The following is a 57,671-nucleotide window of genomic DNA, read 5'->3' on the forward strand; positions in this document are numbered from 1 at the left end:
GCCGGCAATTGAAGCAAGCTTCAATCCCGCTGCCCCTCGACTTGCATGTGTTAAGCCTGTAGCTAGCGTTCATCCTGAGCCAGGATCAAACTCTTCATTGTAAAATATCTTTTTACTCTTGCGAGTAGTTTTTGTCTCTGTTCAGGAAACCGATTATTTTCTTTACTTGATTAAAGTATTGACGGTTCTTTCTGTCCTATACATTATATATAAGACGTTTCTTGTACTACATCTTGTTTGTTTATCTAAAGTCTTTCAAAGAACTATTTCTTTTCGTTTTCTACTTTCGTTTTGTTGTCGAAAGCGTTTGCAAAGTTAAGCGGTTTATTTTAAACCGCCAAATTTTTTCGAAGTTTTTTTTCAAAAAAGTTTTTCAGGCGGTCCGGATGACCAGGCTTACCCTTTCTCGCTCCCTTACACTGTGTAAGGTAAGATACTCGGTGCAGCTAGCTGGAGTCACTCCGACACTTGCACTCTGCTTCAGCATGTCACTGTTTCTAACGTCTTTCCCTCTCGAAAGCGGTTGCAAAGGTACGCACTTTTTCCGGTTCTGCAAGTATCACGCACACTTTTTTTCTGACTTTTTTCACACTTTGGTTAAAATACGTTGTAAAACAATACGTTACGCAATGCATTTTTTCAACTTCAAGTCCGGATACAAAATCCTGTACACATTATTATATATATTATAACAGAGAGAACCGGAAAACGCCAGGAAAAAATACGGGAAACAGACGATGACAGAAAGACAAAATTGCCCAGGAACAGGAAACAAAGAAGAAGAAAAGTGAAATTTTTCGGGAATAAGGCAGCCGGAAAAACAGTCCGGATGGACGGACAGGGTACACAATCCAGCAAAAAATTCAAATATACATTCTAAAAATCCTGCAATATAATGCAGAAATTCATATACGAACAACAAACCATGACAATGCACACATCAAAAATTCCTGCAATATAATGCAGAAATTCATATCCAAACTGCAGACTATGACAGTGAACAAAACAAAAAATCCTGCAATATAATGCAGAAATTCATATACGAACAACAAACCATGACAGTGAACAAAACAAAAAATCCTACAATATAATGCAGAAATTTATGCCCAAACTGCAGACTATGACAGAGAACTAAACAAAAAATCCTGCAATATAATGCAGAAATTCATATCCGAACTGCAGACTATGACAGTGAACAAAACAAAAAATCCTGCAATATAATGCAGAAATTTATAACCGAACAACAAACCATGACAGTGAACAAACAAAAAAATCCTGCAATATAATGCAGGATTCCGCATCCCAACCACGTCTGATTGCCCCATAACCATCATCTTCCGGAAAAGAAACACCGCAGAAAAGGAAATATTCCCTTATGTTTTTTCCCACGCAAAACAAAAGATCAGGGAAAAGACCGCCACCTTCTGGGAAAATATCGCCAGCTTTTGGAAAAAGACCGCCACCTTTTCAACCAAACGCCTTTATGAAGGCAGCCAAACACCTATATTGGATTAACAAAGCATCATATCTGTCGTTTCCCAGAAACATCAGACCGATTTTCAAACCAATAAATAATAAGATGCAGAAAATGCAATCACATAAAAGCGTACAGAAAAGACAAAAGAAAACTAAAGAAATCTGCGCATGACGGAACAGATTAAAATCAAAGCCGTCAATATTGGGGTTCCACTACAAAGAAGATAAGACAAACTTCTGAAATAGATATACCTCCACAGTCAAAAGGAAGTACTGTAAATAAAAAAGGAGTGTAAATAAAAAGGAAAGACTATAAATAAAAAAAGGAGTACCGCTGTACTCCAACCTTTGTTAACCTTAAATCTAATACTATGAAAAACACAATACAAAGGTACGGATTTAATTGGTAACTCCAAGCAATCCTTCCCTAAAAACGTGTTTTATAACACATTTTAATAGATATACCAACTTGCATATCAGATTTTAACAACCACTTTTCACAGACAAAAAAACGGCAGCTGCATACTACCATGCAACTGCCGTCTTCAAGTCTATCATAAAGAATATCCAATTCAACGATTAGGAGTTTCCCAAACCTTAGTTTCCTGGCAACAGATATCCAACTGCTGATCACCGCATTTGATTATAAAATCGCCTTTTTCCAGACGCCATTTACCGTCGTATCCCACAAAGGCAAGGTCACTTCCTTTCAATTTCATGGTAACCGTCTTTGTTTCTCCCGGTTTCAAGGAAATCTTTTCAAAGTTACGCAAACGTATATTATCAGGAGTGCTGCTTGCCACCACGTCCTTTGAGTAGAGCAATACACTCTCCTTGCCTTCCACCTTGCCGGTATTAGTCACATCGACAGAGAAGACCAGTTCATCGGAAGCCACAAACTCCGTACGGTCCACCCGTAAATTACGGTAAGCATAAGTCGTATAACTCAATCCGTAACCAAACGGCCACTGCACATCCATTACCGCATCATAATTATAATTACCTCCCATCTGTCCCATGTTCTCGCACGACTTATAATCGTAGTTAGGCAACATGTTCACGTATTTAGGATAAGTAAACGGCATTTTGGCACTGAAGTTTGCATCACCCGACAGCAGATTGGCCAATGCATCTCCGCCGTAGTTACCCGGCAACATGACATTCACCACCGCTTTGGCCAAAGGCACAATATCATTGATGATACGCGGACGACCCTGATTCAGGATCAATACCACCGGCTTGCCTGTACTGGCAAGTGCCTTCACCAGGTTACGCTGGTTGGCCGACAATGTCAGGTCGTTCATATTTCCCGGAGTCTCACAATAAGAATTCTCTCCGATGCAAGCCACGATCACATCCACACCTGCAGCAGCCTTAACAGCCTTATCAATTTCCGGTTCATTCTCTTCCCACCAGTTGTCATTCTTATAAGGCGCATAAGTCACACCCGGTTCGTATACGATATTCTGTGTTCCGAACTTATCGCACAAGGCTTCATAAATCGTATGATATGCCCCTGCAAACTCATCGGCACGATGCCCCTGCCAGCTGTACGACCAGCCTCCGTTCAGGCAACGCATGGAATTGGCATTAGGACCGGCAAGCAATATCTTCGTTCCCTTGCGCAAAGGAAGGATACCGCCCTCATTCTTCAGCAAGACTTCTGATTCCTCGGCAGCCTGCAAAGCCTCAGCGGCAAACTCAGCCGAACCAAACTTATCGTACTTCCGGATATCCCAATAAGGATGCTCAAACAGTCCCAAACGGTATTTCAAACGCAGGACACGGGCCACTGCATCATCAATACGGCTCATGGGTACCTCACCTTCCTGAACCAGCTCTTTCAGATAATCACAGAAGCTGACCTCATAAGGCACCATCGACATGTCGATACCCGCATTAATAGCAATTTTAACCGCCTCCTTCTTGGTTGCCGCAATATGGTCGCGCGTACAAAGGTTGTTGATATCCGCCCAGTCGGTCACAATCATTCCGTCCCAGTTCAAATCCTCTTTCAGCCAATCGGTAAGCAACTCACGGTTGGCATGGAACGGCATTCCATTATCTACCCCTGAATTAACCATCACCGACAAGGCCCCCGCCTTCACGGCAGCAAGGAAAGGAGCAAAATGCTTTTCACGCAAGTCGGAACGCGAAATCGAAGACGGCGTACGGTCCTTACCCGAAACCGGCACTCCGTATCCCATATAATGCTTCATGCACGCAGCTACCCGATACTCACCGATGTGATTAGGGTCTTCTCCCTGAAAGCCCTTTACAGCAGCCACTCCCATTTCCGCATTCACGTAACAGTCCTCTCCGTAGTTTTCCCACATACGGGGCCAGCGAGGATCCCGTCCCAGGTCAACCACCGGAGCGTAAGTCCATGGAATACAGCCAGCCTTGGTCTCATAGGCTGAAATCTCAGCCCCCCGTCTTACCAGTTCGCGGTTGAAGGAAGCTCCCATATTAACCCCTTGAGGAAACAAGGTACCGTCCAGTGTATAAGTAGTACCATGAATCTGGTCAACCCCATAAATACAAGGGATACCTATCTCTTTCATCGATTTTTCCTGAATCTTCCGGATAGCCTCGGCCCATACCTCCTTTTTCTGTGCCACACTGAGCGGCACATTCAAGATGGAACCGACCTTATACTTTCCGATTACCGTATCCAGCATGGCCTCACTCAGTTTAAAGCCCTCCTTGCTTCCCGGAAAATCCGTTACCACATCCACCGTAATCTCACACATCTGCCCGATTTTTTCTTCGAGCGTCATCTTTTTCAACCATTCCTGAATATTCGCCTCAATCACCGGATCGGAAGGGATGGCAGGCAGAGACTGAGCCATTCCCGACAGACAACCGGCACAAACGACCGAAGCCATTGCAAAATTTCGAATGTTTTTCATAACTCCGTTTTTCATATTATTATCTGACAAAAATCCCAATTTTCGTGTCAACGGCAAAAGCGCTCGAGAATCTCCATGCACATCCGGCCGTTATGATACGGACATTTCCAGAACCCTGCCTTATCGTCTTTCGTGTTCACCGTACCATCGGCATACAAGCTCCAGTGCCATTCGCCCTTTTCCTTGTCCACCAGTTTCTCCCGGATGAAATCCCAGCACAACAGCGCTTTTTCCAAAGCCTTTCTGTCGCCAAAATGCTGATACAGATTCACATGACCCACGACATTCTCGGCCTGTACCCACCAGTGAAGTTCCCGGTCGACCTTCTGCTTGTCGATAAAATTCTCATAAATCATGCTTCCATCCGGATTCAGTCCCTCGTCGGCAGCCTCAGCAATCTTCACAATCAGCGGCTCCACCTTCTTCAGCAAATCCTCATCCTCCAACACCAGCGCCGCTTCATGAATCAGCCAGGAAGCCTCAATATCGTGTCCATACGACACAATCCGGTACTTGTTGGTCCAGTCATCCTCGAAAAACAGATTCAGGTGACAAGTCTCCGCATCCAGAATCTTGTCCAGGAACAAATTCACCAGGTTCCGGATCTGAGCCTTAAGACGCTCATCCTTCCATACCCGGTACAAATTGGTATACGGCTCCAGAATGTGCAAGTGCGTATTCATTGTCTTCTTTTCATTCTCATCCTTGTCACTCAGCCGCATATCCGCTATCGGTTGCCAGTCGCGGGTCAAAGCCTCCAGGTAACCGTTCTTCTCTCTATCAAAGCTATATTTTTCAATTGAATCAAACAAGCACTTTGCATATTTTAGTGCTTCTTCATCGCCCGTAGCCCTTGCATACTCACTCAATCCGTAAATCGCAAACCCCAGCGCATAAATCTGCTTCTTGGTATCCAGCGGTTTACCCTGGCAGTCCAGTTCCCAGTAAACCCCACCGAACTCAGGGTCATAAAAATAATCAATCAGGTACCGCTTGGCACGCGTAGCCGTTTCCAGATACTCACGCTTTCCCAGCAAACGATAAGCCGCAGAAAACGTCCATAAAATACGCGCATTCAGGATAGCCCCCTTCGAAGCAGTCTCTTCCAGCACATCCTCACCCGTAATCCGGCCATAAAAACCTCCCCGTTCACGGTCGACCATCACCGTCATCCAGAACGGCAAAATATTATTTTCAAGTTCCGCCTTTGTCTCGGCACACAACTTCTTCAACAGTTCCTTACACATTTTCCGAATTTCTTTTTAGGTTCAACTCTTTCATTATACCTCTCATCTTCTGCTCACCCAGCGGATAAAAACAAATAAATAGTACAGAAATGAAAGCTGCGGCCGCAGGCAACAGACTCAGGAACATCTTGATGCCATGAATGGTCTCCTCAGTCTGCACGGCATTGGCCTGGAAACCGAAGAAAGACAGCAGCCAGCCGGTCACTGCCGTACCGATGGCCCATCCGAATTTCTGGCTCATGGACGAAGCACTGAATATCAGTCCCGTCGCACGGTTGCCCGTATTCAGTTCCGAGAAATCGGCACAGTCCGCATACATTGACCACAGCAGCGGGAAAATACATCCGGCACACACACTGATCAGGCACTGGAACACAAAAATCAGTACCAGGTCATCCTTGTCGAACCAGAAAAAAATGACACTCAACACCGAAGCCACCAGCATTCCCAATGCAAAAGTATTCTTTTTTCCCAACCGGTTGCTCAACGGTGCCGCCAGAATCACACCCACAATATTCGCTATCTGCCCTATGGACAAGTACAGTCCGCTCAGCACGAACGATACCCCCATGAGTGAAATGCTCTGATATTCCTCTTCTACCACAAAATACTTAAAGTAATACACTGCCGCCCCATCGCGGATGGAGTTGAACACCAGCGTACCCACGCCCGCACCAAACAGAATCCACCACGGATGATTATGAAACAAATCCTTGACATCTGTCTTCAAAGACGTCTTTTTGTCATTAATAGGCTTTACCCGCTCCCGGGTCCACGCAAAACATCCGAAGAAAAGCAATGCACACATCACGGCAATGACAATCACCGCCATACACCATCCCCACTGCTGGTCGGCCGGCTCCTTGCTTCCGCCACTGAACAAATTGACCATCGGCATAAACAGCAGCAGTGCGATGAAACTGCCCAGGTAGGCAAACATCATACGGTAAGTAGACAACGTATTCCGCTCTGCCGGATCCGGACTCATCACCCCAAGCAGCGAAGCATAAGGCACATTAATACCGGAGTACACCATCATCATCAGCGAATAAGTGACATAAGCATAAATCAGCTTTCCGGTATTGCCAAAGGGAGGCGTATAAAAAGTAAGTACTCCTATCAGCGCAAACGGAACAGCCAGGTACAACAAGTATGGACGGAACTTACCCCACCGGCTCGACGTACGGTCGGCCACTACCCCCACAATCGGGTCGAACACAGAGTCCCAAATACGGGTTACCAGAAACATCGTACCCACCATGGCAGCAGGCAGTCCGAACACATCTGTATAAAATATCATCAGGTAGGCGCCGAACAATTTCCAGAACATGGAAGAAGCCATATCCCCAAAGCCATACCCTATCTTTTCCGTGAGTTTTATCATAGCAGTACTTACTTTCTAAATTATTTTTTCATCAATTTCATATTCTTGTCAATCAACTTCTTCAACGTTTCCACAGAAGCCGTCGTAGTCAGTCCGTCCTGAGGAGTATTCATACAGTAATCCACCAGTTTGTCAACCGTAGAAACAGCCACATGCATACGGGTATCCGAAGAAGCATAATAAATGAACACCTTGCCATCCTCATCGGCAATCCATCCGTTCGTAAACAATACGTTCGATACATCTCCGATACGCTCTTCCCCTTCTGGAGCCATGAAATAACCGGCAGGAGCCGCAATCAGCTTGCTCGGATCTTCCAGTGAAGTCATGTACATGTACAATACATAACGCAGTCCGGCCGCACAGCCACGCACCCCGTGTGCCAGGTGCAACCATCCCTTCGACGTCTTGATAGGATGAGGACCCTCACCGTTCTTCACCTCCTTGATGGTATGATAATAACGGAAGTCAATGATTTTCTCCTCCTTCACTTCGGCATGAGTGATGTCATCCACCAGCGCCCATCCGATACCGCCACCGCTTCCGGCATCAATAAACCCATCCTGAGGACGAGTATACAATGCATACTTTCCATCCACGAACTCCGGATGCAGCACCACGTTACGCTGCTGGCTCTTCGACTTCAGGTCCGGCAGACGCTCCCAAGTCTTCAAATCCTTCGTACGGGCAATGGCCGCAGTAGCCGTAGCCGAAGAAAGGTCACCCGCAGGCGCATTGTCATCATGACGTTCGGCACAGAAGATACCGTAAATCCATCCGTCTTCATGAGCCGTGAGACGCATATCATAAATATTGGTAGCCGGAATCACATCATCCGGCATCGTAACCGGATAATCCCAGAAACGGAAGTTGTCCACCCCGTTCGGGCTTTCAGCCACTGCAAAGAACGACTTACGGTCGGCTCCTTCCACACGTACCACCAGCAGATACTTGCCATTCCATTTGATGGCACCCGAATTCATTGCCGCATTCATGCCGATGCGCTCCATCAGATACGGATTGGTTTTCTCATCAAGATCATATCTCCAGAATACCGGAGTATGAGCCGCAGTCACAACCGGATATTTATAACGGGTATACACACCGTTGGTAGTCTCCACAGGTTCGTTCTTACGAGTTATCAACTCTTCGTGCTGAGCGAACAATCTTTTTACTTTTTCTTCGAACAAGTCCATTGCTATAAATTTAATAAGATTATTTAATCGTTTTCATATCCCCCGCAAACAAGGTACGCGGATCGTTATAGAAGTTTACAAAATCGGCAGCCGACGGATGTCCCGGATACGGAGCATAATAATGATTCTCACGTTCGCGTGCGTTTCTCCATACCAGTACGTAGCTGACCGGATATTTCTCGACTACGGGCATCAGCGTCTGCGTCCACCACAACGAATCAGGAATCGTCTCATATCCGGTTTCAGTCACCGCGATGGCCTTCTGGTGTGCCTTGCCTACCTGCTCCATGATGCGCAAGGCATTGTCCAGACTCTGGACATAAGCCTCCCGGTCGAACTGGTATGCATCTACCCCGATCAGGTCAACAATGTCATCTCCCGGATAACGCTCCAGATAGGCTGTAGAATCCTTCGGCTCCGTACCCGGTGAATATGCATAGAGCAACTGGGTAGCCCCGTTCTCCTGCATCCGTTCGTAAGTCATTCTCCAAAGTGCCTTGTAATCGGCGGCAGTACACAGATTCTGTCCCCACCAGAACCAGCTTCCTGTATGCTCATGCCAGGGACGGAACAGTACCGGCACCTTCACTCCGTCGGCCGTCTGGATAGAATTCATAAAACCGGCAATCTTATCCAGCCATCCCAAGAACTTATCATGGTTGACTCCTCCCGGCAATACCGACTTCACCACCGTAGAGTCCGTCACGTCCCAGGAATCTTTTCCAGTGAGCGGATTGTCCACGTGCCAGCTGAATGAAGACATGCCTCCACGCTCATACTGTGCAACAACCTCCTTCCGGATACGGTCCAGCTTCACATTATCCAGTGTCTTGTCGCCAAAAATCTCCATCCGTCCCAAATCGAAAGACATCATGGCAGGATAGTCTCCGCACACATCCTTCACGTCACTGCGGTTTTCATCCCCATCCCATCCGATACCGTACACCGGATCGTCGTGATGACCAAACATAAACTTATGCTGTGCAGGCAGAGATTTCAGTGTCTTCAGCATGGCCTGCGCCTCAGAAGTCTTAGTTATTTCAGTTTCATTATTCTGGCGAGAAGAACAGCCCGCCAAACCCGTTCCAACAATCATCATTGTCACAATAAACCTTGGTATTTTCATAATAATTAGTTTTCTATTTAACATCAGCAAAGATAAAGAAATTACCTCCTGCGAAATGATACAATTTTAGCATATACATATACCTTTCTTTTTTCGGAAGAAACAGAAGAACGATATGATAAAAAAAGTGGCTATACTTACTGCACAGCCACTTTTTCCTGTATTCCTCCATTCACCCCTGTGATCATTTAAAAGACGGAAGCTGATCACGGGAAATCACATAAGACTGTGACATGGCATCCTGCCACCATGCTTTGTCGGCATGTGAAAGCGAAGCTCCTTCATTATCATACCAAGGCATAAACCACAACCATCTGGCACCGGCTGTCCACTGTTCGGACAACAGGCCGAGTGGGCTCTGTGTATCTACATAAGCACCGCATTCGCTCAGTGCCACCATCTTGTTGCCAAACTCGGAAATCACAGTCTGGTACTGAGAAGCACAGTCTGCCGCACTATTTCCATACAAATCACGTCCTACCACATCCACATACTGGTCGCCCGGATACCAATCCGCATCACCCGTTTCGGTGGTCCATACCCAGATCAGGTTGTTCAAGCCCTGAGCCTTAAAATAGTCGAACATCTGAATCCAGAGTTTCTTGAAGCTATCCGCATTCTTTCCCCACCAGAACCATCCTCCGGCAGCCTCATGAAGCGGTCTCCAGATAACCGGAATACCTTCGTTCTTCAACAACTGCAGATATCCGGCAATCTTCTCCAGGTCGGCCTGAACGGTCTGATACTCCCAGGTACCCTCAGTAAAGGCCTTATCAATATCAAAAGCAGTCTCATCCTTATAAGTAGTCAGACTCTCGCTTCCTTCAGAAGCCGGTACGTTCCAGTGCCACATGGCAGCTACCAGACCACCCGCATTCCACCAGTCAGAAACCGGAGTAATGTCACCATAATTAATCCAGCTGCCTTCTGCCGAAGCCTTCAGGTGAATATAATCGAAGCAGTTCAGAGCCGGATATTTTCCTGTCCATGCATACACCTGTTCCGATTCTTCCACATTCCATGACACATTGGCCATCATACCCGAAATGGTCTTCTGCTCATAAGTAGCCTGCAAGAAGTCATAGACCTTCTGTGCTTCGGGTGTCAGTGTATTTACCGGCTGCATATCCAGCCCCTGAGTCGTAAAGCTGACCTCTACTGCCGGTGCCGGCATTGCATTGGGGCCCGTTACCAGACCTTCCGGAACAGTAAGTGTATAAGACGTATTCCGTGAAGGGCAGTTGACCTCTACCACCAACGTCGGACTGGAACCGATGACGTCGGCCTTGACGATACTACCCCCGTTCGAAATCAGCAGCTGATCCTTTTTCTGTGAGGCAAAAAAGACATTCTTATCATAAGTAATACTGATGGTCACATTTCCCGGTTTAACTCCAGATGCTCCGGAAGCCGGAGTGGAAGAAAGGAACACGGGAGAAGCCACTTGCGCAATTTCATGCTCTACTGCAGTAGAGCATGAAACGATAGCAAATAGTGTGACGAACAACAAAAAATATTTATAAACCCTATTCATATCTGTTTTTATTTAATATATACTGAATCAATTGTATAGTTCTGTCCGCTGACAATCAGTCCCCCACTCTGCAACTGAGAAAGAATCTCAGAAGTGATTTCCAAAGAGAAATTGCCATCAATATTGAAATACTCAGTGTCCGGTGCAATGGCTGCCCAGTTGCCATTCTTGAATGAGCCCTGTGCACCCGACAGCAAATCCGTAACCACTACAGTGATGACCTGTCCTACCTGCGCATCAGCAAACTGACCGGCAGGAATTTGTGCAGACCGTTCCCATGCACCTATCACCAGAGGACCTTCAAAAATACACATTCCCATAGCGCCCTCTACCTGAATCGTATAAGATATTGTTCCATTAGAAGAAACCAGTTCAATCACGGCAGCACCGATTACATCGGCAGGCAAAGAAACCAGAAGTTTCGAGTCGCGCAGGATAAACTGAACCTGAGTACCGTTGACTGTGACATGCTGCAACTTATCTCCGTTGGCCACTTCCAGTTCGAGCAAAGCACCGGCTTCTACCTTTTCCGGAAGCTCCATCACATAGCAGCATTGCGGTTTGGAAACATTGAGCCACAGGCCCTCGACCATTTCCCCGTTATGCATATTCAAGGTCACATTTCCACTTTCTGCTTCCATCGGCACGGATACCTGCAATTCATCGGCAGCCGGTGCAGTCACTTCCACAGTCTGTCCTCCGGCAAACGTAACCGAAGCAACCAAATCCAGGTTCTGTCCCTTTATCAGCAGCGCTTCTCCGGCAGGAACCTCAGCAGGAAGATAACTGTCGACCTGAGGCTTCAAGGTTTCAATAGCCACACTTACCTGTTTTCCGCTGCCGGTATTCAATACCAACTGTCCGCTCTGGGCTTTTTCAGGTACTACAACTCTCAGTTCATTTTCCGACTGAGCTGCCGGAAGCACCTTTTCATCTACTCCCGGGAAAGAAAGGTCGACTACCAGATCCAGTGAACTACCCGTAAGAAGTATCTCGTCTCCACCACGGATACCTGAAGCCGGACTTGCCACAACCTTTGAAGGAACCGCCATAGTCAGATGAGCTATCACCACCTTCACTTCCGAAGCCGGAACCATCACAATCTCACCGTCGGAAGCATTGGCAGGCAATACAAAAGAAAGAGTGTGATCACCTTCGAGAGCAAACTCCACTGCAGTACCGTCAGGCATCAGTACTTCTTTCACCAAGTCAAGATGAGAACCATCTACCGAGATACGGTCACCGGGGTTTGCATGCTGCAGTTCGGCTACGGTTTCCACAGCAGGCAACACTACTGTCAACTCCTCTTCCGAGTAAATCAGGTTAGGCAATTCTGCTCCGTCCGACAAGATAACCTGTCCGCTTTGAGCTTCCTGAGGTACCGTCAAACAAATGGTTTTCCGGTCGTGAGCTACAAAATCCTCGGCTGAAACCGTCACATTATCTGCAAAAATCACCTCATTGATCAAATTCAGATAATCCCCTTTAATCGTCAGTTCATCGCCCGGCAACACCGACAACGGACTCAACTCATCAATAGAAATCGGTTCGGTAAACGTCAGTTCAGTCTGTGTCGTGATATCCCCTTGCGGCGTTCTCAACACCAACTGTCCCGGTTCGGCATCCTGAGGAACAGTGATACGGATTTCCGTATCACTGATCACTCTTATCTCCGTAACGTCTCCGCTTCCCGGAATCCATACAGCCGTTACCTGATCCATTCCACTTCCCAAAAATCTCAACTCACCTCCTCGTGCCACCGGTGAAGGTCCAAATACATTCAGACTGATACCCCCTGTATACTGGTTCGTATCCACGTCGTCCCCTTTCAAACAAGAAGTAAAGGAAACGCCAGTCATCAAAAGTGCTCCAGCAAGAAAAAGCACTGATAATTTATTTGTTTTCATTGTATATCGATATTATGATTAATGAATAGGTACTACCCGGATATTGTCAATACAGATAGTCGGAGTACAAGCCGTTCCGGTTACTCCACCGTTCCATACAAACAACGTAAGTCCGGTAATGTCTGTTGCCGACAATGGAGAGAGAGAAATTCCAGAAGCTCCATAACAGAAATCAGACAAAGGAATCGTCACAGTAGTCCATCCGGCAGTAGTATAACTTCCGGTTGATGCCCATGGTATCCACAATCCTCTTGGGAATGTATCGTCCTGGAAGAACGCATTGTTCATATTGTTTCCGCTGACCTCATTATTGGTAGTCAGCAACACCTGCATGGCACAGGCACTCCAGGCATCCGGAACATTAACCTCAAATTTCAGCTGCAGGTTGCTCAAGTCAGAGAAATCAACCAACGTATTCAAATACGGAGTAGCTTCATCACCATAGGGCCAGTACTCGAAAGCGAAGTTCGTATCATTCCAGGAACCGTTATCCAGATCACCCTGGAAAATCAGGTAATTTCCATCCAGCGGAGCCACTTTCTCCAATGTACCGATCTTAGGAGCATGCCAACCGCAGAAATTAGCGATAGCCTCATCACCATCATCATCAAAGTCGAACAAGAATCCTTCCCGTTCCATGTAGCGGAAAGTAGACTGACTTTTACCATAAATTGATTCTATATTGATATATCCCATCTCTGCTCCTTCGGGAACCACAAAACTGATGGCGTTACGGGTCAGGCTGGTCACTTCAGTTACCGGAACATTGCCGATTTCGATGGTAAGAGGCACATTCGGGTCATCAATGAAATAATCTCCATAAATGGTAGCCACAGTACCCGGAAGCGCATATTCGTTCGACATAGAAGTAATTTCAGGAGCCGGAACCAAAACCTTGAAATCATATGTCACAGTTTCCTGATTCCGGTTGACCAGATAAATCTTATTTGTCACTACTTCCGGAATTGCAGAAGGCACATCTACAATCAACGTATTGTCTGTAATCAGACTGGTATTCAGAACGGCTTTCTGGTCATTGAAGTACAATTCATACACGCTACGCAGATTTTCTCCGACCAGACAGATCGTATTCGACATATACGCACCGGTAATCAGAGAGTCGGCTACAGCCGGATCGGTCATCCGCACATAACTTACAGAAGGAAGGCCGTCGGCGATCTCATACTTGTCGGGTTCGTCCTCACATGCAGTAGTCATCATTCCCAGAATGACTGCACCAGCTGCTACTAACCCTTTTATATATCTCATTGCTTTCATCTTATGTCTTTTTTATTAATAACTAAATTCACTTCGTACATCCACATGAATCGGATCCTCCATCAAATGAGGATTGAATACCACGTCCTCGGTAGGGAACGGCAGGGTAAAACTGGAAACTGTCACGTTAGGCTTCACTGCATCCGGATTGTAACGGTGCTCTTCAGGATTTACCGTAAACGTACCGCTCTGATAATAAGTCTTGTACAAATCATCCAATCCATAATACACATCCCTGCGCTGATTAGTCAGTTCCTGTATTGCCCGTTGAGAATCATAATATGACAAACGGACATAATCGTACCAGCGGTCACCTTCACAGGCCAGTTCCAGACGACGTTCTTTCCATACATCCTCCCAGGTGATGACCGAAGGACGCTTGTACGTACTGACGGCACGATGACGTACCTGATAGAAGGCATCGATGGCAGATGCATCGGAAGTAGAACCGTTGTTTCCGATGACAGCTTCCGCATATACCAGATACACGTCAGACAATCGCAACAGATGTGTACTCAACTGGCTACGCTGAGTGGAAGCCGATACTCCGCAACCGGTCAGATGGTCATTGGCATTACCGTAAAGATGCTTGACTGCATTGGCACCTGTTCCACTCTGGTAAGTACCCGGACCGCCCAGTCCGTCGGTATCATAAATAAAATTGATGTAGTTGAATCCACCCTTGTCCTGCCAGAAATACTCATAAGTATCTCCACACATCATCATGGTTGCCTTACGGCGAGCATCACCGTTATAGCGCATCGGGCTCAAGGCATTTTCTCCAAACGCATCCTGCAAGTCGACAGACGGTCCGTTATAACCGCCCCAGCAATCACCGAACTCATCGAAACCGACAATCGCCAGATCCGACTGCAAGGCATTCTGGCAAGTCCACATATCGGAAGAAGCCGACCAGTGCCATGACAGCAAACACTCTTCATTGAAGTTATTCGCCAGACGGAACACATCAGAATAATTCTCCAGCAAATGTCTTCCTGAATTATCGATGACATCCTTTGCATAAACCGCAGCCTTACGGAGGTCTTCTTCATTCCGAGAGCCGTTCATGCCATATCCCGATTTGGTCAGATAAACCTTTGCCAGCAATCCTTTGGCAGTATACTGGTCGATTCGTCCTTTGGAGTTTGAAGCCGGCAGCAATTCAATCGCTTTTTCCAGGGTCATCACGATATATTCATATACATCCGGAATCTGCACCTTATACTTTTCGTTATAGTTTCCTGCCGCAATGTCCTCAGAGTTACTGTGCACGATAGGCACAGCTCCAAAAGTACGTACCAGGTAGAAATAAGCCATAGCCTTCCATACCAGGCATTCGCCCATACAGGTATTTTTGGTCTGTTCAGAAACCTCGGCCGACATCAGACGTTCACGGATAGTATTGGCGTAAGCATTGACCGACCACAATGAATATGACATGTTGATCAAGTCCTCATCCGTACCGTTCACGGTAAACGTCAGGTAAGGAGAAGAGCCCCAATAGTAGTTTCCGGCAAGAACCTCTCCCACTTTAAAGAATCCGCGCTGGAAATCAAACCACGGTGAGTTATACAACGGGTTCACTCCCTGGAAGCACTGCTCGTCATTCTGATAAAAGTTATCGACATTATATGAATCCACAGCCGGACGGTCCAGAAAATCATCGCAGGCACACAGATTAGCTCCCAAAACGGCTGCAAAAGCCCAATATTTTATTTTATTGTATTTCATATACCACAACTATTTAGAAAGAAACATTTAATCCGAACGAATAAACCGTAGGAGAAGGATAACGTCCGTTATCCAGTCCGTAGACATTTGCACTGGAAGTGCTGACACCGATTTCCGGATCGTAACCATCGTATCCTGTAATGGTCAGCAGGTTCTGGATATTAGCATAGACACGTAAGTTTTCCAGACCCCATTTCTTGATCATTTTTCCAGGGAAGGTATATCCCAATGTGATATTTTTCAGACGAATATAAGAACCGTCTTCAATATAGCGGTCACTTACACGGTCATTGTCGTTCGGATCCTGTACAGAGGCACGAGGAATCGAAGCATCGGGATTGGCCACACGTACATTGGTAATATCATCATACCAGTTATATACAGTAGTACCATTGACAAGTACACCTCCCGAGTAATCCTTGTTCGGGTTGATCGGCACAATCTGGGCACGGTCCAACACCGTAGTAAGCTGGTTGCTCCAAGGAGAATTCATGTGTGTCAGTTTCATGCTCAGGTAATTGAATACCTTGTTTCCATACGATCCGTTGATGAATATAGACAAGTCGAAGTTCTTATAACGGAACGTATTGGTCCATCCATAAGTAAACTTAGGCAGCGGAGAACCGATATTGGTTCTATCGTTTTCATCAATCACTCCATCACCGTTCAGATCCTTATACTTGATATCTCCTACCCAAACGGTATTGGTACGGTTAAAGACTCCATTTGCCGGATATTTCACCGGTTTGGCAGAAGTCTGCAGGTCTTCCAGATCCTCATATACTCCATCACATACATATCCATAGAAATTATACAAAGACTCGCCTACATTCGTCACACTTACCACATCGTTCCACTGTCCGTAACCGACAATTTGTGCATTGGCCGTTCCGTCAAGCGCGCGCAACTTATTCTTGTTGAAAGAAATCTGGAAATCAGAATCCCATTCAAAATTACCTACCAGAGGGTGAGTATTCAGCGAGATTTCCCAACCTTTATTCTCAATGTCTCCATAATTACCCATCGGTGCAGCCAGTGCAGAAGAAACATTACCAGAAGTACCCATATAAGAAGGAAGCTGCAAGGACATCAACATATCTTTTGAAACCTTCTGATACCAGTCGACTACCAGGTTCACGCGGTCGTGGAAGAATCCCAAGTCAATTCCCACATTCACCTGTTCCTGAGTTTCCCACTTCACTCCCAGGTTGGCGATATTAGACTGACGGTATCCCAAGCCTAATCCGGTCGGCATTCTCGACATGCTGGCACCCCAACGATAACCACCGATGTTTGAGTTACCGGTCTGTCCCCATCCCAGACGCAACTTACCGTTGCTGATGACACTGCTCAACGATTCAAAGAAACTTTCGTTTGAGAAACGCCAGGATCCGGCTACGGCATGGAAACCGGCCCAACGGTTATCCGGTCCGAAATTGGAAGAACCGTCATAACGGTAAGTATAAGTAGCCAGGTAACGGTCGGCATAATTATAAGTCAGACGAGTAAAGAACGAAGCCATTGCCGAACTTCCAAATCCTGAGTTGATAGACGGAGTACCGGTTCCCAGTGCCGGATTATGAACCACATCCGAAGGCAGATTCGTATTGGCTACCGAAGTATAGTCGTAATTAGACTCCCAGCATTCCTGACCCAGCATGGCAGTAAAACCATGTTTATCAATCTGGCCGTTATAAGTCACATAGTTTTTCAACTGCCAGAACGTACTGTTGTTTTTCTGTATGGAACTTGAGTTGCTGTCACGCTTCCAGTTTCCCAGATTTACTTTCGGCTGATAGCGCTCTCCTTTATTATAACTGATATCATAACCAAACTCCGTATGCCAGGTAAGATTCTTCATCAAAGTCACATCTGCAAAGATGCTTCCGGTCAGTTTCTGACGATACAGCAAAATCTGGTCCATCATAGCCATGGCAATCGGGTTAGGATTGGTATATCCTTCACGCACGATAGAAGAATAATTGCCGTCGATATCATAAATAGGAATATCCGGAACAGTCTGCAATGAATAAGTAATAATACCCTGATCACTATCGGCCAGTTTCAAGTCATCTTTAGTAGACGAGTAAGTCGCATTCAAACCAATCTTCAGCCAAGGCTTCAACTGCGCATCCAGGTTCGTACGGAACGAATAACGGTTAAAGCTTGATCCGATCAAGGTACCGTCCTGATCCATATATGAACCGGAAACATAATATTTTACTTTCTCTGTACCTCCCTGAGCCGAAATCTGGTGCTGATGCTGCAAGGCTGTACGGAAAATAGCATCCTGCCAGTTGGTTCCTACGCCCAGCAAAGACGGATCAGCATAAATCGCACTTTTCTCCAATTCTCCGGTTTCTACGAAATCATTGTAGAAGCTGGCAAACTCACGCAGGTTCATCATATCCAGACGCTTGGTCTGACGCTGCACCGCCATCATACCGTCATAAGTAAATTTAGCCTCTCCGGCCTTTCCACGCTTGGTAGTAATCAATACTACTCCGTTGGCTCCCTGTGCTCCATAAATAGCCGTAGCAGAAGCATCCTTCAAAATCTCCATTGACACGATATCGGCAGGGTTAATGGTAGAAAGAGGAGAAATGGTAGATACCGAGCCATTACCCAGCGCATCCCCCAGACCAAAATCGGCACCCGATGATCCGCCTCCCTGTACGATAACTCCATCAATCACATACAAAGGCTCTGCATTCGAGTTGATTGTAGCCTGTCCACGTACACGTATGGATGAAGAAGATCCCGGAGCACCCGAAGTAGTCACTGCCGAAACACCGGCCGCACGTCCCTGAAGAGACTGGTCAAGGTTGGTGATTACCGAACCCTTTATGGCATCCTCACCCACCGATACCGAAGCACCCGACAAGTCACTTTTCTTCATCGTACCGTATCCGACTACCACTACCTCGTCCAAAGTTTCCGAATCTTCTTTCAAGACAATATTTAAAAATGTTTGATTCGTTATCTTTATGGTCTGTGTAGCATATCCGATATAAGAAATCTCGAGCGTTGCTCCAGAAGATACATTCAACACGAAATTTCCATCTATATCCGTAATCACCCCGTTAGTTGTTCCTTTCTCAAGAACATTAGCTCCAATAATGGTTTCACCGGTAGCATCAACTACCTTACCTTTAATCTGTCTGTTTGTCTGCTGTTCTACTCCCAACGGAGCCACACCGGAAGCCCACGCCTGATGCACATTCCCCATTGAGACAGCGGCAAATGCACCCGCAATCAGTACACATTTTGTTAGACTTTTATCCATAATGTATTTTTAGTATGATTAATAAATTTCACCACTCAGACTAGATGTAAAAGAGTTATAGACTTGCATTTTCCAAGACCGTATCAGATTCAAGTCATTCTGGTTACATTTCCTTTACGACACAAAATTAACGATTATATAAGATACATAGTAATACTTTTTTATCCATAACTAGTATATAATTAAGACAGTAGTTCCACCTTTAAACAATCCTTATTTTCCCCGGACGTTTAAAGTAAACGAACGGATCAATGACAGGGTAGTACTGTCTGATGCAAAGACCGAATTCAGTCCTTGCGGCTCCTGCGCCGGATCTCCGGTATAATCATCCCCCGGTACCCAGGATTCGTGTGTAGACGACAGTTCCGCCAGTCCGCCCCATCCCCAGAAGTTACATCCGGCAAACAAAGACTGCATGGCCGCATGTTTTTCGACCAGTTCAAACACAAAGCGGTAATATGCATCACGGGCAGTTATCGGAGCAGCCTTGTCAAAGCGGAATCCGTCACGAGGATATCCGAATTCTTCCAGCACCAAAGGTTTCCGGTATTTTTTTGCTACAGCCAGGTGCTCGTCAATATATGCTTTTGTATTCGATTTTGCCTTTTCCAGATTGGCAGTCAGACTGTCTTTCGGCGCCCATCCCCAGTTATAGGGCCAGATATGTATATTCATATAATCCACATTGGAATCGGCATGAATTTCCTCGAACAAATTCAGGTCTGTTTCGCATCCCCATTTGCCCTCACTTCCGGTAGATACCAGGTGATTGGCATCCAAAGATTTGATCAGTGCGGCCGTTTCGCGCATCCATTTTGAGAAAGAGGCTTTATTTTCGGGCAAGAACGCACGCGGTTCATTTCCTATCTGCCAGGACATGATGGTAGGATCGTCAATATAACGTACCTTAGTATACCGGTTGGTACGGGTAATCACATCTTTCACATAATTTGCAAACAATGCCTGGGCACTGTCCGAACGTACAAACTGTCCGACAAATTCCATATAAGCAGCATACCCGTCAATGGCCGGCACCGGAGCCTTTCCATATCCGGCCCACTGCAGATATTGTCCGTATCCGCCGCTCCATTCCCAGGAATTGTTCAGATACAACACCGCCAGCATATCCCGCTTTGCCATCTCGGCCAGCAAGTAATCGAGTCCGGCAAAAATAGTATCATTGTACACTCCCGGAGCAATCTGCAGAGTCGGCTCTACCTTCGCCGGAACTCCTCGCTCTCCATCCGAACCGACCAGGATACGCAGGTTGTCAATTCCCAGACTCTTCAGTGAATCCAGTTCCCGGCACAAGCGTTCACGATTACCGCCCTCACCTTCTGAAGCCAGCATCGCTCCATACCAGAAATTCGCTCCAATATAATAATAGGGTTTTCCATTACGAATAAACTGCCCGTTCTCAATCCGGACAAAACTCTTATCTTCCGTTTTCTTCGAAACGGCAGTGCACGACAGTACGATGAACATCAATACTGACAAAAAAATAAAATTTTGTTTCCGCATATCTATTAGATTTATTTCAACGATGCAAAATTAGAGGGAATCAGTGTAGAAACATGATATAATTTTATCCAATACTTTACATTCCCTCCTGCAGTAGTTTAGTTTTTGAATCAATCACTTTTCTATTTACACAAACGGTGCCGGCATCAGTATGAGATGCCGGCACCGCCTACAGATAAACCTATACAGGATATTGTATATTAATGAAATGACTTATATGTTCCGAGATTCTTCCATCAAATAATCGTACGTTTCTTTCGATAATTATCGCGGAACTCCTTAGGAGAACAATTTTTCTTTTTCTTAAAAATCCGATTGAAATTAGACAGGTTATTAAAGCCGCACTCATAGCATATTTCAGCAACGGCCATGGTCGAATCCACCAGCAGACGCGTAGCATGCCCCAAGCGCAGGTCGATAATATAATCCGACAAACTCTTTCCCGTACGCAATTTGAAGAAACGGCTGAAAGACACTTCCGTCATGCCCACCATATCGGCCAGTTGCCCCAGTCTGATTTCCTCCTGATAATGCTTTCCGATGTAACTCTGCACCTTCTGTACCCTCCGGCTGTCGGAATGTACTTCAATCTTCGCAAAGGAAGAACTGGAAAGAGTACGCGCCCGGTCGGTAAACAAGGACAGTTCATACAGCAGTGTCAAGAAATGAACCACCGCATAAAAGCCTTTCATCTCCGGAAGTTTATCTATCAGGGAATATACCTTGACCACCGCATCCATCGGGAAGCACAGACCATACTGAGCCTTGTCGAGCATCTTCCGGATCATACTGAACTGATTGGTTTCAATCAGTCCGTTCAGAAATGCCGGGACAAACTGGATGGTAATCTCCCTGATCTGCTGAGATACACAGGTATGCTGTTCCCATACATGCTCCAGGTCGGGACTGGTAATCAACACCAGGTCATAGTCACCGATGACTTCTTCCGAATCTCCGATAATACGGCGTACCCCCGGGGCATGTTCTACAAAATTCAGTTCAAACTCCCGGTGCGAGTGCATCGGATAAGTAAACTCTTTCTTATGCCTGTCGGCGATGTAAAAACAGTCTTTTTCGGAAAGAGGGGTTATTTCACGTATAAAACTTTCATTCACCATTTTTTCCATAGTACCATTCTTTGTTCACAAAGATAATAAATTTACGATAAGTATAAAGAAATCCGGATAAAGTTCAGACAGAAAGTTGCCACAAAATCCGGGCTCCGACATTTTAGAATAAACTTTACACTGACTCAACTTTTATCCGCCTTAACTTTCCGTCCTCACAACCTTGAATTTCTTCTGGAATTATCCCCAACCTATCACAATAAGATAAAACCGTATCACTCCCTTCATAAAATAACACCTATTTTTGCAACTAGAAAGAACGATTGAACAAAACCTAATTATCAAAAAAATGAAAAGCATGAAAGCAACACGCAAAATCAGTCTGTTGGCAGGTTTTTCACTACTTGCCGGAGGGCTATGGGCGCAAAACTTCTGTATTTCTACGCCCGGTACCTCACTCGTCATCAATGCCCCTACTGGTGGAGAACTGAAATACCTCTATTATGGCAACAAGCTCAGCGAGACCGACCTTCAGCAAATTGAAGCCGTATCCAACTGCAATCACACGGCCTATCCGGTCTATGGGATGAACTGCCCCGGAGAAGTGGCTCTTGCCGTGACACATGCCGACGGCAACCTGTCTACCCAGATGGAAGTGGCCAGTGTCAGTACAGAAACAGAAAAGCAGGCCACACTGACCACCGTGCGGTTGAAAGACAAGGTCTATCCTTTTTATATTGATGTATGCTATAAAGCCTACCAGGACGTGGACATGATTGAAACCTGGACCGAAATCAGCCATCAGGAGAAGAAGGCAGTCCGTCTGACCCAGTTTGCTTCGGCCTACCTCCCTGTGCGGAGAGGAAACGTATGGCTGTCTCACCTTTCAGGCTCCTGGGCCAATGAGGGCCAGCTTACTCAGGAACCGCTTGAACCAGGTATGATTGTCATCAAGAACAAAGACGGAGTGCGCAACTCTCATACGGCCCATGCCGAAGTGATGTTCTCCCTCGACGGAAGTCCCCGTGAGAACACCGGACGAGTAATCGGAGCCGCATTGTGCTATACCGGCAACTACAAGTTGAGAATTGACACCGACGACAGCGAATACCATCAGTTCTATGCCGGTATCAACGAAGAAAACTCCTCGTATACACTTCCCGGCAAAGAAACATTCCGTACTCCGTCCGTTGCACTGACCTATAGCAACGAAGGACTGAGCGGAGCCAGCCGGAACTTCCACAAATGGGGACGCAACTACAAGCTTGCTCATGGCAATACGGTCCGCGACATCCTGCTGAACAGTTGGGAAGGCGTTTATTTCGACATCAATCAGGAAGGTATGGACCAGATGATGGGCGACATCGCTTCCATGGGAGGAGAACTCTTTGTAATGGACGACGGATGGTTCGGAGACAAATACCCGAGAAAAGACGACAGTTCTTCACTGGGTGACTGGGTAACCGACAGCCGTAAGTTGTCAGAAGGCATCGGAGGCCTCATCAAAGACGCTCAAAAACACGGTATCAAGTTCGGTATCTGGATAGAACCGGAAATGGCCAATACCACCAGTGAACTGTATGAAAAGCATCCGGAATGGATTCTGAAAGCCCCACAGCGTGATCCGGTACTGGGACGTGGCGATACACAAGTCGTACTCGACCTGGCCAACCCCGAAGTGCAGGACTTTGTCTTCAAGGTAGTAGATGACCTGATGACCCAGCATCCTGAAATTGCCTACATCAAATGGGATGCCAACATGGCCATCATGAATCACGGCTCTAACTACCTGACCAAAGACAACCAGAGCCACATGTATATCGACTATCATAAAGGATTCGAGAAAATATGCCAGCGCATCCGTTCCAAATATCCGGACCTCGTCATACAGGCCTGTGCCAGCGGAGGCGGACGTGCCAATTACGGATATCTGCCGTACTTTGATGAATTTTGGGTAAGCGACAACACCGATGCCTTGCAGCGCATCTACATGCAGTGGGGAACCTCTTATTTCTTCCCAGCTATTGCGATGGCTTCACACATCAGTGCTGCTCCCAACCACCAGACATTCCGCACCGTTCCGTTGAAATTCCGTATCGATGTAGCCATGAGCGGACGACTGGGTATGGAAATCCAGCCCAAGAACATGACTGATGAGGAAAAGGATTTATGTCGCAAGGCAATCGCCGATTATAAGAAAATCCGCCCTGTAGTCCAACTAGGAGATATCTATCGTCTGGTTTCTCCTTACGACCGCCTGGGAGTTGCCTCACTGATGTATACCAGTCCGGAGAAAGACAAAGCCGTGTTCTACTGGTGGAAAACCGAACACTTCGTCAACCAGCACTTGCCGCGGGTAACCCTCGCCGGACTTGATCCTGACAAGAAATACCGGATCAGTGAGCTGAACCGGATTGACAACCAGCCGCTGGCTTTCGAAGGCAAGACATTCAGTGGTGCTTTCCTGATGGAGAACGGTCTGGAAATCCCTTATACACACCGGGTTGACTATCACAAGCAGAACGATTATGCCAGCCGGGTACTTTATCTTGAAGAAGTAAAATAATTACCATCTGATAAACAACAACCAGAAAGAACGGGACTGCCGAATTTATTTTCGGCAGCCCCGCTTCATTTACCTGTCGGCCGTTCAGTCAACCGGACCGCTCAGATGCATCACGGTCCGGTCCGTTACCGGTTATTCCCAATTATCCGTACGGAACGGATACATCGGAAGTTCCCTCAGGTTGGCCACATTTCCCGGTTGGAAATCACGGAAACCGTAACGTACGGCAACCGGTCTTTTTACCTTATCACAACTAACCTTTATCTGCGTATTATTGTAAACTTCTGCCTCGGCAGGATAAAATACCCTGTCACTTCCGGCAACTTCAAATCCTTCCATGCCAGCCAGACGGTTAAAGCCTTCGGATGCATGGTCGAACGAAAGAATTACTGTAGAGTCCTTGACCTCCATCGATTTATAAACCGGTCCGCATGCCTCAATGCCCGGCACCTGATAGGTACGGCTCAACGCCATGTAAGCCAGTCGCTTTCCGACATCGGTCTTATTCTTCGGATGTACACTCTTGATTTCATAAGGCTCCACCAGGTCATTGGTAGAAATCATACCGCTGTTCGGTATCAGAGCCTGAGCCTTGAACTGAGCCTCTCTCAGCAAGGCACAGCCGATGGTTTCAGTAGAATTGAACGGAGCTATCTCTACAAAATAAAACGGAAGTTCGCCCAGTCCCCATTCCTTGCGCCACAACGACACCATCGTCTTCAACCGTTCCGCATACGTCTTGTGCTTGCCCACGTTCGACTCTCCCTGATACCACAAAAAGCCCTTGATAGTATAATTCTGCAACGGCTTCAACATTCCGTTATACATCAGAACCGGGCTCAGGTAATGCCACCAGTCGTGTCCGTCCTCCTTGCGGATGTCACGCTTCAAATCAATGTCCGGATACTGAGATACGATTTCACGGGGAAGCCATCCCTCCACCGTGGTTCCACCCCAGCTGCAGTTGATGATTCCCACCGGAATATCCAGTACCCGGTTCACCATCCGTGCAAAATGAAAAGCCGTGGCACTGAATGCCGGAGCATTTTCCGGATTGCTCACTTTCCAGCTGCCCCGACAGTTATCCACCGGCTGCAACTGCCCATTCTTTTCGATGGTAGCCACACGGATTCCCTTCCATTCCGAAGCAGTGGCAATGACCTCATTCGCCCCTTCAATCGGACAATTCCAGAATCCCCTTAAAGGCATCTCCATATTCGACTGTCCGGAGCAAAACCAGACCTCACCGATCAGAACATTGTTCAACACCTTCTCCTCTCCGTCGGAAATCGCAATCGAATAAGGCTGATAACTGGCCACAGGAGTCTTGATTCTGGCCTTCCACTTTCCGTCGGCATCGGCCTTTACCGTATACACCTCATATCCCCACGAAGGACGAATCGTTATTTCCGCATTGGCATTTGCCTTTCCCCACAGGCAAGCCTCTGTCTGCTGCTGCAAGACCATGTTGTCACTCAAGATATCGGGCAGTGTCACCTTACCCCATATACTTGCCTGCATCATCAGGAAGCAGGCAAGTACAATCCACTTTTTCATCGCTTTCCTATTTTAAATTCTGTTTCACTTCATTCCCATTTCATCAGTTTTTTCAGAAAGGCCGTCAGTTCGGAAGCCATTTTCTGATGCTGGCGCATCGAAGGATGATAATTGGCTCCCATGCCCAAAGACCCCGTCTGAGGAGACATGTCAAACCGGTATACCTCCTTATCCCCCATCCGTTGTCTTTCCATAACCACCAGATCCATTGCTTTTTTCACATCCTCCAATGACTTCCCGTTCAGCATGGAACCACTCAGCAAGACCAGTTTTGCAGAAGGATATACCTTCCGAAGCTGCTGCAGAAAACCACGGTATCCTTCGGTCAGCAACTTCTCATCATAGTCTCCCAGACTGGTATCATTCGTACCCAAATTCACACAGACCACGTCAGGAGTATAAGCTGTCGCATCCCAACATTCAGTAGAATCACCGAAAAGGACCTGCGTATACATTGCAGGCAGACAATCCTTGCTGCCCGAGCGGGGAGCTCCGTAATTCCGGTATACCCCGATGCCGGAACGGGCCACCACCAGGTGCTGGGCCTTCAATGCCCGGGCCGTACGTGCCGCATACGTATAAAAATGATTCTCGGTCTCATACGAAAAAGGATCCAAAGGATTTTCCGACTCCACTCCATATCCGCAGGTCATCGAATTACCAATAAACTCAATCCTGCGTGCCGGCAATTCCGGAGCCTCAGCCAGGCGGCATCCCTTATCCAGATAAAAGCCCCTGAATTCCGGTTTCAGTTCATGACCTTCAATGACATACATAATCCGCACCCGATGAATTCCCTCGGGCAATCCCTCTGCCAAAACCTTCACCGAATCAGTTTTGGAATAATCTATCCGAAAAGGCAGATTCTCATCTATTTCCACCATAAACGACCCGCTTCCCGGACTGGTTGCCATCTGCAGCGAAGAGCCCTGAAAACGTGCCAGGAAACTGACTCCCGGATAAGTAAAGCGCACCTTGTGCGGAATGCGCTTGCTGATCCGTCCCATATAAACGATGCGTGCATCATCGGAAGCCACAAAATTCTTTTCCGGTATGACCGACTGAGCATAGGCCGAAGAAAGTAATCCCGCTCCCCAGATACACGAAAACAGTAACGGTTTCAAACGATTTTTCCCCATATCCAATTCTATCTTCATTGTCCAACAAACGTATTATTCATCCTCTCTCATTTTTCCGACAATGCCTTTTTCACCATCTGTCCCCATTCTTTCACATCACTATCCGTCCATCCGGCATCCGGAGCAGAAGGATAAAACATCGAGCATGTTTCATTCTTATCGGAAACAGACCAGGCTGCCCAGCTGATATGGTGGCGTTTCATCCACTGCAGCCATTCGTTCCATTCCTTCTTGTCGAGACGGCCGTCCCCGCTTGCCTCCATTCCGGCACATTCCGAAACAAAGACCGGAAGTCCCTTTTTCAAGGCATAATCGGCACGCTCCCTCAATTCCTTCTGATGAGTAGCGGCATAGAAATGAAGAGTATACATTACATTACGGACACCCGTTATCGGATTATCGGCAGCCAGATGCAAGTCCTGATCCCAGTGCGGAGTGCCTACCAAAATCAAGGCATCCTTATCTACCGAGCGAATTTCACTGATGATCTCTTCGGCATACGCCTTCACAGCCTCCCAGGAATCCTCGACAGGCTCATTGAACACTTCATATATAACATTCGGCACTCCTTTATAACGGTGCACCATCTTGCTGAAGAACTGTCTGGCCTCCTGCGTATGTATACCATGGCTGTGCCAGTCGACAATCACATACATGTCGTTCTTAATCGCAGCATCCACCACTGTCGTCACACAGGTCAAAGCCTTCTCCGGATCGGACAGATAAGCCCCCTCCGGTTCCACTCCCATTGCCGCACGAAGCAGCGTACATCCCCACTGTTCCTTAAGATTCTTCACCGCCGAAGCATTGTAGAAACGGGGCCACCAGTTATGCCAGCCCAGGCTGACACCTTTCAACACGACCTTTTCCTGTCGTTCACTGACTAAAAAAGTACCATTGACTGACAAGCGGTCGACCGAAGCATACGCTGTCATTCCACCCAATACCCCCCACATGGCAATTGCCAAACAGATTCTGAAAAAGACAAACTGAGTCTTTACTTTTCTTATTTTCATAGTCTTCAAAATTTAAATTACCAAAGATGCTATCCGAATACTCATCGGTTTACATTGGCAAAATTAAACCAACAACGCCTCAGAAAGCAATACTTTTTTATCATATTTTCTTCATTCATCCCTCAAATGAGCCTTCCGGGACGAAAAAAAAGGATACACCCTCCCTCTTCCGACCGGACGGTATATCCTTTATCTTTTCCATCAAACCGAGCCATATTCCTACCCGCACGGCAGTGATGGACCAATCACCTGCCAGGGCATCCGTTTCACCGGACACACCGGAATTACTCCTGTTCCTCTTCGGCAGTCTCTCCTTCCAGCGCCCTGCCCTGCATCCTCGACGAGAAACGCTTTTTCGGAGTAATACCCAGTTCCTTCAACATTTCTGCCTGCCGGATCACATTTCCCTTACCCTCCGAGAATTGCGACAGCGCATTCTCGTAGCTGACAGAAGCCGCTTTCAGCATCTCACCCATTTTCTCGAACGTATCCGTAAAGCCCACCAGTTTCTCATACAGTGCAGTACCCCTCTTCACAATCTCCTGCAAGTTCTTTTCCTGATACTCCCGTTTCCACAGGTCGAGCGCCAGACGCAGCGCCGCAATCAGGTTGGTAGGACTCATCAGTACCACCTTTTTCTGATACGCATAATTCCACAGATTCGGGTCGGCCTGCAAGGCAAGCACATAAGCCGGTTCGTTAGGTACGAACATCATCACAAAATCCAGTGCCTTTACGTTATATTTCGAATAATCCTTCCGGCTCAGTTCATCGATGTGAGCCCGCACCGAAGCCAGATGCGCTTTCAGGTACTGCTCCTGCTCCCCACGCCCCTCTGCCGCCACATAATTGGCATAAGCCGTCAGCGACACCTTCGAGTCGATAATCACCTGCCGGTTGTCCGGATACACCACCAGCACATCCGGCTGCAGCCGCTGTCCCTGCTCGTTCCGGAGCGGTTCTCCATGCTCATCCTTCAGAAACTCCTGACGGAAAAACTCCTCTCCTTCCCGCAGTCCCGAATTCTCCAGAATGGTCTCCAGCACCATCTCTCCCCAGTTTCCCTGCAACTTGGAATCACCCTTCAAGGCCCGCGTCAAGTTATTGGCATCGTCACTGATCTGCTTGTTGAGCAGCACCAGTTCCTTAATTCTTTCCTCCAGTGAAAAGCGCTGCTTCGACTCCCTGTCGTACACCTCAGCCACCTGATGCTTGAACTCCTTCAGATTCTCCCCAAACGGCCTCAACAGTCCGGCCAGGCTCTCCGCACTCAGTTTATTGAAACTTTCCGTTTTCTGCTGGAAAATCTTATTGGCAATGTTCTCAAACTCCACATTAAACTGACGGCGCATTTCCGCCACTTCCTGTTTCTGGGCCTCCAGTTTCTCCTGCCAGCCCTGCTTCTCCACCCGCAACAGTTCCTCCGCATGCTTCTGCTGCAACTCCATCTGTGCCTGCAATGCCGACACCTTACGCGATGCCAGCAAATATCCCAATACGGCGCCAGCCACCAGGCCGGTCAATAAAAATACCATTTCCATCGTCTTTCCCTATCTGTTTATTTATTTTATCTGATTCCTTCACCCAGTTATCTTTCACTCTCGATGAATTCTTTTGGAAACTCAATCGGATTGGATACTTCCCGCTCCGTCTCCACAGGATAAATCCCTCTTGCGAAGTTAGGAAAAAACCCGAAACCCTAAAAAACTTCAGGCACTTATCCGCTGCCCCTCCGAAAAAGAACACTTTCTCGCAAAAAAGAACGATAACTCCTCCCAAAATGAAGGACAACTGATTTATTTTTTATAAGTTTGCATGATCTTTAATTGTTCATACATTTAATATTAACTTTAATCATTATGATACACACCCGATTCATTTCCCTTGCTCTTGGGATGCTGCTTGCCCTTCCTTCTTCAGGCAACACTCCCGAAGACCCGTTGAAAACCGTACAGAAAAGCATTCTGGAAGATCCCCTGATGGAACAAGTCACCCGGATGGCCCACCAGACCGTTTCGACCGGCCTCAATGCTGGAGACGGATACGGAGAAGTATGGATCCGCGACTTCAACACCTTCATACAGGTGGCCATGGATGTCATGCCCGACCGTGAAGTACAGGAATGCCTGAATACCTTCTTTCATTTTCAGGGAGAAGGCGGTGACATCGTAGACGGATACATGGATATCCGCAAGGCCAACCTGAACGACCCGGAGGGTTATCGCTACCGGCTGTCGAAGACCCGCCCGCAATATGCCGCCCATAAGAATACGGTGGAAACCGACCACGAGACCTCCCTGGTACAGGCCGTTTACCAATATGTGAAGAAAAGCCGGAACACGGCCTACCTGCAGACCGTCATCAACGGAAAGACGGTGGAACAGCGTATGGACCTGGCCCTGCAATACCTGATGAATGAAAAGCTCAACAAACAGTACGGACTGATTACCGGTGCTACGACCGCCGACTGGGGAGACGTTCAGCCGGAACATCCCTGGGGAGTGGTGATTGATGAGCACACACATTACACCATCGACATCTACGACAATGCCATGCTGGTGCTGGCCATCGACAATTTCAAGGAAATAGCGACCGACAAGGCCTGCGGAGAGAAATGGGCAGCTGTGAAACAACAGTTGACAAGCAATATCCGCAAACACCTGTGGGACAGTCAGCGGCAGAAATTCATTCCGCACATCTACCTGAACGGCTCTCCTTTCCCAGAGACCTTCGATGAAAACCAGGTATATTACCACGGAGGTACGGCAGTAGCCATCCTGGCCGGTCTGCTCAGCAAAGAAGAAATTGCCCATGCCAACCAGCGGATGCTGGAGAACGTGGAAAAGGCGCATGCCCAGACCATCGGACTGACCCTGTATCCGACTTATCCGACAGGCAGTTTCCAGAACGTAGGCATGCATCCCTATGGCTATCAGAACGGGGGCGACTGGACCTGGTTCGGTGCCCGGATGATCTGGGGGCTGACCGAAAACGGATTCATCAAGGAAGCCTATGAAGAACTGAGACCGATGCTGGAAAGAGTCGTCAAGAACCAGGGATTCAACGAATGGTATACCCCTGCCGGAGAACCGAAGGGTTCAGGTACCTTCCGTGGCGAAGCCGGTGTATTGTGCCGCGCCATCGAAGGCCTGCAGGAATGGGCAGAGAACTACCGTTCCGTACCGGTGGAAGAAGCCAAGGGAGGAATGGTATTGTTCACCTTCGGGCAGTCGAACTCGGCCAACCACGGAGTCGGAAAATACCAGCCCGAACATACCGTATACAACTATTTCGAAGGCCGTCTTTATCCTTCTTCCGATCCGCTGATCGGGGCAACCGGCTACGGTGCCAGTGTGTGGAACCGCCTGGCCGACAAACTCATCGATGAGAAACTGACCACGAAAGTCACCCTCATCCCCATCGGAGTAGGAGGTGTGGAGATTGCAGCCTGGGCAAAGGGAGGCTATCTGTATGACAGACTGACCGAGACCATTGCCGGCCTGAAAGCACAAGGCCTTATCCCCGATTACATTCTGTGGCATCAGGGAGAAACCGACAACATCAAGAACACCTCGAAAGAAGAATACATCCGCCAGTTTGAGACCATCCGCGAAGCCTTCAGAAGTCAGGGCATCGAAAGCCCCATCGGCATAGCCGTGGCCTCCTACCATCCCGACTGTATCGACAGCGAGGAAGGGAATGACTCCCAGATACGGGAAGCCCAGCAGGCCCTCTGCAAGAAATACAAGGACCTGTTCATCGGCCCCGATACCGACCGGCTGAACAAAGCCCTTCACCGTCCCGACGGCGTACACTTCTCCCGCATCGGTCTTGACGCACATGCCGACGGATGGGTCAAAGCCATAAAGAAAGTCAGATAAGTGTCAGCCCTGTCTGCGTATTTGTCAGAAAATCGTGTCAGAATGGCAGTTCCTGCCTTTGGCACGATTTTCGCTGTTTATATAGCGTCCGACAAAACAGAAAGGCTGCGGACAACCCAATCAAGTATAAACAAGTAAAAATATAAAGACTATGAACATTAAACCATTAGCAGACAGAGTCCTGATTCTTCCGGCTCCTGCAGAAGAAAAAACAATCGGTGGTATTATCATTCCTGACACAGCTAAGGAAAAACCGTTACAGGGAACCGTTATAGCAGTAGGAAACGGCACAAAAGACGAAGAAATGGTGCTGAAAGTAAACGATACCGTATTGTATGGTAAATATTCCGGTACTGAAATCGAATTCGAAGGCGTTAAATACCTGATGATGCGTCAGAGCGATGTATTGGCAGTATTGGGATAATTAATGAACAAATAGTTTAGACAATAAAGAAAGGAAATAAGATTATGGCAAAAGATATTCTCTTCAACATTGACGCTCGCGATCAGTTGAAAAAAGGTGTAGATGAACTGGCTAATGCAGTGAAAGTAACCCTCGGTCCGAAAGGCCGTAACGTAATCATCGAAAAGAAATTCGGTGCGCCTCACATCACTAAGGACGGAGTTACAGTAGCCAAGGAAGTGGAATTGAGCGATCCGTTCCAGAACACAGGTGCACAGCTGGTAAAATCAGTTGCCTCTAAGACAGGTGACGATGCAGGTGACGGTACTACTACCGCTACTGTACTGGCTCAGGCAATCGTAGGCGTAGGTTTGAAAAACGTAACTGCAGGTGCCAACCCGATGGATTTGAAACGCGGTATCGACAAAGCCGTTGCCAAAGTTGTAGAATCTATCAAGTCACAGGCTGAAACCGTAGGTGACAACTACGACAAGATTGAACAGGTTGCCACTATCTCTGCCAACAACGACCCGGTAATCGGTAAACTGATTGCCGATGCAATGCGCAAGGTTTCTAAAGACGGTGTCATCACTATCGAAGAAGCCAAAGGAACTGACACTACTATCGGTGTAGTAGAAGGTATGCAGTTCGACCGCGGTTATCTGTCAGCTTACTTCGTAACCGATACAGAAAAGATGGAATGTGTAATGGAACATCCTTACATCCTGATCTACGACAAGAAGATTTCTAACCTGAAAGATTTCTTGCCTATTCTGGAACCGGCTGTACAGAGCGGACGTCCGTTGCTGGTAATCGCTGAAGACGTCGACAGCGAAGCACTGACTACTTTGGTTGTCAACCGTCTGCGCGGACAGTTGAAGATCTGTGCCGTAAAAGCTCCGGGCTTCGGCGACCGCCGCAAAGCCATGCTGGAAGATATCGCCGTACTGACCGGTGGTGTGGTAATCAGCGAAGAAAAGGGCTTGAAACTGGAACAGGCTACTCTGGAAATGCTGGGTACTTGCGACAAGGTTACTGTATCTAAGGAAAATACAACCATTGTCAACGGTGCTGGTGAAAAAGAACTGATCCAGGAACGTATCAACCAGATCAAGGCCGAAATGAAGAACTCTACTTCAGACTACGATAAGGAAAAACTGCAGGAACGTCTGGCCAAGTTGTCAGGTGGAGTAGCTGTTCTCTATGTAGGTGCTGCCAGCGAAGTAGAAATGAAAGAAAAGAAAGACCGTGTAGACGATGCTCTTTGCGCAACCCGTGCAGCCATCGAAGAAGGTATCGTACCGGGTGGTGGTGTAACTTACATCCGTGCCATCGATTCACTGGAAGGCATGAAGGGTGACAACGCCGACGAAACTACCGGTATCGAAATCATCAAGCGTGCCATCGAAGAGCCGCTGCGTCAGATTGTAGCCAACGCAGGTAAAGAAGGTGCAGTAGTGGTTCAGAAAGTACGTGAAGGAGAAGGCGACTTCGGTTACAATGCCCGTACAGATGTTTACGAACACCTGCATGCAGCCGGTGTGGTTGACCCAGCAAAAGTTACCCGTGTAGCTTTGGAAAACGCCGCTTCTATCGCCGGTATGTTCCTGACTACTGAATGTGTAATCGTTGAAAAGAAGGAAGAAAAACCTGAAATGCCAATGGCTGCTCCAGGAATGGGCGGTATGGGCGGCATGATGTAATTTCTAGCCTACGATATAATCTCTTCAAATAAAAAGGTTCCCCCGAAAGGAGGAACCTTTTTTTGTGCCCGGTCCAGAGCCTCAACAGATGCCTGTAAAATATGGGAACAGCATAAAAAGAATTTGAAAAGTGCTAAATAATAGAAATTTTATAGTATCCAAATAAGAAAATACCTGTTAAACAGGGAAATTTACTTACCTTTAAAGAAGAAATACATCACAATTTTAAATCTATCAATATATGAACAAAACATCAAGAGCAAAAATCGTTGGTCTAATGACCGTCATTATGCTAATTCTTATCATAACAACCGGTTTTTTCTCTATACCTATTGGAATCAGCACTTGTTCCATAATCGGAATCATATACGGCTATAATCGTAAAGACAAGAACTTCTTTAAACTTTCAGTATTTGCATTTGTTATTGGTGTACTATCAATCATTTATACTCTTTTCTTAATACAATCAATGTAATAACAATTATGCATAAGTATAATGGATGACAACATTCAGACCAAAGGTACTTATTGGCTTTAATTATAATTCAACTCTAATCTGTCAACAATTATATCAACAGTTTCCCCTCCATTTAACAAAAAAACGGAGTATATCTTTCCTATTTATCAAAGGGGTTACTTTGAACAGCAAAAATAGTAATATTCATTTCAGAAACACATTGATTTTAAGTAGTTTGTAAGATAAGAAAAACTATTTGAAAGTTCAAATTCAAACCACTCCTTAAAGTGATATTTAACTAAAGTGCTCATTTTTTATTTTATCCGACAGACTCCCCAACAGAACCAACTTAAGAAAAAGAAATCCGCCACTGATTACAGTTGAATCAATGACGGACCACTTACTATTTCATAACATCATATCCAGTGCCTGCTATTTAAGATAAGGCACCGTTATCCACTGGGTATCCGGGAAATCCCGTTGCAGCAGATTGCGCAGATACCCTTCCGTATCCTTCCGGATCCATTCATCGTCATTCTCCGGATACAGGTTATACACAAGCGTATGCAGGCGGATACCCCTGCGGGCAATCGCCTCCAGACTCAGCAACGTATGATTGATGCTACCCAGACGTCCGGAGGTCACAAACACCAGCGGATACTGCTTTTCTGCCACATAATCAATCGTCAGCAGGTCGCGGGTAAGCGGCACCATCAGTCCCCCGGCACCCTCCAGCAAGACGGCATCATACCGTTCCGACAAGGCAGCTGTCGCCCGCTCAATCTTTTCAAAATCAATCGGCCTCCGGTCAATCTCTGCCGCCAGGTGCGGAGAGCACGGATAAGAAAAAATCTCCGGCATGGTAAGCCCCTCCTTGTCCTCCGGGAGCAAGCCCGTTCCCATAATCCGGCGGTGCAGTTCGATATCCTCCGAGATATCCACATTGCCCGTCTGTATAAACTTCTGCGTAATGGTACGCCTTCCCTGTTCATTCCATACCTTGGCCAGGTAACCGGCCGCATAACTCTTGCCGACATTGGTGTCAATGCCGCTGACAAAAAATACATTTTCTTTCATTCCTTCTCCCTTTCGTTCAGTATCCTATATTGAATATATTCTTCGATTTTCATTTTCAAATGTAACTTCACGGAAAACCCTTATTTCCTCCTTTTATAATCCTTCCCTCCAGTTTTCCTAAATCCATCCGCACCGCGGTTTTATCAGTCAGCGGCGCTGATTATATCATCCACGCCACAGTTCCAAGAATCACCGCATTGGTTTCAATTTACTTTCAGCCTGTCGTACAGTATTCCTCCTGATTTTTTCATCTTCCGACCGATATACACACAAGTAAGCTTTCCCTTACTTTTTCGCAATCATGTAAATCGGATGATACGTCAGCAATACCCCTCCCTCAGGAGACGGATAACGCTGCTCATACCTGCGGCAGAATTCTGACAGTGACTGCCGCGTCCATGTCCGGCTGCCAATACCGGTCACCCCCGTCTCCTTCAGGTGCTTCAGTACCTCCATCGGGGAAGCAAACGTCAGCCGGATCAGGTCCTCCCGACTGTACAGCACCCGATAATTCCGTTCCAGTTCCCTTCTCAGTTCCGCCTGTGAACGATAAGGCAAGGTCGCCGAAGTCAGGGCAGCCACCTCTTCCATGTTCCGCGGACCAAACGTACTGAACGCCCAGTAACCTCCTTCACGCAAGCGCGCATGGCATTTCACAAAAAACTCCTCGGGATGCTCAAACCACTGAATGGCCGAACAAGACACGAACAAATCCTGACCGTCGGGGAAATCCACCGTTTCCGCATCCCCCGGAAGAAATGACACATTTTCCCTCAGCACGTCCTTCAAGGGAACCTCCATCTCGGGGCAGAGATCGTTCAGCCACATCCGTTCCGGCCGTTCATGCTGCAGGAAATCACGCGTAAAAGTTCCCGTGCCACAACCCACTTCCACCACTTTCTTCCGTTCCGACACCGGCACATACGTCCTCACCAGACGGGCCATCCGCCGGGCAATCTCACGCTGCACGTCCGCACGCTCCGCATAGGTGGCCGCAGCCTTGGAGAAACGGCGCCGAATCAACGCTTTGTCCATAACTCCTCCTCTCCTATGAGCAGCCGGTTGAACACCCCGGCATCGTAGTGCTCCGCCTCTACCGTCACCACCGCCGCACGCTGTTCCCATGCCCGGCACTGGGCTGCAGGCGGAAATATCTTATCACGAGTGCCCACATAAGCCATATCCCACTCGAACGGAGCAATGGGCCGCTCCTTCACCTCGCGGTACAGCGCCGCCAGTTCTTCATGCAGGCTCTCCACCGAACGGTAAGGAGCATACGACAGAAACTCCTTTACCCCTTCGGCAGTTCCGCAGATACGGCGCCGGAAACGCACCAGCACCGGTTCCGAGAAATTGGCCAGGGTCCCCTGAAAGATGGCTTCGGGAATCCCTCTTTCGTCATCCACCGGCACAGGAGTACCGTTCACCGCCAACCGCAACTGCCACGGGTAGTCCCTTCCCTGCAATACCTGAGAAGCTGCCCAGACTCCCATCGACCAGGCCATCAGACGTATTTCCTGATAGCCTTCGAGCAGCGAGTAATCGAAATCCAGGCAACTGTAGTCGAAGCAGAGCAGGTAATCATAACCTTCCATCACCGGACGGGTGAAAAGGTGCTCGTCGGATCCCCATCCGGCAAAGAAAAGCAGCAGCCGGGGATTCCCTTCCCGCTTGATAAATACCTGCCTCATACCACACTCGATTTAGGGGTGATACATGCCATCAGTCGCTTCACTTCTTCCTCCGTAACGGCCGCCGTCAGCGAGAAACGCAGACGCGAAGTTCTCTCCGGCACCGTAGGCGGACGTACCGGCAACACATAAAATCCTTTCCGCTGCAAGGCGTTAGCCTGCTCGATGGCCCGTTCGCTGGCCCCAATCGTCAGTGGCACAATGTGGCTCTGCGACGGACAGACATATCCTTTTGACAAGATATCCTCCCTCAACCAGGCAGCCAGATGCTGCAGGTGCTTTCTCCGCTCCTGCCACTGGGGCAGGTGAGCCACGACAAACCGTGTCCAGGCAATATTCAAAGGAGGCAGGGCCGTAGTAAATATCAGCGTCCGCATCTTGTTGACCAGATAGTCGCGCAGCAGTTTCCGGCAGATGACAAACGCACCGACCGATGCCAGCGCCTTTCCAAAGGTACCGCACAGAAAGTCAATGTCGGCGATACACCCCTGTTCTTCGGCAACTCCCAGTCCGTTAGCTCCTCTTACCCCCACGGCATGCGCCTCGTCCACATAAAGCATCACCTGAGGATAACGCCGCTTCAGTGCCACCAGACGAAGCAGATCGGTCACATCGCCGTCCATACTGAATACACTCTCCGTCACAATCACCATCCGCGGATACTCCGCCTGATACTTCTCCACCAGCGACTCCAGTTGCCCGTAGTCCTGATGACGATAACGGATACAGCGGGCCGCAGACAGACGGATACCGTCTATCAGACTGGCATGCACCAGTTTGTCGGCCAGAATCAGCGTTTGGGCATCCGTCACCGCAGGCAAGATTCCCACATTCATGTGGTAACCGCTGTCGAGGACCAGTGCCCCCTCCGCCTGATACAAGTCGGCAAGCAGTTCCTCCAACTCCGCATACACCGGAAAATTCCCTGTCAGCAACCGGGAAGAAGAAGCCGAGAAAAGAAAGTCCCTCTCGCTCAGTGTCTCCATAAACTCCTCCCTCAGCCGGGTATCGGAAGCCAGCCCCAGATAGTCGTTGGAAGAAAGGTTCAGCAGACACTGCCCCTCCTTTTCCACCCACTTGCCTTTATAGATAGCCTGCGGCAACCGGCGCAAGTTTCCCTTCGCAGCCAGTTGCTCCAATTCATTCAAATAATATTGATCAAGTTCCATAGATTCTCATACTTTCCGTTCCGGTCCGTCCGGAACCGTTTCCGAAGTCCTGTTCCCTTACGGCAACCCTCCTACGGATTAATTTCACTTACAATCTTCAACAGTCCGCGGGTAAGCTGACTAAGCTCCTCAGGAGAGATGACAAACGGCGGCATCAGGTAAACCAGTCTGCCGAAAGGCCGTACCCAGATACCTTCCTCCACAAAACGGCGCTGCATCCATGCCATGTCTACCGGACGCTTCATTTCAATCACCCCGATGGCACCCAGTACCCGCACCTCCTGTACCTGCGGCCAGGCAACAGCCGGAGCCAGTTCCTCTTTCAACTGCGCCTCAATGCGCTTCACCTTTCCCTGCCAGTCTGAGGCCAGCAGCAAGTCGATAGACGCACAGGCCACCGCACAAGCCAGCGGATTTCCCATGAACGTAGGACCGTGCATAAAGGCACCCGGTTCGTGAGACGAGATACACACTGCCACCGGATGTGTAGTCAGCACCGCCGAAAACGTCATATAGCCGCCGGTCAGTGCCTTGCCCACACACATGATATCGGGCTCTACCCCCGCATGTTCCCAGGCAAACAGTTTTCCGGTCCGTCCGAAACCGGTCGCAATCTCATCGAATATCAGCAGAAGTCCGTACTTACGGCACAGGGCCGCTGCCTCCACCAGATACCTCGGATGATAGAAGCGCATGCCTCCTGCTCCCTGAACCACCGGTTCGAGAATCAGTCCGGCCAGCTCTTCATGATGTTCTTCAATGGTCTGCCGCAACGGCAGCAGGTCGGATTCCAGCCACTCCCCGCCAAACTTCGACTGCGGTGCCGGAACAAAGTAACGCACCGGAAGTGCCTTGCCGAACAGACTGTGCATTCCGGTCACCGGATCGCAGACCGACATGGCATTCCAGGTATCCCCGTGATAGCCGGAGCGGATGGTCACGAAATTGGTCTTTTCCGGGTGACCGGCAGCTACCTGATACTGAACGGCCATCTTCAAGGCTACTTCTACAGCCACCGAACCGCTGTCGGCATAGAATATGTGCTGCATGGAGGGCGGTACCAGCGAAAGCAGTTTCTTTCCCAAGGCAATGGCCGGTTCATGAGTCAGTCCGCCAAACATGACATGAGCCATGCGGTGCAACTGCTCTTCAACGGCCCGGTTCAGCACCGGATGATTGTACCCGTGTACGGCACACCACCAGGAAGACATTCCCTCAATCAGGCGTGTACCGTCTTCCAGTTCAATCGTACACCCTTCTGCGCTCCGGACCTTATAGGTCGGAAGCGGATCCAACATCGACGTATAGGGATGCCACAAATGCTCCCTGTCGAAGTTATCAACAACCTGTTCATAACTCATAACCTGCCTCCTCTATCCGTTTTACGTCATCGCTGACTTTCGATCCAAGGGTAGTCAGCAAATCACCCACAATGGCCGAGTTGATACCCACGTAGAGTGCCCGGCGGACAGCCTCATCCGAAAGCAGGGAACGTCCTCCCGCAAAACGGAGGTAGGCTGTCGGATTCACGAAGCGGAACATGGCTACGGCACGTATCACCTCTTCTTCCGACAATGGCAGGGCTTTTTCCAGTGGCGTACCCGGAATGGGCTGCAACAGATTCAGCGGAATAGACTGCACCTCCAGTTCCTTCAGTGTAAAAGCCAGTTCCACGCGCTGTGCCAGTGTCTCTCCCATACCGATAATTCCACCGCTGCAGACATCCATGCCCACCCTGCGGGCTGCTTTCAGCGTTTCAATCTTTTCTTCCTGAGAGTGTGTCGTACATAAATTGGCAAAATAAGAAGGGGCCGTCTCCAGGTTGCAATGGTACCGGGTCACTCCCGACTCATGCAACACACGAAGCTGTGCTTCGGTAGCCAGTCCCAGTGAAGCACACAGCAATATGTGCGTATGTTCCTTGAGATATCTGAAATGTGCAGACAGTTTCTCCATCTCTCCGGCCAGCGGACGGCGTCCGCTGGTCACCAAAGAAAAGCGGGATACTCCCTGCGACTCGTTCAACTGTGCATGACGCAGACATTCCTCACCGTCCACCAGTCCGTAAGTATCCACCCCCGTCGCATGATGGGCCGACTGCGCACACCACTTGCAGTTTTCCGGACAACGTCCTGACTTGGCATTGATAATGGAACACATATCGAACTTTCGGGATGCATGACACACCGTCAGCCGGTGGGTTGCCTCACACAACTCATCAAAAGGTGCTTCCTCCAGCAGCCAAAGGGCTTCTTCGGGAGTAATACCTTCTCCTCCAACTCTTCTTTCCAGTTCAGCTATTTTCATATCGGTAATCTATAAAATAAAAAAGGCATTTGTCCTTCCAGACGGCTTCCAGTTACCACAGGAAACCCCGGAACGACAAATGCCTTCAGACTTCCACCCGGGAAGTGTGAAACAAATAATACTACATTCTCCTTAGGGCAAGGACATCCCCACACGATGCCTTTCAGCAAGACAATCAGTTGCCGGAACGACATAGCGCATCCGGCGGGTACCGTCCACCCCACACAAGAATCCGTTCCGCCGGAATCGGGAACGACCGAACGGACCTCTGAGACATGACATACCTGTACCACCTCCTTTGCTTTCGACAAAGAAGCATCGGCTATTCCCTTGCCTACCTGTCCGATAGTCACATTACGATGCAGGCTGCAAAAAGCAGCATATGCCTTACGGCTCCAACGCAAAAAACGGATAGCCTTCTGAGCCCTATGTAAAAGGATGCGGTGCATAATCAGAAGTATATCATCAGATTCGAGTGGACGCAAATATAGGGAAAAAATCAGCATTCCATACACGAGAGCGACTTTTTTTGCCCTAACCGCGGTTATCGGCCTTTGAATCGGACAATACTGTGGTAAAATTTATATCTTTGCAGAAAAATAAATTTTCTGTTTTATGGAACGATGGTATGTGATATGTTATATGAATCAGGGAATGCAATGTCCGGATAAGGAATAATCGTATTTGCATCCTCCGGATTTTCTGCCCGGCCGACAGAACTGCCTGTGATACAGCAGGATTCTCCGGAGTGGATAAGGAATTGCCCGGTATAAACTACAATAAAACATTAACAGACCCAAACGATGAAAATTTATCATACAGAAGACTTGTCTGACACAGCATATGCTGTGCCGCAGAAGAATGAAAACTGTCAGTACTGCTCAGCAGGTACAGCAATGACAGAAAGCACAGAAAGTAAGGAAGATACAGAGGTTAAGGAAGGTAGATCAAATAAGGAAAGTGTACGGGCTGAAAACGAAGCGTACTGTGTCCGCAAAGGGGTAAGCTACCTTCGCCTGCAGTCACGGGGCACAGTCCCTCCTTTCCAGTTCCTGGAACGGTCACTGCGCATTTTCCACGATACTCATATTCCCATCTACCTGATGACTTCATCGAGTACCAATCTTTCGCTGACTACGGAAATGACGGAAGAGACTTTTCTTTCAGTCGGCAAGGAACTGTCGGAGTTTGCCGAATGGACCGTGGAGCACCACGTAGCCATCCTGCGTATACCCGAGTCTCTGGCACAGAAAGAAGAGCATATCGGTACCGACATCAGCCGGCTGTTGCATCAGCTTCCCATCCTGATGATTTCTTACGGCAGTGACAATCGTAATCTGCTGGTTGCCCTGAGGGAAAGCGACTGCGAGAAGGCTATCCGGATTCTGACCGAAGCATGTCCGCTAAAAGAGAACGGGAATTTCCCCCAATACAACTAATCCTTTGACGAAGTAACATAAAAAAATCTGCCTCCTTGGAGAAGGCAGATTTTTTATTCCATTTATGATTCTTCCGGATCCAGCGATTTCTGCTCTTTCGTCCGATAATCCTTAGGAGAGAAACCGTATTGTTTCTGAAATTCACGATAAAAATACGATTTGTTAGAAAAACCACTCTTATACATCACCTCCATCACTGTAAGCTGAGTAGTTCTCAACAATTTAGCGGCATAATCCAGACGGAATCCCCGGATAAACTCATTCGGAGTCTTATCTATTGCTCCTTTAAACTTCCTGTATAAAGTAGCCTTGCTCATCCCCAGCTTCTCAGCAATGAGCCCCGAAGACAAAGTCTCATCGTCAATATGCTCTACAATGATGTCTGACACCGCATTAATCATCTTCTCATCTTCCGGATGCAGTTCATATCCCTCTTTCTTCCGGATAATGGACAAACTTGAATTAAAATAGTCCTTCAGCAAATGCTGACGTGAAATCAGGTTTCCAACTACAGAAATCACCTGCAGAGGATGAAAAGGTTTCACCACATAAGCATCTACTCCACTCTTACATGCCTCTATCTGGTCCTCCACGGCTCCCTTTCCGGAAATCATCACAATAGGTATATAACTGGTCTTGATATCCGACTTCAGTTTCCGTGTTAAAGTCAGTCCGTCCATTTCCTCCATCATCCTGTCGGTGAGAATAATATCCGGATGAGTCTCCTCAATATAAGCCAAAGCCTCTTTGCCATTGGATACCTCCTTTACTTCATAATCTTTCAGTATATCCTTCAGCAACTTGGCTATCTCTTCATCATTTTCAACCAGCAATACAGTGGCCTGACTCTTACTTTCCTCATCCGGACTTCCGGAGAAAGACTTTTCTGAAGCATCCTCACTCAACACCAAAGAAGATGCAGGAGGCAGAGAAGGCAAAACAACTGTAAATTCTACAAATTCTCCGAGTACACTGTCAACTTGGATATTTCCATGAAGTATTTCTACCAATTGCTTGGTCAGGTTCAGTCCGATACCGTTGCTCACAGAACCGTCAACATTCGGAGTATCAAAAATCTTATACCTGTCGAATATCTCAGTCATCTGCTCTGAAGTCAAGCCTTTGCCCGAATTCCTGATTTTAAAACATAATACCCCCTCCTGCTGGAGTTCGGCCTTAACCCTGATGTATCCGTTTCGGGGAGTATATTTAAAGGCATTCGACAACAGGTTAAATACTATTTTTTCCAGTGAATTCCTATCGGTAGAGAATGTGGTTTCTCCGGGAAGCACCTCAATCTCAAACGCAATTTTATTTTCCTTCAGAATATCTACATAGTTGTCTGCCACAACCCGCAGGAAATCATTCAAATCAATCTGTTCCGAATACAGGCTGACATTCCCCTCTCCGGCTTTCCGGAACTCCATCAATTCTCCAATCAGTTTCTGCATCCGCTCCGCATTGCTCTTGATCAGATTCAAATACTTCCGGGAGTTAGCCTTCAGATCCTTCTGTTCCAGCAAATACTGGACCGGCGTATAAATCAGCGTAAGAGGTGTGAAAAACTCATGCGCCACATTCATGAAAAAATTCAGTTTAGCCTCATACATTTTCTGCTCGTGAGCAGCCTCTACCCGGGCAATCAGCACTTGCCGGCTCATCCGGATACGTCCTACAATGATCCTCTTGGACACATAGCACACTATCAATACGATGATTATATAAGTTATAATAGCCGGTACGCTGAACCACCATGGATATGCCACCTGTATGACAAGCTGATACACATAATCGCTCCACACCTTATCCCCGTTGGTACTCTTCACTTCCAGCAGGAATTCCCCGGGAGGAAGTTGCGCAAAACTAATCTTAGGATTATTCCCAAGGTAAATCCAGTCGGACGAATTGTTGCGGAAACGGTAAGCATATTCACAATTGGCATTCTTTATAAATTCCTTTGTCAGAAAAGTCAAGGTAAACGTACGTTCGTCATACCCCAGTTTCAATTTACCATTTACAATACGTTCGCCGATATCTTGTGACAAATTCAGAATCTTCAGATCAGACAAGACCAGCACCGGTTCAAACTGCCTCAGATGAATGCTGTCTGCATGAAAAAAACTGAACCCGTTTACTCCCCCAAAAAACAAACGGTTATTTTCTGTAGCAAATGCTGCACCATCGGCCAGCTCATCATTATGCAATCCGTCGGCAAAAGTATAGTTTTCCACATGCTCTGTCTTTGTATCCAAATGCAGTAGCCCGTGATTAGTTCCCATCCAGATATTTCCACTCCGGTCTTTCAGAAGGCTGTGAATGGTCCGGTCGGCCAACTGATCGGCATACTGCACCACGCTTCCTCCGTCTTTCAGTACCAGTTTGTTCAGTCCATAACTCGTGCCGACCCACAACACCTCTTTATCGGCCAATATAGACAAGACATCATTATTGGTCAGTTGTATATGCGGATAAATGTCTTCAACCGACTGTACCTCATTCCGAAAAACACTTACTCGGCTGATACCCCCTCCCCGCGTTCCAAACCACACATACTTACCCGAATGGTCAGGTGCTACCGCATATACTATATCATTGTTCAGCGGCGCATCCGATGCCGATGAAATATACTGCTTCAATCCGGTAACCTTATACTTTCCTGACTGCCTGACCAAATTCATTTTAATCAAGCCATATCCGGAAGTACCTACCCACAACAACGAATCATGGTTGGTGAAACAAATGCTGTATACCGACTGGAAATACGGGTACTGCTCCGGAATGTCCAACTTTGATACCCCTTTCCCATTTTGATAAAGAATATCAATGCCTCCCCCTTCGGTACCGATAAAGATATCCCCGGAAGCATTCTTCTTCATTGCATAGACCGACATAGCTCCCAGTCCGTCCTGCTCGTCCAGAAAGTCCGACAAGCCGAAAGTCTGCCGGTTCAGGCGTTTGATACCACTTCCCTTGGTTCCGACCAGCATATTGCCCTGATTATCCTGACAAAAACAACGTACCGGATTGGCTATTTCCAAGGTATGAAAAGAAGAACGAAAAGGAAACAGCTGTACCACTCCTTTTCCGTCAGTTCCCATCCATATGATATCCTGACTTCCCTGATAGATTGACATAACCGATATTTGCGCAGACACTCCATTCAGACGCACCGACTGACCGGTCTTCAAATCGTAGCAGACACATCCACCTCCCACAAAGCCCACGTACAAATGAGTATCCTTGCGCATTGCAGAAGCTACCTTGTATTTTGATTTCAATGCAACAGCCCCTACCTGCTTCAAATGAGAATCCAGCAAGTGCAATGAATCGGCCGTTACGAAAGCAATGGATTTGCCGAGGTCCAGTATCTTGTTTACTTTTACCCCCTTCCAGCCATCCAGTTCATAGAATTTACCATCATGAAACAATTCGGGTTCCCGGGTCTTTCGCACCGTTCCATCGGCTGCCAGCAGCAATACATTTCCAGATCCGTCAATCTTAAAATCGACGATATCATTTCCTTTCACAAGTTCCGACAAGACAAATGCATCCTCCTGAAGATGATAGCGGAATATACCACGCCCCTTTACCCAGCAACAGATTCCCCCGGAAGGCAATTTTGCAAGAAGAAAAGCCTGTTCCTGCGTAGGAATACCATTATCCAGATAATACCGGGTTACCCGATGACTTTTCCGGTCCACCCGGTTGATTCCGTTATCGGTAGCAACCCACAGGTTCTCCCCCTGTTCAACCACCTGACGGATTACATTATTACTAATCGAATTCGGATTACTTTTACTATACCGGAAAGAGGAAACATTTCTGCCATCATACACATTCAAGCCATCCCAAGTACCAATCCATACCGTATGATCACTATCTTCTATGATACAATTGACCGAATTATTACTCAACCCGTCAATATTGGAAATGGAATGAACCTCATTGCCATACAAACCACCGCCACAGAGCCAAAAACTACATATTGCGACAATTAATCTAATATATACAATTGTTTCTTTCATAGACTTCATACATACACAAGTTAACAAAGATAGTCTTTTCTCCAGTATTATAAAAAATAAAATATCACTTTGATAAGTCAAAGTGATATTTTACGTTTCGATCAATAACCCGGATTCTGAGTCAGAATATTGTTGGATTTATCCCTTTCACTTTGGGGAATCGGCAACAGATAATCTCTGGCATCGTCAAAATTCCGTCCCTTTGACACGTTGTATTTCTGTGCATAGCCTCTCATCACCTCTCCAAAACGCTTTTGCCGCATCAGGTCATCTCTGCGCCATCCTTCCATAGCCAGTTCACAACGCCGTTCATGCCAGATAGCAGTCCTCAACCGGTCTTTATTCGTTTCCGTCACATCCTTCAATGTATTCTCTGTAACCTCCGGAACATAGGCCTGTGCACTTCGCCGCGGGTCTTTAGGATTTGTCTGACGTGCACGCTGTCTTACCTGGTTCAGATAAATCAGTGCCTGTTCCGGTTTATTGTTTTCATTCAAAGCCTCAGCATACAGCAAAAGCACATCCGAATAACGCAACATGCGGATATTATAACTGATCATCCAATTATCGAATCCCACCTTATCTTTAGTAGGAACCGTCATTTTATAATCATTAAAACCAGTCTCCGATCCGGAATTATCCTGAGGATATTGGCCTCCTTCATACATATCGCCCGTACGGGTAAATACATACGTAATACGCGGATCATCCGGATCAAACTCGTTGTACAAGTCTAAAGTAGGTACATGAAAGCCATAACCCTGATATCCTTGAGAAGTACGGCTGGTAAAGAAATGAGGTACATTGGTTCCTGTTCCAATATTCTTGTCGTACACTTTATTGGGCAATTCAAAGACTGACTCAGAACTGTTTTCAAATTCCGGTCTCCAGTTCTGTCCGTAATCGGCCAGCAACTGATAATCTCTGTCCTGTTCCACGATTTCATTCAATACCGCCTCAGCCAGGTCAAACTTCTGCTGGAACATATACGTCTTGGCCAGCATGGTCTTGGCAAATCCACGGGTAACCCGATAAGCATCGGCTTCCCCATATTCTCCTTTTGCCGGCAGTTCAGAAGCCTCCTTGAAATCATTTATAATCTGCGTATACACCTGTTCTGCATCAGCTCTTGGAATGGTCAGTACCTCAGCCGGATCCTTTGGTTCGGTCAGCAAAGGTACGCCGCCGAAGGTCGTTACCAGACAATAATATCCAAAACCTCTCAGCGCCTTAGCTTCCAGTTCATAGCGTTTCAACAAATCTTTGTCGCCCTTAGCCTGAGGCGCATAATAAATGACATCATTACAACGGTTGATCAGACGATACAGAATTTCCCATCTCCGTCCTACCTCACCGTTGGTAGTATACACTGTAAAATCAGACAAATCACGTACTTCAGCCCTGTCGCCATCACCGTTTCCTCCTTTCAGAGCATCATCCGTACTGCAATCTCCAACAAAATAATGATTCAGTGCATATTCATTCCAAGTGGTACGCAACTGCAAATAAGCTCCGGTCAAAGCCTTTTCAATATCAGTATCAATCTGATAATAATTATCACTTGTGGTCTTTCCGTAACTAGGCTCATCCAAGGAACAGCTTCCTCCACACAAACCTATAACAAATAAAGAAGCGATTAATAATTTATTTGGTTTCATCTTTTTCTCTTTTAAAATCATTAAAACTGCAAGTTAACTCCCAGTGTAAATGTCCGTGAAGTAGGATAATGCGTATTGTCAACTCCCATATTCAGCGGACTGTCGACTCCGATTTCCGGATCCAGCCCCGTATAACCGGTCAACGTAAACAGGTTCTGGGCACTGACATAGAATCTGCAGCTAGAGAACAATTTTGTCTTCTGGCAAACAGATGAAGGCAACGTATATCCAATCTGCATGTTCTGCAATCTCAAATAAGAACCGTCTTCCACGTAGAAAGAAGAAGCACGCATGTTGTTATTAGTGTCCGAATTCGTAATACGCGGATACTTCACATTCACGTCTCCCTCCTGTCTCCAGGCATTGGTATATGCTTCGGCCAGTGCATTCTGATTACCGGCTGTAGCCAATGTACCTTTCGCTGTATTCCAGATATCATTTCCCAGCGTACCCTGGAATGCCATGCTGACATCCAGATTCTTATAAGCAAATCCCAGGTTGAATCCATAGATCAGATCCGGATTCGGGTCACCGATGAATGTACGGTCATCATCATCGTTCAAAGGACCTTCTTCTCCCAACTTGGCAAATTTAAAATCACCCGGGCGCGCATTCGGCTGGATCTTGTTACCATTCTTATCTACGTAATTATCAATTTCTTCCTGATTCTGGAAAATACCAATCTGCTGATATCCCCAGAATCTTCCGATAGGACCACCTACATAAGTTCTGGAGTTGTTTCCACTCAAGTACTCTGAAGTCAGCTGAGTTACCGTTGTCTTATAAGTAGACATGTTCAAACCGATATTATAGCTGAAATCCTTACCAATCTGGTTACGGTAATGCATTACTACCTCAAAACCGACATTCTTCAAGTCACCAGCATTGAAGAAAGGACTGTTCGAGAAGCCTCCAAAAGCCGGAATAGGCATTTCCAACAACATATCGTTGGTCTTCTTGACATAGAAATCCATGCTTACATCCAGACTGTTACGGAAAAAGGCCAGGTCAAGTCCCACATTGGTCTGCTGACTGGTTTCCCAACGGATATCCGGATTACCGGTGTAAGTAGGTACATAACCATGAGAATAAGCATTACCAAAATACCACTGCATTTCATTGTTAGTACCGATCAGTGTCAGAGGGGCATCCCGGTTAATACGCTGATTACCATTCTGTCCCCATCCCAAACGGACCTTTACATTTGATACAATATTATCAATATTCAGATTCTGGAAGAAAGATTCATTACTCATTCTCCATCCCAAAGAAACAGAAGGGAAGTATCCCCAGCGGTTACCTTTAGCGAAACGGGAAGAACCGTCGGCACGGAAGTTTACCGTAGCCAGATAACGGTCATCATACGAATAATTGACACGTCCCAGATAAGACAACATGGCAGAAGTAGTTTTACCACCCGAAACCTGATCGCCTACAGTCTGGGCATCCAGTATATGATAGATCTCATCATTGCCCAGTGCACCACGCTTATATCCGTTAATTCCTTCAGAAGTATTCTTTTCATACGTCATCGCCACCATTGCATCAAGTGAGTTCTTTCCAAAAGAAGTATTATAGTTCAAGCGCTGCTCTACCAGGTAATTAAAAACAACCGAACTGTTGTTTGTCAGCTGAGTTTCCTCCAGATACTTTCCACCGGTATTGGCCAGGTTATCTTCAGAGAATGTAGACTCAAAGGCCGGGCGGAAATCTTTAAACACATCATGATTTCTCTCAAAACTATACTGAACACGATAACTTAATCCTTTAAAGAGTTTAATCTGAGCAAACACATTTCCGAACACATTAAATTTATCATTATAACGGTCGGGCTGTTCCAGCATCGCTACCGGATTAGGATCGAAAGACCATTCCGTTGGCGCATACTTGTTGTATTCATAATTAGGAGAAGAAGGATCTACCAGCGGATTGATAACCGGAGTAAACGGGTCGGCTTTCTGAATAAAATCGAAAGAAGTAATCGCCCCTGTATCGCGCGAGCGTATTTTCGCTCCATTCAGTGTAGCTCCTACCGTAATATAATCATTGATATCATATTCCTGATTCAGGCGCAATGAAAGACGGTTGAACTCTGTAGTAATAATCGCTCCCTGATCGCCTACATAGCCTAAACTGATAGCCGAGCGAGACTTGTCTGTTCCTTTCCGGATGCTGACATTATAGTTTTGGGTAAAAGCGGTACGAGTAACCTCATCCCACCAGTCGGTATCGTAACCTTTCTTATACTGATTGGTGAATTTCTCTTTCTTCTCACCCACAAAAGTAGGATCGTCCTTATAGGCCTCAGTAATAAAATTATAATACTGTTCACTATTCATCATATCAAGCGCCTTATAACTGTTCTTGATACCAACGTAAGCATCCAAAGTCACAACGGTTTCGCCCTTGACTCCTCCTTTGGTAGTAATCAGAATGACTCCGTTAGAACCTCTGGAACCATAAATTGCACAGGCAGAAGCATCCTTCAACACTTCGATACGTTCGATATCAGCAGGATTCAAGCTACCGATATTATCCATAAACTGTCCGTCTACTACATAAAGCGGGTTATTATCATTTACAGTACCCAATCCACGAACACGAATCACTGCATCAGCTCCCGGCTGTCCGGAACTGGCAGCAACAAAGACTCCGGCAGCCTTTCCGGTCAACAGTTCAGAAGCATTGGAAACGGCATAATTCTTGATATCCTTATTGCTGATAGAAGACAATGATCCGGTCAAGTCGCTCTTCTTCTGCGTACCATAACCAATCACCACAATTTCATCGAGCTGCTCGTTATCCGATTCCAGTTTGATATCATAGACTCCACTGGCAGACACAGTCAACGTCTGAGTCTTATAACCGATATAAGAAAACGAAAGTTTTCCATCAGTCACCTCCAGTGAATATTTTCCTTCAAAGTCTGTAATGGTTCCGTTGGAAGTTCCCACCTCCAAAATTGAAACCCCAATCAAAGCTTCTCCCGTTCCTGCATCATATACAGTACCGGAAACCTTTTTCGCACTTTGGGCCCAAAGTGAGGTACAAGCCCAAAGCATCAACATCAATGAAAAAACATGCTTACTCATAGTGTGTTAAAGATTTGTTATTTGTATGAAATGATATACTGTTTATTGGCAACAATACGTTGTCCTTCTTTGGTCAATTCCGTTTCCACCGGCAATTCAACTACGATACGTGCAGCCTTGGCAGGAATCGTAAAAGCCCCCTTCTCCACAATGTTCCGTGCTACATATTCCTTAGCCACAATATCAAACAGATCAGCCTGCTGTGCGGATGTGTATTCCACCACTTTATCTTCATCAAACGGGTTGTAGTAGAGATAAACCGGATAAGGTTTCTGTGAATAAAAATCAGTTGCATTACAATCCAGTTTCAGAATACCCTTCACATTGGTCGTATCTACAATAGCCCCCAGAATACCAACTGGAGAAGAACTGTATACACTGAACATACTTTCAGTAGGATTTCCGTCAATCCATTTAGGACCATCCCCTATGGCTACCGGTGAAACACCCTTCAACGATTCCTTGCCATAATCATCCGCCTTTCTCAACCCTTCATACGCAATATTATTAGCTGTCAGATTCCGCAATTCGGGTGCCCACTGATGCTGTTCATCAATGTATCCAGGATAAAACAAACGGCATGCACTTGCATTATTCAACATCCATTTACCGATGGCCTGTGCATATTCAGGCTGGTATTTTACAAGAGGAATAAATGGCCAGGCCGGCTTGATACTGTTCATCAGGAAAGCATATCCTCCTCCGTCGGTTATACTACCCTGCAAGCCACTCACATCATAGTCTCCCCATTTGCCTACAATAATTCCCCATCCGGTTCTTCCTGTAGGGCTCTTACATCCATCAAACACCCAGTCGAGCAATTTTTTCACATCATAAGAAGTACCTTCTGTTGCATTCAGGTAAGCAGCCGTATATGCCCCCAGCGGCAGCAATGCTTCATAAAAACGACTTTCCTTTTGAGACAGCAAGGCCTCTACTGCACTCTTAGCATGCTGCAAATAACGGTTATCCCCGAACTTACGATAAGCACACAGCAATACATAAGCATGGCCACCAGCTGCATCCTGCTGCAATGGAATATGATTTACCCCACCCTTCATCTGTCCATAATCAAAATAAGAGTAATCATAATTTCCGTTCAACACAGAATCGGCTTTTACAAACTGCTCTGCAATACTCTTCTGAATTTCTTCAGCTCCTTCTACATGAGGGAAGACATCACAAACGGCATAATATAAGGCATTCGGCAATACATCATACCACCAGTCTCTGCCATATCCACCTCCTTTTGATCCCACTGAAGAAGTAGTATTATTCATTACGATATTCCAGCCAGTATCAGAATTAAAATAATTCTGCACCATTTTCACATAATTATAACCATCCTGATCGGTTTTGTCGATACCCACCAGTCCTGCTCCCAAAATCGCAGCCAGTGAATTCAGACTCTCATGGAACTCACCGTTGTTGGCATCTTTACCCTGGCGTATATCTTTCACTGCCGTATACAATCCGAAAGTTTCCTGGTCCACATTTCTCCGTGCATTATCCAGCCAGATAAGTGGTCCGACTTCACTTGAGTTATTCCAGTCAAATACAAAACGGTCAAAATCACGTGCTTTCTGTTTCCAGTCAATCATCTGATAAGATTCCGGCATATCAGGCATCAGGTTAACTCGTTCGATGACTACTTGTTCAACTGGAGCCCCCAAATCGGCAGTACCGGAGCAAGCAGCCAATGCTACAGAAGCTAGAACTAACAAACTTTTATGTTTCATGGTTATTTAATTTTTCATTATCAAATCGGTTTCTTTTATAATATTCTTAGCAAGCGGATAAGCCAGCAACTGCAAGGCTCCCACTATCACCAATGCATATTTTAATGCAAAATCCTGAGAGAAACAATATGCCAGGAACAAGAATAACAATAATCCGAAAGCCCTTCCTGCAAACAGTCCGAATTCATGACTCAAAATATAGGCATATTCATTCCGCTGTTCTATTTTCGCAGCCGCATCAATGGTACGCATCATAATCGGGAAATAAGCCAAGTCGAATAACGGCTGAAAAATAACCTTACAAAGTACAAACAGAATAACTCCCAATGCCGAATACAGTATTCCATTAAACAACGTTCCGACAAAAAACAACACCAACCCACTTACAAAAATCTTGATACGGTCTTCCGGATGAGCAATACGTCCCAATACATAGACCAGCAAAGCCGTCAGTGCACCGCTAATTCCCTGGATAACACCCAACACACCTTCATCGCCTACCAGTTTCAAAACCAGAATGGCAGGGGCTGTCACCAGGAAGCCCTGTACCATACCTTTCAACATAGCCATACTCAACATCTTTCTCCACAATTTTGTGAAGCGGAAGTATAAAAACTCAGTTTCTTCAGGATTCTTGAAATCTCCTCTCCACAATATGATGCAGGCAATTACAGTTATGATGACCACTGCAAGAGTAACAGCCTGATAAGAAAGTGTGACATCAAAGACAAAGCCCAAAATCTGCTTTCCGTCCATCATACTGATAAAAGTACCAATGATCAAGGGCACCCCGATTGAAGTGATGGAAAAGAAAAACGATTCTAATCCAAAGAAATAATTACGATTGTCATCATTCGTATTATTCAAAGCCAGCAAATATCGGTTTGTCCAGAAAAAGCCAGAAGCAGCTCCCATAAAGAAACCTGCCAGTGCCAGTTCTACTACCCCCAGCGATTTAATAGCCATCATGACATACATGGAAATACCGCTCACCAATATCCCTGCAGAATACAATGTCTTTACATTATATCTACGTAACAGAAATCCATTCAGCAATGACGTTACAGCAATACCCAAATACATCGCCAACTGATAAAAAGCAACCATTGCAGGGCTGCTCGTGCTTCTCATGACATAAGCCCCGACAAAAATTTCCACAACAGGCAACACAAAGGCGTAAAGAAGATTCGTCATCAGCAAAACCTTCATGTTATGCTCCTGCTGTTTGAAAAACAAATACTCGGTCTTCAGTTTATTCATCTTACGTTCAATGTTTTAAGGATCTCCTTTATAGATAATTCCGCTTTACAAATCACCTCATCGCTAGCTCCATAGTACATTGTAACAGTATCTCCGTCTACCAACTGTCCATTGGTAAAGATTACATTTCCAAAGAATCCGGTCTGTTCATAAGGAGCAATCGGCTCCATAATCGGTTCTTCACTTCTAGCCAACACCTTTGAAGGGTCATTCAAGTCAAGCAAAAGAGCTCCCAAGCAATAACGGTGATTGTAGTCGGCTCCATGATAAATTTCCAACCAGCCAGCTTCTGTCTTGATAGGAGCAGCCCCGGCTCCCACACGGGCACAGTCCCAATATCCGTCACGTGTAGTAGCTACACATTTATGATTTCCCCAGTGCTTCAAATCCGGAGACTCAGCCAACCAGATATAATTACCTCCAAGTTCAGGACTACTTGGACGATGGAACGTATAATATTTGCCATCGATTTTTTCTTCAAATAATGCACAATCCTTATTATGAGGAGGCAGAATCATTCCATAATGCTCAAAGTTCTTCCAATCCACCGTATGCATCATGCCCACTCCCACAGCTACGGCAGACACTTCTGTAAAAGTCAAATAGAAACCACTGTCGGTAGTAGCTACACGGCAATCTTCAATACCAAACGATTCGAGTTCACCTTTTCCGAAAATAGGAGGAAACTCCGGTTCATCGTGGAAATGGATGCCATCCGTACTTGACACCAAACGCAAATAAGACATTGTAGTCAAATAATTCTTTCCTTTATAACCAATCACACGAGGATCACTGGCATCCAGATCAGGGTCTGTCTCAGAAAAAGACATTACTTTAATTTTTCCCAATTCATCATATACAGGAAAACTGATAATGCCCTTCTGCTGAACAGGACGCTCTGCCACGCGCAGCAGCAACCAAGTCTTGCCATTAAATTGAAAAACTCCAGGATTTAACAGACACGTTATTTCCATTCCTTCGATTCCCGGCTTCAAATCTTTAGGAGAGAGCAGCGGGTTCTGTTCACATCTTTTTGCTATATCCATAGTATCAAAAAATTAAAATTTCTGTGAGCAAAAGTATAGATTCGCCCTGTTTACCCAGTTCACTATCTTCTCAAAATGGTATAGGTATGCTGTATAGCATATATCCGCCATATATAAGAATAATTATCTAATTATCAATATATTACAAAAATATCACAGTATACTATTTTATCAAATTAGTATATTATTTTAGCGATTTAAAGAATACACTCCTTTTCAATACCATTTTATTCCATTTCAATTCATGTTTTTGATACAGATATATTATATAACTTTAAAAAACGCTTTCCCCTTTCTTCTTCATAATCACATCAAAAAAACGAGCAACTTGTAAAATACAAATTGCTCGTTTTTTTATAAAAACTTTCAGATATTATTTCAACAGCGAAGCGATGTAGGCTTCCATCTCATCACGTTTGGCTCTTACCTTCTGATAAAAATCAAACTGTGCCTTTGCTCTTACACAGTTGTGTGTAGGATACTGTATCTGATAATAAGTATCTCCATTAATGTAGTCGGTCAGGAAGCGGACAGCCTGCATGTACGGGAACAGCATTGCCGAGAAAGAAAGAAGGGCAATTTCCTGATCGGTCAGGAAGCAACGTGCCGATTCCAGATATCCGCGGATAAAGCTGCGGAATACATCCATGCGGAAAGCAATTTTATCCAAGTCCGGTTCGTCTTCCGGAGCTGTATTAGCTGCAGAACGCAAGAAGTCGCCCACATCCGAGCAAACGAAGTTAGGCATCACCGTATCCAGGTCGATTACACACAACACATTATCCTCCATATCAAACAGCATGTTGCTCACCTTCGTATCACAGTGGCAGATACGTTTTGGCAATTTGCCTTCACGGTACAGACGTTCTGCCAGACACATCTCCTCAGCATCCTTCTCAATGGCCTCAACCAGGTCACTGACTTCCTGCAGGCGGCCTGCCGGATTGGCAGCGACTGCATCGCGCAACTGCTGCAGACGGAACTCCATATTGTGGAAATTAGGAATTGTATCTCCCAAAGTTTCGGGAATATCGGCCAGCATCGCCTCAAACTCACCAAACTTCAAACCTACCAGATAAGAAGATTCCGGAGTAACCTCGCTCATGGTCTTTGAACCTTGGATATAAACTGAAACTCTCCAATAGCCCGTTTCCTCATCGTAAATATAGTTTTTGCCTTCATCCGTTTTCAAAAAACGCAACACTTTCCGGTCAAGATCGGTCACTCCCTGAGCCTGCAGTCTCTTCCGGATATGAGAAGTCACCAGGTCAATATTCCGCTGAAGCATATCCACATCTGTAAAAATCTGATGATTGATGCGCTGCAGTACATAGTCCGGTTCTTCCGGATCCATCGTTTTCACCCAATAAGTCTGATTAATCAAGCCCGAAGTCAGCGGAAGGATTTCTTTCACTTCTCCGATTTCAGGAAAATGGCTGACAATTCTATCCTGTATATCCATAGTATAAATATTTAAATCTTATATTCCACACTTACTATAAAGAATAAATAACCGGTTTTTCAAACCTGAACAAATACACTTTATGTGGCAAAGATAAAAAATCTTTGCCTGATTCCAACTATAATGTATAAAGAATGCGGGAATTCATCCGGATTTCAGATACCCGCACAATTGCAACCTGCTGTTTGCAAAACAAGAAATCCAAACATTAAAAATAATGAAATTTTTCCGTAATCGAATCTTATCCCCTCTTTTCACCTCATTTTTACTGAAAAAAAACCTAGTATTTCACAAAGAACTTTTTTATCTTTGTAGCGCAACAAATTAAGAAAGTAACTTTATACACATAACTTAAATAATAAGAATTATGGAATTTGTAACAAACGAAAAACTTACCATTGTTGGTGCTGCCGGTATGATCGGTTCTAACATGGCTCAGACTGCAATCATGATGGGCCTGACTAATAACATCTGTCTGTATGACCCATACGCTCCAGGATTGGAAGGTGTTGCTGAAGAATTGTTCCACTGCGGTTTCGAAGGTGTAAACATCACTTTCACTTCAGACATCAAAGAAGCGCTGACTGGTGCTAAATATATCGTAAACTCAGGTGGTGCTGCCCGTAAGGCAGGTATGACTCGTGAAGACCTGTTGAAAGGAAACGCTGCTATCGCTGAAGAATTCGGTAAGAATGTAAAAGCTTACTGCCCGGATGTAAAACACATCGTTGTTATCTTCAACCCTGCTGATATCACTGGTTTGATCACACTGTTGTACTCAGGTTTGAAACCAGGTCAGGTTACTACTCTGGCTGGTTTGGATTCAACTCGTCTGCGCAGCGAATTGGCTAAACACTTCGGTATCTCTATGGACGCTGTAGAAAACTGCCGTACTTACGGTGGCCACGGCGAACAGATGGCTGTATTTGCTTCAACTGCAAAAGTTAACGGCAAACCGTTGACTGAAATCATCGGTACTGATGCACTGACAGCTGAACAGTGGGCTGAAATCCAGCAGAAAGTTACAAAGGGTGGTGCTAACATCATCAACCTGCGTGGACGTTCATCATTCCAGAGCCCGTCATACGTTTCTATCGAAATGATTGCTGCTGCTATGGGTGGCAAACCATTCCGTTGGCCTGCTGGTACTTACGTTTCTAACGATAAGTACGATCACATCATGATGGCATGGGAAACTTCAATCGATACTGAAGGTTGCCACTGCGCTGAACTGAACGGAACTGCAGAAGAACAGGCTGCTTTGGATAAGAGCTACGAACACTTGTGCGCTCTGCGTGATGAAGTAATCGCAATGGGTG

34 protein-coding genes, 1 rRNA gene and 1 pseudogene (1 of these 36 running past the window's edge) are annotated in these 57,671 nt (G+C 46.5%); 6 read left to right on the forward strand and 30 right to left on the reverse strand.

Translation table 11 applies throughout. The features are described 5' to 3' along the window. The 13 genes from H3001_RS08455 to H3001_RS08515 form a co-directional block, all read right to left on the reverse strand. Positions 1 to 101 (reverse strand): 16S ribosomal RNA (locus H3001_RS08455); the annotation flags it as partial. A gap of 1,947 nt (positions 102 to 2,048) precedes the next feature. After that, the gene (locus tag H3001_RS08460; RefSeq protein WP_181214691.1) at positions 2,049 to 4,388 is read right to left on the reverse strand and encodes a glycoside hydrolase family 3 N-terminal domain-containing protein; all 2,340 of its coding nucleotides are present in this window, start codon (positions 4,386 to 4,388) and stop codon (positions 2,049 to 2,051) included. A 47-nt stretch (positions 4,389 to 4,435) separates the two neighbouring features. Continuing rightward, positions 4,436 to 5,635 carry an AGE family epimerase/isomerase gene (locus H3001_RS08465; RefSeq protein ID WP_181214692.1) on the reverse strand — a complete coding sequence of 400 codons (1,200 nt, stop codon included), beginning with the start codon at positions 5,633 to 5,635 and terminating at the stop codon, positions 4,436 to 4,438. Then, entirely contained in the window at positions 5,628 to 7,019 is a 1,392-nt protein-coding gene (locus H3001_RS08470) for an MFS transporter (RefSeq protein WP_178245705.1), read from the reverse strand. The genes H3001_RS08465 and H3001_RS08470 overlap by 8 nt, the downstream gene beginning before the upstream one ends. Positions 7,020 to 7,039: 20 nt before the next feature. Beyond that, positions 7,040 to 8,215, reverse strand: coding sequence for a glycoside hydrolase family 130 protein (locus tag H3001_RS08475; protein ID WP_178245703.1), 1,176 nt, complete (start codon positions 8,213 to 8,215; stop codon positions 7,040 to 7,042). A gap of 19 nt (positions 8,216 to 8,234) precedes the next feature. After that, on the reverse strand, positions 8,235 to 9,344 hold the full coding sequence (locus H3001_RS08480; protein ID WP_394367801.1) for a glycoside hydrolase family 26 protein: 1,110 nt from the start codon (positions 9,342 to 9,344) through the stop codon (positions 8,235 to 8,237). Between the two features lie 181 nt (positions 9,345 to 9,525). Further along, the gene (locus H3001_RS08485) at positions 9,526 to 10,875 is read right to left on the reverse strand and encodes a glycosyl hydrolase (protein WP_178245699.1); all 1,350 of its coding nucleotides are present in this window, start codon (positions 10,873 to 10,875) and stop codon (positions 9,526 to 9,528) included. Between the two features lie 8 nt (positions 10,876 to 10,883). After that, a complete protein-coding gene (locus H3001_RS08490) occupies positions 10,884 to 12,782 on the reverse strand; it encodes a hypothetical protein (protein WP_181214693.1) in 1,899 nt (632 codons plus the stop codon). Between the two features lie 18 nt (positions 12,783 to 12,800). Continuing rightward, positions 12,801 to 14,060 carry a glycan-binding surface protein gene (locus tag H3001_RS08495; protein ID WP_246368530.1) on the reverse strand — a complete coding sequence of 420 codons (1,260 nt, stop codon included), beginning with the start codon at positions 14,058 to 14,060 and terminating at the stop codon, positions 12,801 to 12,803. Positions 14,061 to 14,075: 15 nt separating this feature from the next. Further along, the gene (locus H3001_RS08500) at positions 14,076 to 15,791 is read right to left on the reverse strand and encodes a RagB/SusD family nutrient uptake outer membrane protein (protein ID WP_178245695.1); all 1,716 of its coding nucleotides are present in this window, start codon (positions 15,789 to 15,791) and stop codon (positions 14,076 to 14,078) included. Between the two features lie 13 nt (positions 15,792 to 15,804). Then, positions 15,805 to 19,077, reverse strand: coding sequence for a SusC/RagA family TonB-linked outer membrane protein (locus H3001_RS08505; RefSeq protein WP_181214694.1), 3,273 nt, complete (start codon positions 19,075 to 19,077; stop codon positions 15,805 to 15,807). A 213-nt stretch (positions 19,078 to 19,290) separates the two neighbouring features. Further along, positions 19,291 to 20,598, reverse strand: a complete 1,308-nt coding sequence (locus H3001_RS08510; RefSeq protein WP_178245693.1) for a glycoside hydrolase 5 family protein — start codon at positions 20,596 to 20,598, stop codon at positions 19,291 to 19,293. A 236-nt stretch (positions 20,599 to 20,834) separates the two neighbouring features. After that, on the reverse strand, positions 20,835 to 21,725 hold the full coding sequence (locus tag H3001_RS08515) for a helix-turn-helix domain-containing protein (RefSeq protein ID WP_246368531.1): 891 nt from the start codon (positions 21,723 to 21,725) through the stop codon (positions 20,835 to 20,837). Between the two features lie 289 nt (positions 21,726 to 22,014). Between H3001_RS08515 and H3001_RS08520 the strand changes: the two genes are divergently transcribed. Next, entirely contained in the window at positions 22,015 to 24,231 is a 2,217-nt protein-coding gene (locus H3001_RS08520; protein ID WP_394367800.1) for an alpha-galactosidase, read from the forward strand. A 132-nt stretch (positions 24,232 to 24,363) separates the two neighbouring features. Here H3001_RS08520 and H3001_RS08525 read toward each other — a convergent pair whose 3' ends face one another. From H3001_RS08525 to H3001_RS08540, 4 genes are all read right to left on the reverse strand, one after another. Continuing rightward, positions 24,364 to 25,788, reverse strand: a complete 1,425-nt coding sequence (locus H3001_RS08525; protein WP_181214696.1) for a sialate O-acetylesterase — start codon at positions 25,786 to 25,788, stop codon at positions 24,364 to 24,366. Positions 25,789 to 25,817: 29 nt separating this feature from the next. Next, positions 25,818 to 26,945, reverse strand: coding sequence for an SGNH/GDSL hydrolase family protein (locus H3001_RS08530; RefSeq protein ID WP_246368532.1), 1,128 nt, complete (start codon positions 26,943 to 26,945; stop codon positions 25,818 to 25,820). Between the two features lie 29 nt (positions 26,946 to 26,974). Further along, positions 26,975 to 27,883 carry a glycoside hydrolase family 5 protein gene (locus H3001_RS08535; RefSeq protein WP_246368534.1) on the reverse strand — a complete coding sequence of 303 codons (909 nt, stop codon included), beginning with the start codon at positions 27,881 to 27,883 and terminating at the stop codon, positions 26,975 to 26,977. Positions 27,884 to 28,227: 344 nt separating this feature from the next. Next, on the reverse strand, positions 28,228 to 29,484 hold the full coding sequence (locus tag H3001_RS08540) for a DNA recombination protein RmuC (protein WP_178245685.1): 1,257 nt from the start codon (positions 29,482 to 29,484) through the stop codon (positions 28,228 to 28,230). Positions 29,485 to 29,802: 318 nt separating this feature from the next. Between H3001_RS08540 and H3001_RS08545 the strand changes: the two genes are divergently transcribed. From H3001_RS08545 to groL, 3 genes are all read left to right on the forward strand, one after another. Beyond that, positions 29,803 to 31,824 (forward strand): sialate O-acetylesterase, encoded by a 2,022-nt coding sequence (locus tag H3001_RS08545; protein ID WP_181214698.1) that lies wholly within the window; start codon positions 29,803 to 29,805, stop codon positions 31,822 to 31,824. A gap of 151 nt (positions 31,825 to 31,975) precedes the next feature. After that, positions 31,976 to 32,248, forward strand: coding sequence for a co-chaperone GroES (locus tag H3001_RS08550; protein ID WP_178245681.1), 273 nt, complete (start codon positions 31,976 to 31,978; stop codon positions 32,246 to 32,248). Positions 32,249 to 32,292: 44 nt separating this feature from the next. Next, positions 32,293 to 33,930 (forward strand): chaperonin GroEL, encoded by a 1,638-nt coding sequence (groL, locus tag H3001_RS08555; RefSeq protein WP_178245679.1) that lies wholly within the window; start codon positions 32,293 to 32,295, stop codon positions 33,928 to 33,930. A gap of 889 nt (positions 33,931 to 34,819) precedes the next feature. On the opposite strand, the gene bioD is transcribed toward groL, so the two are convergent. The 6 genes and pseudogenes from bioD to H3001_RS08590 all read right to left on the reverse strand — a co-directional run bounded on the left by bioD (position 34,820) and on the right by H3001_RS08590 (position 41,080). Beyond that, the gene (bioD, locus tag H3001_RS08560) at positions 34,820 to 35,464 is read right to left on the reverse strand and encodes a dethiobiotin synthase (protein WP_178245677.1); all 645 of its coding nucleotides are present in this window, start codon (positions 35,462 to 35,464) and stop codon (positions 34,820 to 34,822) included. Between the two features lie 285 nt (positions 35,465 to 35,749). Next, complete coding sequence (gene bioC, locus H3001_RS08565) at positions 35,750 to 36,499, reverse strand: malonyl-ACP O-methyltransferase BioC (protein ID WP_181214699.1); 750 nt, start codon at positions 36,497 to 36,499, stop codon at positions 35,750 to 35,752. Further along, positions 36,484 to 37,155 carry a DUF452 family protein gene (locus H3001_RS08570; protein WP_181214700.1) on the reverse strand — a complete coding sequence of 224 codons (672 nt, stop codon included), beginning with the start codon at positions 37,153 to 37,155 and terminating at the stop codon, positions 36,484 to 36,486. Before H3001_RS08570 ends, bioC begins: the two co-directional genes overlap by 16 nt. Continuing rightward, on the reverse strand, positions 37,152 to 38,324 hold the full coding sequence (locus H3001_RS08575) for an 8-amino-7-oxononanoate synthase (RefSeq protein WP_181214701.1): 1,173 nt from the start codon (positions 38,322 to 38,324) through the stop codon (positions 37,152 to 37,154). Before H3001_RS08575 ends, H3001_RS08570 begins: the two co-directional genes overlap by 4 nt. Before the next feature lie 71 nt (positions 38,325 to 38,395). Next, positions 38,396 to 40,631, reverse strand: a pseudogene (gene bioA / locus H3001_RS19675) (adenosylmethionine--8-amino-7-oxononanoate transaminase). After that, positions 40,628 to 41,080 (reverse strand): hypothetical protein, encoded by a 453-nt coding sequence (locus H3001_RS08590; protein WP_181214704.1) that lies wholly within the window; start codon positions 41,078 to 41,080, stop codon positions 40,628 to 40,630. Before H3001_RS08590 ends, bioA begins: the two are co-directional and overlap by 4 nt. A 354-nt stretch (positions 41,081 to 41,434) precedes the next feature. Here H3001_RS08590 and H3001_RS08595 point away from each other — a divergent pair, with 354 nt between their 5' ends. Beyond that, complete coding sequence (locus H3001_RS08595) at positions 41,435 to 42,070, forward strand: hypothetical protein (RefSeq protein ID WP_181214705.1); 636 nt, start codon at positions 41,435 to 41,437, stop codon at positions 42,068 to 42,070. A 62-nt stretch (positions 42,071 to 42,132) separates the two neighbouring features. Here H3001_RS08595 and H3001_RS08600 read toward each other — a convergent pair whose 3' ends face one another. From H3001_RS08600 to H3001_RS08630, 7 genes are all read right to left on the reverse strand, one after another. Then, positions 42,133 to 46,095, reverse strand: a complete 3,963-nt coding sequence (locus tag H3001_RS08600; RefSeq protein WP_178245662.1) for a hybrid sensor histidine kinase/response regulator transcription factor — start codon at positions 46,093 to 46,095, stop codon at positions 42,133 to 42,135. A 101-nt stretch (positions 46,096 to 46,196) separates the two neighbouring features. Continuing rightward, positions 46,197 to 47,753: a RagB/SusD family nutrient uptake outer membrane protein gene (locus H3001_RS08605; protein ID WP_181214706.1), complete on the reverse strand. Its 1,557-nt coding sequence runs from the start codon at positions 47,751 to 47,753 to the stop codon at positions 46,197 to 46,199. Positions 47,754 to 47,773: 20 nt separating this feature from the next. Continuing rightward, positions 47,774 to 50,845, reverse strand: a complete 3,072-nt coding sequence (locus tag H3001_RS08610; RefSeq protein ID WP_181214707.1) for a SusC/RagA family TonB-linked outer membrane protein — start codon at positions 50,843 to 50,845, stop codon at positions 47,774 to 47,776. Positions 50,846 to 50,862: 17 nt separating this feature from the next. Beyond that, the gene (locus H3001_RS08615; RefSeq protein WP_181214708.1) at positions 50,863 to 52,584 is read right to left on the reverse strand and encodes a glycoside hydrolase family protein; all 1,722 of its coding nucleotides are present in this window, start codon (positions 52,582 to 52,584) and stop codon (positions 50,863 to 50,865) included. Positions 52,585 to 52,590: 6 nt separating this feature from the next. Then, positions 52,591 to 53,844 (reverse strand): MFS transporter, encoded by a 1,254-nt coding sequence (locus H3001_RS08620; protein ID WP_181214709.1) that lies wholly within the window; start codon positions 53,842 to 53,844, stop codon positions 52,591 to 52,593. Continuing rightward, positions 53,841 to 54,890, reverse strand: a complete 1,050-nt coding sequence (locus H3001_RS08625; RefSeq protein ID WP_181214710.1) for a glycoside hydrolase family 130 protein — start codon at positions 54,888 to 54,890, stop codon at positions 53,841 to 53,843. The genes H3001_RS08620 and H3001_RS08625 overlap by 4 nt, the downstream gene beginning before the upstream one ends. A 373-nt stretch (positions 54,891 to 55,263) precedes the next feature. After that, the gene (locus H3001_RS08630) at positions 55,264 to 56,352 is read right to left on the reverse strand and encodes a phosphotransferase enzyme family protein (RefSeq protein ID WP_181214711.1); all 1,089 of its coding nucleotides are present in this window, start codon (positions 56,350 to 56,352) and stop codon (positions 55,264 to 55,266) included. 367 nt (positions 56,353 to 56,719) lie between these two features. Between H3001_RS08630 and H3001_RS08635 the strand changes: the two genes are divergently transcribed. Beyond that, positions 56,720 to 57,671, forward strand: partial view of a malate dehydrogenase gene (locus H3001_RS08635; RefSeq protein ID WP_178245648.1) — the 5' portion only. It continues 50 nt past the right edge of the window; only the first 952 of its 1,002 coding nucleotides appear in the window; the start codon lies at positions 56,720 to 56,722; the stop codon falls past the right edge of the window.

Source organism: Phocaeicola faecicola (assembly GCF_013618865.1).
Lineage (GTDB): Bacteria > Bacteroidota > Bacteroidia > Bacteroidales > Bacteroidaceae > Phocaeicola > Phocaeicola faecicola.

Excerpts from the sequence above, each read along its gene's own strand:
- H3001_RS08460 (WP_181214691.1), bottom strand. The coding sequence starts at position 4,388 with ATGAAAAACATTCGAAATTTTGCAATGGCTTCGGTCGTTTGTGCCGGT.
- H3001_RS08465 (WP_181214692.1), bottom strand. The coding sequence starts at position 5,635 with ATGTGTAAGGAACTGTTGAAGAAGTTGTGTGCCGAGACAAAGGCGGAA.
- H3001_RS08470 (WP_178245705.1), bottom strand. The coding sequence starts at position 7,019 with ATGATAAAACTCACGGAAAAGATAGGGTATGGCTTTGGGGATATGGCT.
- H3001_RS08475 (WP_178245703.1), bottom strand. The coding sequence starts at position 8,215 with ATGGACTTGTTCGAAGAAAAAGTAAAAAGATTGTTCGCTCAGCACGAA.
- H3001_RS08485 (WP_178245699.1), bottom strand. The coding sequence starts at position 10,875 with ATGAATAGGGTTTATAAATATTTTTTGTTGTTCGTCACACTATTTGCT.
- H3001_RS08490 (WP_181214693.1), bottom strand. The coding sequence starts at position 12,782 with ATGAAAACAAATAAATTATCAGTGCTTTTTCTTGCTGGAGCACTTTTG.
- H3001_RS08495 (WP_246368530.1), bottom strand. The coding sequence starts at position 14,060 with ATGAAAGCAATGAGATATATAAAAGGGTTAGTAGCAGCTGGTGCAGTC.
- H3001_RS08500 (WP_178245695.1), bottom strand. The coding sequence starts at position 15,791 with ATGAAATACAATAAAATAAAATATTGGGCTTTTGCAGCCGTTTTGGGA.
- H3001_RS08505 (WP_181214694.1), bottom strand. The coding sequence starts at position 19,077 with ATGGATAAAAGTCTAACAAAATGTGTACTGATTGCGGGTGCATTTGCC.
- H3001_RS08510 (WP_178245693.1), bottom strand. The coding sequence starts at position 20,598 with ATGCGGAAACAAAATTTTATTTTTTTGTCAGTATTGATGTTCATCGTA.
- H3001_RS08515 (WP_246368531.1), bottom strand. The coding sequence starts at position 21,725 with ATGGAAAAAATGGTGAATGAAAGTTTTATACGTGAAATAACCCCTCTT.
- H3001_RS08520 (WP_394367800.1), top strand. The coding sequence starts at position 22,015 with ATGAAAAGCATGAAAGCAACACGCAAAATCAGTCTGTTGGCAGGTTTT.
- H3001_RS08525 (WP_181214696.1), bottom strand. The coding sequence starts at position 25,788 with ATGAAAAAGTGGATTGTACTTGCCTGCTTCCTGATGATGCAGGCAAGT.
- H3001_RS08530 (WP_246368532.1), bottom strand. The coding sequence starts at position 26,945 with ATGAAGATAGAATTGGATATGGGGAAAAATCGTTTGAAACCGTTACTG.
- H3001_RS08535 (WP_246368534.1), bottom strand. The coding sequence starts at position 27,883 with ATGTGGGGGGTATTGGGTGGAATGACAGCGTATGCTTCGGTCGACCGC.
- H3001_RS08540 (WP_178245685.1), bottom strand. The coding sequence starts at position 29,484 with ATGGAAATGGTATTTTTATTGACCGGCCTGGTGGCTGGCGCCGTATTG.
- H3001_RS08545 (WP_181214698.1), top strand. The coding sequence starts at position 29,803 with ATGATACACACCCGATTCATTTCCCTTGCTCTTGGGATGCTGCTTGCC.
- H3001_RS08550 (WP_178245681.1), top strand. The coding sequence starts at position 31,976 with ATGAACATTAAACCATTAGCAGACAGAGTCCTGATTCTTCCGGCTCCT.
- groL (WP_178245679.1), top strand. The coding sequence starts at position 32,293 with ATGGCAAAAGATATTCTCTTCAACATTGACGCTCGCGATCAGTTGAAA.
- bioD (WP_178245677.1), bottom strand. The coding sequence starts at position 35,464 with ATGAAAGAAAATGTATTTTTTGTCAGCGGCATTGACACCAATGTCGGC.
- bioC (WP_181214699.1), bottom strand. The coding sequence starts at position 36,499 with ATGGACAAAGCGTTGATTCGGCGCCGTTTCTCCAAGGCTGCGGCCACC.
- H3001_RS08570 (WP_181214700.1), bottom strand. The coding sequence starts at position 37,155 with ATGAGGCAGGTATTTATCAAGCGGGAAGGGAATCCCCGGCTGCTGCTT.
- H3001_RS08575 (WP_181214701.1), bottom strand. The coding sequence starts at position 38,324 with ATGGAACTTGATCAATATTATTTGAATGAATTGGAGCAACTGGCTGCG.
- H3001_RS08590 (WP_181214704.1), bottom strand. The coding sequence starts at position 41,080 with ATGCACCGCATCCTTTTACATAGGGCTCAGAAGGCTATCCGTTTTTTG.
- H3001_RS08595 (WP_181214705.1), top strand. The coding sequence starts at position 41,435 with ATGAAAATTTATCATACAGAAGACTTGTCTGACACAGCATATGCTGTG.
- H3001_RS08600 (WP_178245662.1), bottom strand. The coding sequence starts at position 46,095 with ATGAAAGAAACAATTGTATATATTAGATTAATTGTCGCAATATGTAGT.
- H3001_RS08605 (WP_181214706.1), bottom strand. The coding sequence starts at position 47,753 with ATGAAACCAAATAAATTATTAATCGCTTCTTTATTTGTTATAGGTTTG.
- H3001_RS08610 (WP_181214707.1), bottom strand. The coding sequence starts at position 50,845 with ATGAGTAAGCATGTTTTTTCATTGATGTTGATGCTTTGGGCTTGTACC.
- H3001_RS08615 (WP_181214708.1), bottom strand. The coding sequence starts at position 52,584 with ATGAAACATAAAAGTTTGTTAGTTCTAGCTTCTGTAGCATTGGCTGCT.
- H3001_RS08620 (WP_181214709.1), bottom strand. The coding sequence starts at position 53,844 with ATGAATAAACTGAAGACCGAGTATTTGTTTTTCAAACAGCAGGAGCAT.
- H3001_RS08625 (WP_181214710.1), bottom strand. The coding sequence starts at position 54,890 with ATGGATATAGCAAAAAGATGTGAACAGAACCCGCTGCTCTCTCCTAAA.
- H3001_RS08630 (WP_181214711.1), bottom strand. The coding sequence starts at position 56,352 with ATGGATATACAGGATAGAATTGTCAGCCATTTTCCTGAAATCGGAGAA.